We start from the raw sequence: 56380 nt of genomic DNA, 5'->3' as shown, positions 1-56380 counted from the left end.
AGCGCGCGGACGCGGATCATCCAGGGATTCCAGGCTTCGACCACCGGCGCCTTCGTATAGACCGGCGCCGCCGGCAGGTCCGCTGCTTGCGCGGAACTCATGGCTCCGCAGACCGCCGCCAGCACCAGCAGCGACGACGAGAGTTGGAATGTTCTATTCATCGAGGTCCCCATAGCCACACTTGAGCTACACTTCCGCTTGATCCGCGCAGCAAAGCCGCGCCTTGCGGTCACAGATGTGGCAGGGACGCCATCGGCTTGGATTTGATCTCAATCAATCGGCGTTGTTGCAGCGCCGATGTCACGCAACTGTTGCAGTGAAGTCACGCGCCATGAGAGGCGCTTGCACTTGCGCTCAGGGGCGGTCGGGATGGTTCATCATGTATTCGCCGAGATCGCGCTGGCGGCGGTCGGCGCGCGCCTCGGCGCGCTGCCGCTGCACGTCGCGGTCCTTGCGGCAGGCGACATATTCCGCGGATCCCGGCGCGACCTTGCCGCCGGCCTGGCAGACCGCATCGTCGTCGTCATTGCCGAGCGCCACCGCGGGACCCTGATTGCGCGAGGCGCAGGCCGTGAGCGAAAGCACGGCCATCAGCACCAGGGTCAGGCGGGCGGAGGTCTGTCGCATCGAATGGTCCATTCTCTTCAATCGGGCTGGCCGTTGCTTGACGGCAATGGACGCCGGGGTCAAGCCCTGCCAACCGTCCACGACGCTACGGGGCTGTCACGACAGACGAGATGACCAGTTAGTTGCTCCATCATGCCCGGGCTTGTCCCGCCTGCGCGGCCGAAGCCGCTTCGGCGCGGCGAAGGCCCGGGCATCCACGTCGTTCCAAGTGTGCCGCTCGACGTGGAAGGCCGGGACAAGCCGGCCATGACGACGCGGAGACAGACGGGCGCAAAACTGCGACGGTCAAATGCGGTAGCTCTGCGGGTCAAGCCGGCCGCAGCTGCCAGCAGCGCGGCATCACACCCGGCTCTTCAGCGCCTCGCCGATCTCCTCGAGCACCTTGGGATCCTCGATCGTGGCCGGCATGCTCCACTGCTCGCCGTCGGCGATCTTCTTGATCGTGCCGCGCAGGATCTTGCCGGAGCGTGTCTTCGGCAGCCGGCCGACGGTGATCGCGAGCTTGAACGCCGCGACCGGACCGAGCTTGTCACGCACCAGCGCAACGATCTCCTTCTCGATCACCGAGGGGCTGCGTGACACACCGGCCTTGAGCACCAGGAAGCCACAGGGCACCTCGCCCTTGATCGCGTCCTTGATGCCGAGCACGGCGCACTCGGCGACATCGGGATGCGAGGCCAGGATCTCCTCCATACCGCCGGTCGAGAGCCGGTGGCCGGCGACGTTGATGATGTCGTCGGTGCGGCCCATCACGAAGACATAGCCGTCCTCATCCTTAAAGCCGGCATCCGAGGTCTTGTAGTAGCCGGGGAACTCGCTGAGATAGGACTCCTTGAAGCGATCCTCCTGCTGCCACAGCGTCGGCAGGCAGCCGGGCGGCATCGGCAGCTTGATCACGATCGAGCCCATCGTGTTCGCCGGAACGGGCTTCGCCGCCTCGTCGACGATGTCGACCTGATAGCCGGGCATTGGCACCGTCGGCGAGCCGTGCTTGACGGGCAACAGGCCGAGGCCCACCGGATTGCCGGCGATGCACCAGCCGGTCTCGGTCTGCCACCAATGGTCGATCACCGGCACCTTGAGCTGCTGCTCGGCCCATTCCACCGTCGGCGGATCGGCGCGCTCGCCGGCCAGGAACAGCGTGCGGAACTGCGACAGATCGTATTTGCGCAGGAAGGCGCCCTCCGGATCATCCTTGCGGATGGCGCGAAACGCGGTGGGCGCGGTGAACAGTGCGACAGCCTTGTGCTGGTTGATGACACGCCAGAACGCGCCGGCATCCGGCGTGCCGACCGGTTTGCCTTCGTACATCACCGAGGTCGCGCCATGGATCAGCGGGCCGTAGATGATGTAGCTATGGCCGACCACCCAGCCGATGTCGGAGGCGCACCACCACACCTCACCCGGCTTGATGCCGTACAGGTTCTCCATCGACCATTTCAGCGCGACCAGATGCCCGCCATTGTCGCGCACCACGCCCTTCGGCTTGCCGGTCGTGCCGGAGGTGTAGAGGATGTAGAGCGGATCGGTCGCCAGCACCGGCACGCAGGGCGCGAGCTTGCCGTTGGCGAGCGCGGATTTGCGGAGCGCCGCCCAGTCGTAGTCCCGGCCGGGCTTGAGCTCGCAGACATGCTCGGGACGCTGCAGGATGATGCAGGCCTTGGGCCTGTTGTCGGCGAGCTCGATCGCCTGGTCGAGCAGCGGCTTGTACTGCACGATGCGGCCGGGCTCGATGCCGCAGCTCGCCGACAGCACGAGCTTCGGCGTCGCGTCGTCGATGCGGGTCGCGAGCTCCTTGGCGGCGAAGCCGCCGAACACCACCGAATGCACCGCGCCGATGCGCGCACAGGCGAGCATCGCGACCATCGCCTCGGGCACCATCGGCATATAGAGGATGACGCGGTCGCCCTTGCCGACGCCGAAATCCTGCATGATGGCGGCGAGCGTCTGCACCTCCTTCAGCATCTCGGCGTAGGTGATCCTGGTGACGGAGTCCGTCAGCGGCGAATCATGAATCAGCGCCAGCTGCTCGCCCCGGCCGGCGGCGACGTGGCGGTCGAGCGCGTTGTAGCAGGTGTTGACGACGGCCCCGGCAAACCAGCGGCCATAGGCGCCCATCGTGGGATCAAAGACCTGCTTGGCCGGCTCGATCCAATCGATCGCACGGGCGGCCTCGGCCCAGAACCCTTCCGGATCCTGCAACGACCGTGCATGGACCTCGTGATAGCGGCTCGCAGCGCTCATGACGTTTCCCCAAGATCTGTGTTTATTCCCGACTATTGTCACGGGACAAAGCGACAGTTCAAGCGGTCATGAATTGATCCAGATCAGGCGCAACCTGGGGTCACCGTCATTTTCCCGGCCAGATCAATGCGCTGCCTCGCGCAACGCGTCCAGCCGGCGCTGCAGGGCTAGACGAAGGTCGTAGCCGGGCCTGCCGAAGCGGGCGTTGCGCTCGGCGATGAAGTCGCGTTGCGAGCTGCGCAGCTCGGCGGCGGTGCGGCCGCGCGAGGACTTCAGCAGCCGGGCGTAGCTTTCGGAAACGCCGAGATCCAGCACGGAAAGCTGGGGGTCCGCACAGATGACCTTCTCGACCTCGCGCACGGCGGTGGCGCAATCGAACGACGGGCCGCTGCGCTCCGACGGTGCGTTCAACGGACGCGGCGGCTCGGCGCCGAACTTCTTGATCTCGGCGATCATGATGCGACGGCCGTTGGCGGCGTTCTCGTTGCCGGGATCGAGGCGCAGCGCGGCTTCGTAGTCGGCCAGCGCCTTGGCCCGCTCGCCCATCTTCTTGAACAGCACCGCGCGGTTGTTGTAGGTGAGCGCAAAGCCGGGATCGAGACGCAGGGCGGCGTCGTAGTCGTTGAGGGCCGAGCCGAGCTCGTTCTTGAACTGATAGGCATCGCCGCGGTTGGTAAGGAAGTTGGGGCGCGGCTGCAGCCTGATCGCCTGATCATAATCGGCGATCGCCTTGTCGTAGTCCTTCATGGTGGCGTAGGTGAGGCCGCGATTGTCGTAATACTCCGGTACTTTCGGATCACGCCGTATGGCCTCGCTGTCATCGGCGAGCGCCTTGTCCATCTGGCCCAGTTTTTTGTAGGCCGCGCCGCGATTGGTGAAGGTGCGCGGCCGGTCCGGATCGAGACGGATGGCCTCGTCGTAGTCGCGCACGGCTTTCTCGTTGTCGCCGCGCAGATAGAAGGCCACGCCGCGATCGGCATAGGCCTGCGCAAAATCCGGCTTCAGGCGGATGGCCTGATCATAGTCGGCCAGTGCGCGATCGAGCCGGCGCTGGCCGGTGTAGACGATGCCGCGCAGCTCATAGGCTTCGGCATCATCGGGATCGAGCGAGATTGCCATGCTCAGATCCGCCGCGGCCTTGCCGGCATCACCGCCGGCCTCGCGCATCAGATCCCCCCGCAGCCGATAGGCACGCGCATTCTTGCCGTCCAGCGCGATGGCGCGGTCGAGGTCCTTCAGAGCCTGGGTCAATCCACCGGAGGTGCGGGCATGCGCGTCGGCGCGCGCGACGAGCGCGATGGACTGATCCTTCGAGTTCGCAGCCTGCGCGATCGCGGCGGTGCAGACGCTGATCAGCTCGGATGGCGGCGCCTTGCTGCCCAAGGCGCAATCGGTGTCTGCGGCCAACGCCGGCATGGCTCCGAAGCCGAAGACAATTCCAGCCGCGAGACGGAGCGCGCGGTAAGATGAGCGGGGGGACATCGAATGAACGAGAGCGTGCATCGGCGTGGGCTCGGCCTTGTCTGCGATCGGAGCGGGTTGAGAGACGCAGGTCTCTCCCATTGTCGCCCTTCGCCGGAACCCGGTTCAAGCCGTGCGGCCGATGGTTAACGGCCGGCCGCTCCGTTGAGCCGCCGCAGGCGATCCTCCATCGCCCTCTTGAGATCATAGCCGGGCCGACCGAAGGCGGCGTTGCGCCGCGCGATGAAGGCGTCCTGCTCGCGTTGCAGGGCGCGTATCGCCGCCGGCCGTGTTGCCGCGCGAACGATCCGGGCCTGCGAGGCATCGATCTCCCGATCGAGGTTGGCGAGTTCGGGATCGGCGCAGATCGCCTTCTCGACGGCACGCCGCGCGGTCGCGCAATTGAAGCTCGGCCGTCCCGCCACCGCCATCTGTGCGCCGAGACGTTCGAGCTCGAGCGCGAGCGCATGGTAGTTGCTGCGCGCACTGGCGTGCTCGGGGTTGAGCCGCAGCGCCGCGGCGAAATCTGCCAGCGCCTTCGGACGGTCGCCGTTCTTCCGATGCAGCTCACCGCGCGCATTGAAGATGTTGGCGAGCGCCGGATCGAGCTGCAGGGCGATGTCGTAGTCCGCGATGGCGCGATTGGTCTCGCCACGGGTGATGAAGATCGAGGCCCTCGCGATCAGCGCATTGATGCGATCACTTTTGGCCGCCTTGCCATTGTCGATGACCGCGTTGCATTCGGTGATCACCTTGTCCGCGTCATGTGCCTCGGACGCTGCGAGGCAGGCGCCTGCGTCGACGACCGGCTCTTTGCCGGGCTCTGCGGCCCCCAGCGCATGCGCCGGGGTAACGGCTAGCCATCCCAGCACCACGAGCACGGCAAGAGGACCCGACCTGAGCCGGTGAACGGCTGTGGCAACCGAGGAGGCGATCTCAGACAAGGCAGGCGCTTCTCTCAAAGGGACGGCAATCGAGGTCAAATCCAGGGACACCCAACTATACAGCGGCGGCTCCGCCGCGACAGGCCTCTCCTGCGCCACCCACGCCGGATCCTGCGCCGTCGCCGGAACAGACCACCAGAATTGACGTGCAATTGAACGTCGTGCACGTCGCACTCGCGGAGTTGGGATGGAGGCACGAAGGGCAGTACGAGCACCGCTTGAACCTCCTGCGGTTCCCGTAGACAGAACTCCCATGACGATTTTGACAGAGCATTCGCGCGCACGCGGCGTTATTGCGTCCCCGGCGCGCTATTTTTACTTCAACATGGCCCTGGCCTGCATGGCCACAGCCTTTCTCGGCTTTGCGCCGACCTACTGGCTGCCGCTGGCGCGTGGTGCGTTCTCCGGTTCGCCCGTGGTTCATTTCCACGGCTTCCTGTTCTTCAGCTGGACACTGTACTTCGCGCTGCAGAGCTGGCTCGCTGCATCGGGCCGCACGGCTTGGCACCGCTCGTTCGGTATCGTCGGCGTGTCGCTCGCCACGGCGATGACGATTTTCGGCTTCCTCGTGGCGGTGGAAGCAATGAAGCGATCCGCCGCGATCGGGCAGACCGACGCAGGCATCGCCTTTTCGATCGTGCCGCTGAGCGGAATCGCCTTCTTCGCAACCGTCTTCGCGGCCGCCGTGATACAAGCCAGGAAGCCGGAAACCCACAAGCGGCTGATGCTGCTCGCCGGAATCTCGCTGCTCGACGCCGCCGTCGCGCGCTGGTTTCTCACCTTCCTCGCACCGCCGGGCCCACTCGGCCCGCCGCCGGTGTTCGTCACCATCCCGCCGGCCTTCGTCGCCTATCTGCTGCTCGTCGTCGCGATCGTCTACGACCGCCGTACATTCGGGCGCGTCCATCCGGTCTACCTTTATGGCGGGCTGGCGCTGATCGCAGTGAAGCTTCTCAATTGGCCGATCAGCATGACCTCGGCATGGCATGCGATCGCGGGCGGCATGCTGGCGATGGCGCAGTAGCCGCGCAATCGATCCCTCCTCCTGATTGCGGGGCGCCGGAGGCGACGAGCAATCCAGGGCCGCATTGACGCCCTGGATTGCTTCGCTTCGCGCGCAATGACGCGGAGACACCTAACTCCGGCAGGTCAATCCGCCATCGACCACCAGCATGATGCCGGTGACGTATTTTGATTCGTCGGAGGCGAGGAACAGCGCCGCATGGGCGACGTCGAAGGCGTCGCCCATATGGCCCATCGGCACCTGCGCGTCGCGCTTCTTCCACATCTCCTCGACGTCGCCCTTGGCGTAGCTCGCAGCTAAGCCCGCTGAGTGCTCGACCATCGGCGTCTTCATCAGGCCGGGCAGGATCGCGTTGACGCGGACGTGCTTGGGCGCGAACTCGACCGCGGTGGTGCGCGTCATCTGGTTCATCGCCGCCTTGCTGGCGCCGTAGCTGACATAGGAGATGCCGACCTGGCGGATCGAGGCCACCGAGGAGATATTGATGATGGAGCCGCCGCCCTGCGCGGTCATGACGGGAATGACGTGCTTCATGGCGAGATAGGCGCTCTTCAGGTTGACCGCGAACACGCGGTCCCACTCGGCCTCCTCGACGTCCACGACGCTGCCCATCTCGGCAATGCCGACATTGTTGTCGAGCACGTCGATCCGGCCGTAAGCCGCCATGCAGGCCTTGACCATCGCCTCGACCTCGGCAGCCTTCGAGACATCGGCGGTGAATGCTTCGGCCCGGCCACCCTCACCGGTGATGATCGCCGCCGTTTCAGCCGCAGCTTCCCCGTTGCGGTCGACGCAGAATACTTTCGCGCCGTGACGCGCAAAGGTGACCGCCGTCGCCTTGCCGTTGCCCCAGCCCGGCCCGATCGAGCCGGCGCCCACGACCAGTGCCACCTTGCCCTCGAGACGTCCCATCGCGCTCTCCCGTCGTTTGCTTGTTATTCGCTGCAGGCGCTCATCGTGATCGTGGCGGCGCCGATGTCACGACCGAAGATATCCGAGATCGTCCGGCATTGCCCCTCGGCGCAGATCCGCCATTCGCCGGCGGCTCCGGAATTGCCGAGCACGATCCGCTGCAGCGGCGCGCGCTGCAGCTGCCATTGGAACCAGCCGTCGACCAGCCGCGCCTCGGGCGGCGGCTCCATGCCTGCGCCGGAGCCCTTGACACGCGCCTGCACCAACGCGAGGCCCTCAGGCGTCACCCGCCAGTCCTCCTGCCATGCCGTCTTCTCGACCGAATGAGTCCAGGCCAAGGTGAAGCCGGCCAACGCCAGCGCCTTCACCATGCCCGATGACGCCAGACAGAGGCTCAAGCGGAAGCCACCACGGCCGACGGCGGCCGCTGCCGCCACTGCCACGCCACGATCGCCACCGCCAGCACGAAGCCCACAACGTCGCTGTAGGGGAATTCGCCGAGCAGGCAGACCGATGCGATGAACGCCAGCAGGCGCTCGACCACGGTCATGCGCGTGAACAGGAAGCCGATCGCGACCATGCCGAACAGCGCGATCGCGACCAGCGCTTTCACGCCTGCATACGCGACCGCGCCGGCGAAACCGAGATGCGCTTCCATCGGGTCGCCGGGTTGCAGCATCAGCGCGGGCGAATAGACGAACAGGAAGGGAATGACGTAGCCGGCGAGCGCGATCCGCATCGCCTCCCAGCCGATCTTGTCCGGGTTCTCCTTGGCGATCGGCGCGGCGGCCAGCGCCGCCAGCGCCACCGGCGGCGAGAGATCGGCCATGATGCCGTAATAGAACGCGAACATGTGGCTCGCGATCAGCGGCACGCCGAGCTTGGCCAGCGCAGGCGCGGCGAGTGCTGCGGTGATGATGTAGGTCGGAATGGTCGGAATGCCGGTGCCGAGCAGGATCGACAGCAGCATCGTCATGATCAGCGCCGCGAACAGGCTGGTCTTGCCGAGGCCGATCACCCAGCTGCCGAAGATCGATCCGACGCCGGTCTGGGTCATCATGCCGATGATGACGCCGACGATGGCGCAGGCCATACCGACGGTCAGCGCGGACTTGGCGCTTTCGGCCAGCGAGTCGCGGCACGCATGCAGGGTGCCCATGCCGCCGCGCACGAAGCCGGTAATGACGACCAGCGCGACGACGACGGAGCCGACCGGAACGATCTGCAGGCCGTTGCGCGACAGTGCACCGACCACGAGCGCGAGCCCGATCCAGAACACGTAGCGCAGCACCTGGTTGGAGAAGCCCATCGTGATCGAGGTGCCCAGGATCAGCGCCACCGTGAGCGCAAGGCCCATCGAGCCGGCATAGAGCGGCGTGAAGCCTTCGAACAGCATGTAGACCAGCGCGGCCAGCGGCAACACGAGATACCAGCGCGCCACCAGCGCCTTCCAGGCGCTCGGAATCTCCGACGGCTTCATGCCGGTCAGGCCGTGCTTGCCGGCCTCCAGATGCACCATCCAGAACGCCGAAGCGAAGTAGAGAATGGCTGGGATCACCGCAGCCTTGACGATGACCGAGTAGTCGACGCCGAGCGTCTCGGCCATGATGAAGGCCACCGCGCCCATGACCGGCGGCATGATCTGGCCGCCCATCGACGCTGTCGCCTCCACGCCAGCCGCGAAGGCGCGGCGGTAGCCGAACCGGATCATCAGGGGAATCGTGAACTGGCCGACGGTGACGACGTTGGCGACGCCGGAGCCCGAAATCGTGCCCATCATGCCCGAGGCGAACACCGCGACCTTCGCCGGGCCGCCGCGGGTGCGGCCGAACAGGCCGAGCGACACATCGGTGAACAGCTGGATCATGCCGGCATGCTCGAGGAACGAGCCAAACAGAATGAACAGGAAGATGTAGGTCGCCGAGACGTAGATCGGCACGCCGTAGAAGCCCTCGGTGCCGAACGACAGATGCGTGATGATCTGGTCGAAGTCGTAGCCGCGGTGGTTGAGCGGCGCCGGCAGATACTGGCCGAAGAACCAGTACAGCAGGCAGACGCCGCACATCAGCGGCAGCGCCAGGCCCATCAGCCGGCGCGTGCCCTCGAAGATCAGCACGGCCAGCAGCGTTCCGACCACGAGATCCGCACGGGTCGGATCGCCATCGCGCGCAATCAGGTCCGCGTAGAAGATCCACTGATAGAGCCCGCACAGGAAGCCGATGGCGCCGATGGCCCACCCCACGATGCGCCCCGCATCGGACTTGGCGGTGAAGTTGCCGATCAGGCCGAAGGTGAGCAGCAGCAGGAAGCCGACATGGACGCCCCGCACGACCTGGCTCGGCAGATAGTTGAAGGCGGCGACGTAGAGCTGGAACACCGCGAAGGCCAGACCGATGCCGTAAGCGAGATAGCCCCAGCGACCGGGACCGAAGCCTTCGGGAAAGCCGTGCTCGAAATTGTCGAACTCGACCTTGACCGGCGTTTCCATGTTCACGGCTTCAATTTTCATGATCCCCCCACGCCCCATCAGGCGCTGCCGACCATGGCCGCAACCACCTGAACGATAAACTGCGCGGGAGGGTCTCCCGCGCAGCCAACTGCGAATGCCCGGGCTGCGAGGCAGGCCGGGCGATCGACGCCCTCCCTACTTGAGGACGCCTTTCTCCTTGTAGTAGCGGATCGCGCCCGGGTGCAGCGGAACCGGGCCTTCCTGCGCCGCCGTCTCGAGCTTGATCTCCTTGCCGGCGGCGTGCGCATTGACGAGCTCGGGCAGCGACTCGAAGATCAGCTTGGTCATCTGATAGGCGAGGTCGTCCGAGACCGCCGAGCTGGTGACGAGATAGTTGATCACGGCGGCGGTCGGCACGTCCTTGTCCTGGCCGGTATAGGTGTTGGCCGGAATGGTCGCGGCCACGAACGGGGGCCCGATCTTGTCCACGACCTCCTTAGGCACCGACACCACCGTGATCGGCGACGAGGTCGAAAGGTCCTTCAGCGAAGCGACGCCGAGCCCGGCGGATTGCAGCGTTGCACCCAGCTGCCGGTTCTTCATCAGATCGACGGATTCGGCGAACGGCAGATACTCCACCTTGCCGAGATCCTTGTAGCTCATGCCCGCCGCGGCGAGGATCGCGCGCGAGTTCAGCTCAGTGCCGGATTTCGGCGCGCCGACCGACAGGCTCTTGCCCTTCAGGTCAGCCAGCGTCTTGATGCCGGACTCGGCGGTTGCCACGATCTGGATGTAGTTCGGATAGATCGCGCCAATCGTACGGAGCTTGTCCAGCTTGGTCTTGAAGCCGGCCTCCTCCTCGCCGTTCCAGGCCGATTTCAGCGAGTCGCCAAGGGCGAAGGCGAGCTCGCCACGGCCCTGCTGCAGCAGGATCAGGTTCTCGACCGAGGCTTTGGTGGCCTGGACCTGGGTCTTCACGTTCGGGATCTTGTCACCGTAGATCTTCCCGATCGCGACGCCGAGCGGATAATAGACGCCCGAAGTTCCGCCGGTGAGCACGTTGATGAAGCTCTGCGCATGGGCCGCGGGAGCTGCCAGCAGGCAGGCGGCGGCCAGGAACGATCCGGTTGCAGCGCATAAGAATTTCGAGAAATGCATGTATCCTCCCATTGATTTTACCGGCAAATTGGACGGATGCGGGCGCTGGGTCAACCCATCCGAAAGAAGGGCCGACCGCAATGTCCTCTTCCGGAGCCGCAGGACCATGAGCTATGCGGCCACGCTCTCAACCTTGCATTGACGGTGTCGGACGACTGCACCTCAAGTGCGGCCACCGACACCACGCCGCAGCTCACTGGAAGGTCATGTCGAGGCATTTGGAGATGTCCGAGCCCAACCCGGACGAGATCGTGATGCAGCCGCGCACCTTCTGCTGCGTCGCGTCTGCCACCCAGATCGAATAGCCACCATTTCCAAAGAAGGAATTGGTGTTTGCCGGCTCGGTCTCGGTGGCATCGAATTCGTATTTCGAGTCGGTGTCGAACACCCGCGGCTTCTTGGTGCAGCCACCATCCGCCTGGACGTTGATGACCTCCTTGTTGTCGCGGGTCAGTGACAGCGACACCTGGCAGCGAAAATATTCCGAGGTCTTCACGTTAAAGAGGTAGGCGTAGGACTTGCAAACGGCCGTGTTCAGCTTGCCGGCGGAGAGACCGCGGCTGCAGGCAATGCGCTGGTTGTTGGACAGCTTGAAGTCGTCGGCCCGCGCGGCGGATGCCAACGTCACCAGTGACAGCGCCGTAAACCAACCGATCTTCGTGGCGAGGCTCATCCGAATCATCCCCAAAGTGTTTTATTGGCCTATGCTTCTAAACCACGCTGCAGGATAATCACGAGATCAGCGAATGGAAAATCCGTAAGCGATCACATGCGCTGCGAACGGGCGACGTCGACGCCTTCGCCAACGTTCGCGATTTGTTCGATCGATCGAGAATTGGAGGAGGAGGATATGAGCAGCCCGTTTCTGAAAGCCCTTATTGCACTCGGCGCGGTGTGCGCGCTGACCAGCGTCAGCCGCGCGGCTCCGCCCGAGCCGTGGGACCTGAAGCCCAGCATGGGCTACGCCTATGGCAAGGACGGCAAGACGCTCGCCTACAAGATGGGCACCAAGAACGCCGACATGCTGCTGAAGGGCGCCAAGAAGGTGCCAAAGGGAACGCTGTTCTTCGTCGGCCAGAATGGCCAGCTCTACATGCGGACGGCGCCCTATCTCGAAGGCGACGGCAGCTTCTCGTTCGGGGCGGACGAGTGAGCGCGAATCATCAACGCCGTCGTCCCGGCGAAAGCCGGGACCCATAAACACCGTCCTCGCTTATCGGGTCCGCTGGAGCAACGTTCGTCACGATCACAACGTCCTGAGATTCTGGGTCCCGGCTTTCGCCGGGACGACGCTGGGGTGTGCATCGCGCATCCGAACGGATGCGCCAGGCGAGCTCCTCAGAACGCAGCCGCCAGCTCCTTGGCGCCAGGGAGATTGCTCAGCGAGTCCATTCTGGCATCGGTGACCGCGAGCAGCTTCGCCACGGTGTTGTGGCGGACGGCGACGGGATTGCGCTCATAACCGCCGCGCTGGAAGAAGTTCGCGGTCGGGACCTGGTCGCGCATGTCCAGCGGCATCGTCACCATGTCGAAGCCGGTGCCGTCGCCGGTCAGGTTCATCATCTCGAGCTCGGCGGCCGAGAGCGGCCTCGTGTAGCCCTTGGCGCGCGCGAACAGCACCGACGTCAACAGCTTGTGGGTCTGCAGCATCGGCCCGACGTCGATATCCAGCACCATCGCATGCATCGCCCAGCCCTGCGGGGTATTGCCGATCTTCTCATGCGCCGACCACTCGTCGGGCACGGAGCGCGCGATCGCGACCATCTTCTTCAGGACGGCCAGCTTGTGCTCCATCGCGCCGCGCGCCGGGCCCGACGTGTGCGCGACGCGCTCGCCGAGCAGACGGATGAACAGCGGCCCCTGCTCCGCCAGCAGCTCGACACTGTTGGTCGTCAGCAGCTGATTGTAACCGATCGCGGTCGAGATCGCCCGGTTGCCCTTGAAGCCCGATTGCGAGTCGTGCTTGCCGTTGCCCCCGGTCTCGAAGGCATAGACGCGCACCGCCTGCTCCCGCGTGAGCCCGGCGGCGGCAGCGAAGCGTGCGTAGGCGCGCTTGAAATCGATGTCGTTGTTCGGTCGCTGCGGCGACCATTGGAAATGCTCCTGCGCCGCCTTCACGAGGTCGGCGACGACAGGGATGTATTTGCGCTCCCGCGGCTCGCCTTCAGGCTCCGGCTCCGGATTCACGGGCCGCTTCGGACCGCTGTAGACCGGCGGCTGCTCCAGCACATAATCGTCGAGCCCGATCGGCTGCCGGTCGCGACGCTTGGCGTTGCGCGTCCGGCGCTTGTCGGAGATCGCCTTCCAATAGGCTCCCGCCTCCTGGTCGAACGCGGCGCGGGCCTGCTGATATTCGGCGAGCTTGCGCTGGTACTCCGCAATCGCCGCAGGCGAGGCCATCTGGGCCAGCGCATCGCGCGGAGCTGCAGCGGGGCCGGGTTCCGCCAGCAGGGACGAGGCGCCTGCGACGGCGCCGGCGACAATTAAGGCGAGCGTGCGAATCGGCTGATGAAGCATGTTGCCCTTGTAGCCGAAACGGCGGCTACTTCCAGGCAAACACAGGCTGTTCCAGCTCGTGGACGCGAGTGTCGCGGCCGGCCAGCACCTCGCGGAACTGATAGATCATGGCGGCGGTCGGCGCATGGATCAGGCCCTCGCGGGCATGAAACCTGATCACGCGCCGCGTGCTCTCGGGGATGACGGTGAAATCGAACGCGTCGTCCGCCGCGATCGCATCGAGGCCGATCCGGTGCACCGAGGCGACCTCGTCCGGATTCGGCCGGAGCGTGCGGCCATTCGCCGCCCATACGATGACGGGGGTAATCAGATAGCCCGACCGCGTCGGATAGTCGTCGAGCAGGCCGAGCACGGCGTCGGGCGCCAGCATCAGACCGAGCTCTTCCGACAGTTCGCGCAAGGCCGCCTCGACCGGCGTCTCGCCGGCATCACAACGCCCGCCTGGCAGCGCCCATTGTCCGCCATGGCTGCGCAGGCCCGCGGCACGCAGGGTGAGCAGCAGCGCCGTGGTCCCGGTCTCGTGCTCTGGGGCGAGCGCGATCACCACGGCCGCAGGCTTCAGCGAGGCCATCGGCTCCGCCGGGTCCCGTCGCACGAAATCGGCGCAACGGCTTGCGATTTTCCGCCTTGTGGCATCGTCGAACGGCATGGCCATGCAACTTGACTACACCACGCCGGCGACCGATGAAACGGCCCGCAAGCCGAAGTGGCGGGGACAGGGAAGGTCGAGAGATGACGAAATCAGCCGCGGCCAGAATGACAGCTGACGGCTGGGAGATCGTCGACACCTCGGGCTTCCTGCACCTGATCGGGCCGCTGTGGCAACGCGTCGTCGATGGCGTTCACGAATACGCCATCGTCACCGAGGACAAGCACCACAATCGTCGCGGCCTGGTCCAGGGGGGCGTGATCATGACGTTGGCGGACCGCAGCTGCGGCATGACGGCCCGCTATGCCGCCGGCAAGGAGCACATGGCGACGATCCAGTTCGATACGCATTTCGTCGAGTCCGGGAAGATCGGCGAGACGCTGGTGTCTCGGCCGCACGTGGTGCGGATCACACGCAGCCTGGTGTTCATCACCACCGAGGTCACCGCTGCTGACCGCGTGATCGCGATGGCCTCCGGCGTGTTCAAGATCTTGAGGAGCGAGTAGGCTTCTCCGCCGTCATTGCGAGCGCAGTGCGGAGCGAAGCAATGCTGAATCGCGCGCGCAGCCCTGGATTGCTTCGCTGCGCTCGCAATGACGCGCGGGGCGAGCTATCGTCCCTCAAATCCATGCTCGCTTATGGCAGGAATGAGGCTTCAATGAACTATCGCCAGCTCGGCCGTTCCGGCCTGAAAGTGTCGCCGATCTGCCTGGGCACGATGATGTTCGGCGGTCCTGCCGACGAGCCGACATCCGCCCGCATCATCAGCAAGGCGCGGGACGCCGGCATCAATTTCATCGACACCGCCGACGCCTACAACAAGGGCGCCTCCGAGGAGGTGGTCGGCCGCGCCATCGCGGGTGAGCGCGACCGCTGGATCGTTGCGACGAAGCTGGCCAACCCGATGGGCGATGATCCCAACCGCGCCGGCCTGTCGCGGCGCTGGGTGCTGCAGGCGGCCGAGGAGAGCCTCAAGCGCCTCGGCACCGGACACATCGACATCTACTACCTGCACAAGGAGGATCACGCGACGCCGCTGGAGGAGACCGTGCGCGCGATCGGCGACCTCATGCGGGCCGGCAAGATCCGCTATTTCGGCGTCTCCAACTACCGCGCCTGGCGGCTCGCCGAGATCTGCAATCTCTGCGATGCCATGGGCATCGACCGCCCTGTGGTCAGCCAGCCCTACTACAACGCGATGAACCGGATGCCCGAGGTCGAGCACCTGCCCGCTTGCGGCTATTACGGCCTGGGCGTCGTCCCCTACAGCCCTTTGGCGCGTGGCGTGCTGACTGGGAAGTACAGCCCCGATGCGCCGCCCGACAGGGAGACGCGGGCGGGCCGCAACGACACGAGAATGATGCAGACCGAATGGCGGCCGGAATCCTTGAAGCTGGCACAGGAGATCAAGCGCCACGCCGAGGCCAAGGGTTTCGCCCCCGGCCAGTTCGCGGTCGCCTGGGTGCTGAACTCGGCCTTCATCAGCTCGGTCATCGCAGGCCCCCGCACCGAGTCGCAATGGGACGACTACGTCCGCGCGCTGGACTATCCGTTTGCCGCCGACGACGAGGCGCTGATCGAGCGCCTGGTCGTCACCGGCCACGCCTCGACGCCCGGCTACAACGACCCGGCCTATCCGATCGAGGGCCGCAGGGCACGGGTGGGCTGAGATGGAGGAGGATCGCTACGGCCTGCCGCTGTCGACCGCCTCCGCCGAGGCGGCTGCCGCTTATCGTGAGGGCATGGATCTGCTGCTCGCGTTCTGGCCCGGCGCGATTGATGCCTTCGAGCGCGCGATCATGCTCGATCCGGATTTCGCGCTGGCGCACGCGGCCCGCGCGCGCATCCATGCCATCTATCAGCAGCGCGAGCCGGCGCTGCAGACCATCAAGCGCGCTCGCGACCTCGCGACCGCGAACGGCACGCCGCGCGAGCAGGGCCATATCGCGACTTTGGCGCTCGTCATCGAAGGCCGCGGCGCGGACGCGATGACCGCGACGCTGGCGCATCTGGCGAACTGGCCGCGCGACGCCATGATCATGGCGCTGCCGCTCGGCGCGTTCGGCCTGCTCGCCTTCTCCGGCCGCGCCGATCACGACGCCGCCCGCCGCGACCTCTGCGACCGCTTTGCCGAAGCCTATGGCGAGGACTGGTGGTTCATGTCCAACCACGGCTGGGCACTGACCGAGGCCGGCGAGCCGGCGAAGGGCCGCGCCGTCACCGAGCACAGCTTCGCGCTGCGCCGGCACAATGCCTACGCTGTGCATGCGCTGCTGCATGCGATGTTCGAGGACGGCTCGCTGGACGAGGCGGATGCGCTCGTCGAGGGGTGGATCGGCGACTACGACCGCACCGGCATGCTGCACGGTCACATCTGCTGGCACCAGGCGCTGGGCGCGCTTGATCGCGGCGATGCGGAGAAGGCATTGGCGGTCTACAGGGACGTGCTGGTGCCGACGATGGACGCCGCGCCGCCGCTCAACACGCTGTCCGACTGCGCCTCGCTGCTCTGGCGATTGACGGCGGAACAGCAGCCGGTGCCACCCAATGCGTGGGCCGAGACGGCCGCTTATGCGAGCAATCGCTTCACGAGCTCGAGTCTCGCCTTCGTCGAGATGCACCTCGTGATGATCGCCGCCGCGACGCATGACGGTGCCGCCCTCAAGGGGCGCCTGACCGCGATGGAGCGGCGGCTGGCGGAGGGCAAGCTCCCCGCAGGCCGCATCGTGCCACACATGCTGCGCGCCCTGCGGGCCTTTGCCGACGGCAACTGGCGCGGCTGCACCCGCGAGCTCGCACCGGTGATGGGAGATCTCGCCCGCATCGGCGGCAGCCATGCCCAGCGCGAGGTGATCGAGGACACCTACATCCTGGCGCTGATCCGGAGCGGCGCGCTGGCGCAGGCCCGTGACGTGCTGGACGCCCGCCTGCACCGTCGTCCCTCGGCGCGCGATGCGCGGTGGCGGGCGCTCACCGGCAACTGAGCCGCCTTACCCCTCCGTCTCCAGGCCGGTCGGCATCGGCACGTTCTCCGGCGCAAGCTTGAGGCCGGCGGCAAGCGCCACGGTCTCCAGCAGCGCCGCAAAATCCTTCTCCAGATAGGCCGCGGGCTCTGATTGCAGCGAGGCGGCGCCGACATGGGCCTGCAGCGCCTCCCGGGTCGCTGCCGTCACCGGCATCGCGACGTCGAGCTGGCGCGCCGCCGACAGGCCGAGATCGAGATCCTTGCGCAGCAGCGGCGGCGTGAACGTCGTGGTCCAGTCGAGATTGACCAGCGCGTTACTCTTGTACCTGGTGAAGGTCGAGCCCATCACGCTCGCGTTCATGAAGTTCAAGAACGCGTGGCGCGGCACGCCGGCCTTCTGCGCCAGGATCGTGATCTCGGCGAGGTTCTGGATCACGACGCCGAGGAACACGTTGTGCGCGATCTTGCAGATCCGCGCCAGCTCGCCCTCGCCGACATAGGACACGCCGGAGACGGCGATCTTGGCGAGATAAGGCTCGATGATGTCGAACGCGGGCTTCGGTCCGGAGACGACCGACGACAGCTTGCCGGCCTTGACGCATTTGCCGTTGCCCGACACCGGAGCGCGCACGAACTCGCAGCCGAGCTGATTCAGCTTGGCGGCAATCGCCTCCGATTGCTCGATGCCGATCGATGAGCAGTCGACGAGGAATTTCGGACGCGGCCCGTCGCGCGAGGCGACAAGGCCGTTGTCGCCGAAATACACCTGCTCGAGATCCTTGCCGGTCGACACCATCGTGAACACGATATCGCATCCCGCAAGATCGCCCGGATGGTCGACGATGACGCCGCCCTTCGCCGCCAGCGGCTCGGCCTTGGCACGCGTACGGTTGAAGATCGACACCTTGTGGCCGGCCTTGAGCAGGCGCTCGGCCATCGGATAGCCCATGCGCCCCATGCCGATCCAGCCGAGCGAATGCGTCGCTGCCATCTGCGTTACTCCCTCTCAAATTCGCTCAGTAGCGGTTGGCGATCGGCAGTTCTTCCGCGGGAAACAGCGTGATCACCTGGCAGCCCTTGTCGGTGACGACGACCTCCTCCTCGATGCGCGCGGCGGAGAAGCCGTCGGTGGCCGGGCAATAGGTCTCCAGCGCAAACACCATGCCGGTCTTGATCTCCATCGGGTTGTCCAACGAGACGAGGCGAGAGATGATCGGACGCTCGTGCAGCGCAAGGCCGAGGCCGTGGCCGAATTGCAGGCCGAACGCGGCCATCTCCGAGGGAAAGCCGAACTCTTCGGCTTTCGGCCACACCTTCGCGACGGTGTCCGTCGACACGCCGGGCCTGATCAGCGCAATCGCATTGTCGAGCCATTCGCGGCACTGCTTGTAGGCATCGTGCTGCGCGGGCGTCGCGCGGCCGATATTGAAAGTGCGGTAGTAGCAGGTCCGGTAGCCCTGATAGGACTGCAGGATGTCGAAGAAGGCCTGGTCGCCGGGGCGCAGGATGCGGTCGGTGAAATTGTGCGGATGCGGATTGCAACGCTCGCCGGAGATGGCGTTGATCGCCTCGACGTCGTCGGAGCCCATCTCGTAGAGCATCTTGTTGGCGAGTGCGACGATGTCGTTCTCGCGTACACCCGGTTTCAGGTTCTCGTAGATCGAGTGATAGACGCCGTCGACCATGGCGGCGGCCTGGTTGAGCAGCATGATCTCGTCGATGTTCTTGATCTCGCGGGCGTCCAGCATCACCTGCTGGCCGTCGACCACCTTCATGCCGGCCTTCTGCAACTCGAAGAACATCGCGGTCTCGGCAAGGTCGACGCCGACCGGCATGTCGGCGACGCCGGCTGCGCGCAAGAGGCTCATCACCTCCTCGGCATGCGCCTTCATCAGCCCGACGGCCGGCGGCACCGTGCCGCGCATGCCCAGCATGCCGGCCCGGCAGTTCTCCGGCGCAAGCCAGTCGCAGAACATCCGGTGATGCACGGCGGCCGAGCCGAAATCCCACACGATCGGCTCGCCATCGCCGGCCAGCAGCGCGAAACGACACAGCTTGTCGCGCTCCCACTCGCCGATCTTGGTGCCCGAGACGTAGCGGATGTTGTTGACGTCGAACAGCAGCAATGCGCCGCAGCCCGAGTTCTTCAGGGCCATTCGCGCCCGGGCCAGCCGGTATCGCCTGAGGCGATCGAAATCCACACGCCGTTCGAAATCGACCGAGACATGGCCGTGCGAAGGGATCGCCCGTCCCCAGCGCCAGTGCGGGTCGAGATGCTCGGGGCTGACCAGATGCGGCTTCAGCGCGCTCGCTGTCATGTGGACGTTTCCCTGTGGGCTATTGCAATCGATTGCACAGCCGGATTTATTGCACACACGTTAAGGGTGTCAAGGTAGGATCGGGCCAAAACGTCGCTGCGCTGCGACATCGAGGGCTGGATATGAAGCGGACGTTGCAATCGACGGTGAGCCGACGCATGGCGGCAGCATCGCGCCCGACGATCAAGGACGTTGCCGCCCGTTGCGGCGTGCACCCCTCGACGGTCTCGCGCGCCCTGAGCCCCGCGATGAAGCACCTCGTCGCCGACGACGTCGCGGACCGGATCAAGGCCGCCGCCAACGCGCTCGGCTATCGACTCAACATGGCCGCCAAGGGCCTTCGCACCGGACGCAGCGGCCTGATCGGCGTGCTCGCCCCCGATATCGCCGACCCCGGCTTTCCGCCGGTGCTGTCCGGCATCACCGATCATCTCAATGCCGAAGGCTATGCGACGATCGTCGTCGACGTCGGCAGCAACGGCTCGGAGCAGGATCTCGTCGACCGTCTGATCGCCCGTGGCGTCGATGGCCTGGTGCTGGCGACGGTCACCTTGCGCGACGACGTCGTGAAGCATTGCCTGGATGCGGCGCTGCCGGTCGTGCTCGTCAATCGCGTCGATGCCGCCGGGCAGTTGCCTTCGGCCGCCAGTGATGATGCGGCGGGCATGCGTCTTGCTGTCGAACATCTCGTCGCGCTCGGCCATCAGCGTATCGGTCATGTCGCGGGCCCGCAGCACGTCTCGACCGGCGCCCGCCGGCGCGCCGGCTTCGAGGCCAGCGTCCGGGATGCCGGCCTGGCCGCCCGCCACACCCCGGTCGAGACGGTCGAGGCCTATACGCGGGCGGCGGGCCGCGAGGCTGCGCTGCGCCTGCTCGCTCGCCGCATCAGGCCGACCGCCATCGTCGCCGCCAATGACCTGCTGGCGCTCGGCGTCTATGACGCGCTGGCCGTGCGCGGCCTGGCCTGCCCCCACGACGTCTCCGTCGTCGGTCACAACGACATGCCGTTCGTCGACATGGTCGCGCCGCCGCTCACCACCATACGTATCGCGCAGCGCGACATGGGCGAAGCCGCAGCGCGGCTGCTGCTGGCACGGATTGCCGGTCCCGAGGCGGCAAGCGAGCACATCGTGCTCGCGCCGCAGCTGATCATCCGGGGGTCGACCATCGCATGTGGCCACTGACAGCTCCGCGAAGCACGGCTACATTCGACGTCGAAGCAACAACAGGAGGACACGCCGATGACCGAGATGGTCGGCTTGCAGGCGCTCGTTGCGTCGATTGAACCGGGCCAGTCGGTGACGATCCCGGTGGACCGTGCCGGCGTCTCGATGGCCGCGACAGCAGCGATGATCGAGGCCGGCCTGACCGGGCTGCACCTGGTCTGCGTGCCGATCAGCGGGCTGCAGGCCGATCTGCTGATCGGCGCAGGCGTGGCGTCATCGGTCGAAACCAGCGCCGTCTCGCTCGGCGAAGCCGGCGGCGCGCCGCGCTTCGCTGCGGCCATCCGCGCCGGCAGCATCAGGCTGCGCGACGCCACCTGCCCCGCGATCCATGCCGGCCTGTTGGCCGCGCAAAAAGGCGTGCCGTTCATGCCGATCGCCGGCATCGTCGGCAGCGACCTGCTCGAGGTCCGTCCCGACTGGAAGGTGATCGACAGCCCGGTTGGCGAGCCCGGCAAGGTGGTGGTGGTGCCCGCGATCACGCCCGACATCGCGCTGTTCCACGCGCCCGAAGCCGACCGCTTCGGCAATGTCCGCATCGGCCGCTATCGCGAGCTCGCGACCATGGCCTACGCCGCAAGGCGCACGCTGGTCACCGTCGAGCGCATCGTCGAGCGCGACCTGATGGCGACCGAGGATTCCGCCGCCGGCGTGCTGCCGGCGCTCTATGTCGATGCGATCGCGGTCGCCGAGAACGGCGCCTGGCCGCTTCCCCTGTGGGACGAATATGAGACCGATGGCGCCGAGCTCGCGCGTTACGCCGCGATGGCGCGCACGGACGAGGGGTTTCGCGCCTATCTCTCCGCCTTCCTGAGCCGCGGCAAGCAGGTGGCATGACCATGCAGGACGATCGCGCACGGAAAGAGCTGCTGATCACCGTCATCGCCGGGCTGCTCGACGGCATCCGCCATGTCGCCGTCGGCGCCTCCTCGCCAATTCCGGCCGCGGGCGCGATGCTGCTGCGGGCGCGCAACGAACAACAGGGCAAGCCGCCGGTGCGCATCTCGATCCTCGGCTCGAGCCGGCACAACTTCTTCACCAATGGCGGCGTCGAGCTGTTCGACTGCGCCGCGCAGGGCCGCGTCGATGCGTTCTTCCTCGGCGGCGGCCAGATCGACGGCGCGGGCAACATCAACCTGGTCGGCACCGGCGACTATCCACGCATGGACGTCCGCTGGCCGGGCTCGTTCGGCTCGGCCTATCTCTACCACCTCGTCCCGCGCGTGATCCTGTTCCGCGAGGAGCATTCGCCGCGCGTGCTGGTGCCGAAGGTGGATTTCGTCAGCGCCGCGGCAACGACGCCGGAGGTGAAGCGGCGCGGCGGCCCGCACGCGCTGCTGACGAACCTCGCGCTGTTCGATTTCGACCGCGAGCGCGGCGGCTTCCGGCTGCGCTCGGTGCATCCCGGCTACTCCGCCGAGGATGTGCGCGACCGCACCGGCTTCGATTATGCGATGCCGGAGATCGTGCCGCCGACGCCAGCGCCCGACCGGACGACCGCCGAGCTGATCCGCGGCCAAATCCGCAACGAGCTCGCGGAGTGCTATCCGGAGTTCGCTCGCACCATGGCCGCGGCGTAGCTCACTGCAACGACGCGCGCGTGATCACCTGCCCGGCGCGCGCGTTCTGGTGCGCGCCCTGCCACCAGGTCAGCGCGCCATTGACGATGACGGCCTCGATGCCGGCCGCGGGCACGCAGGGCTCGTCATAGGTCGCGCTGTCGCGCACGCTGGCGGCATCGAAGATGGTGATGTCGGCATGGTTGCCGACCGCCAGCGTGCCACGACCCCTGATGCCGAAATTCCGCGCGGTCAAGCCGCTCATTTTCCACACCGCTGTCTCCAGCGAGAACAGCGCGAGCTCGCGGCAGTAATAGCCGAGCACGCGCGGGAACGTGCCCCAGAGGCGCGGATGCGGCCGCTCGCCGAATGGCAGGCCATCGGAGCCGATCATGGTCGGCTCGAAGGCGAGGATGGTCTGCACGTCGGCCTCGTCCATCGCGAAATAGATCGCCGACGCCGGTTGCAGCCGCTTCGCCGCTTCCAGCCGATCGACGCCCCAGGCGGCGGCGATGTCGGCCAGATCGCGGCCCGCGACTTCCGGGTGCGGACCGGATGCCGCCACCACGACCTTGACCTGCAGCTTGGCCGGGTCGGTGTGCAGCATCGTCGACGACGCGTTGTAGGGATAGCAGTCGAGCGCGACGCATTGGCAGCTCATCGCCTTGGTCAACAGCGGCAGTGTCTCCTTCGTCCGGCCGAAATTCGCCGGGCCCACCACCTTGTGGTGCGAGATCACGACCTGAACGTCGAGCGCCTTGCCGATCGCAAAGCTCTCCTCCAGCGATTTGACGACATCGTCCGCCTCATTGCGCATATGCGTGGCATAGACGCCGCCGCTGCCGGTAAGCGGGCGGCAGACCTCGATGATCTCCTCGGTCGGCGCCGCTTCCGCCGGCGGATAGAACGTCCCGGTCGAGACGCCGATCGCGCCGGCGTCCAGCGCCTCCTGCACATAGGCGCGCATTTCGGCGATTTCGCTCTCGGTCGCCGCGCGGCCGAGATCGCTCACGACGGACGCGCGCAGCGAGGTGTGTCCGGTCATCGGCGCGACATTCACGGCGGACGGGGCCGCGCGCAGGGCGGCCACGTAGTCCGCGAACGAGGCGTACTCGGCGACGCGGCCGTCGCCGGGCGACAGCAGCCCAAGCGGCATCGGCCGCGGCGAGCCCGGCTTCAGCGGCGCGATGCTGACGCCGCAATTGCCGGTCACCACCAAGGTCACGCCCTGCGAGACCTTGCAGGTCATGCCGGGATCGACCAGCACCGCACTGTCGTCATGGGTGTGGGCATCGATGAAGCCTGGGGCGACGATGCGGCCGGTGGCGTCGATCACGCGGTCTGCCTTGCCATGATCGAGCTCGCCGATGGCGACGATCCTGCCATCCTTGATGCCGACGTCCGCCTCGAACCGCGTCGCGCGCGTGCCGTCGATGACGGTACCGCCACGGATGATGAGGTCGAAGGAGGTTGAAGGCGTTGTGTCGGGCATGAGGTCTCGCACGGCGTTGTCTGAAAACTGGCGTGACTATCAGCGGGCCATGGCGATGCGTCCAGTGCGATTGGCATGAGCAGAACGCTGGGTGGCCCTGCCATTATGGTCGAGCCCTCTCATGTCGAGATTGTCGAGCACTTGCCGGGCGGCGACGGCGGTCTGCTCCCTCTCCCCGTTCTTCACGGGGAGAGGGCTGGGCAAGCGGGGTGAGGTAAGGACCCGAGCAAGCGGCGCAATGCTCGCATCAAATAGCCGCCCGGCGCTATCCCGTCGGCTTCCGCTGCGCGACGATCTGCCGGTACAGATCGGCATATCGGCCGGCGCGATGCCGCCACGACACGTCGGTCAGCATCGCGTTGAGCTGCATGCGGGTCCAGTTCGAGGCGTTGCTGCGCGCGGCGTAGAAGGCGGCGGCGGCGCGGCGCAGGGTCTGGTCGAGCGCCTCTGCCGTGACGGAGGCGCATTTAAAGCCGGTGGCGGCGACGCCGGCCTCGGTCTCGTCGATCACGGTGTCGGCGAGGCCGCCCACCGCGGTGACGATCGGCAGCGCCCCGTAGCGCAGCGCGCAGAGCTGCGTCAGCCCGCACGGCTCGAAGCGCGACGGCACCACCAGCGCGTCGCAGCCGGCCTGGACCAGATGCGCGAGACCCTCATCATAGCCGATGACGACGCCGATCTGGCCGGGATGGCGCGCGGCCGCGGCGCGGAACGCCTCACGCAATTCGGCCTCGCCATCGCCGAGCAGCGCCAGCTGGATGCCGGCACTGGTCAATGTCGGCAAGCACGACAGCAGCAGGTCGAGCCCCTTCTGCGACGTCAGCCGGCTGACGACGCCGAGCAGAAACGTCTCCGGCGAGACCTGCAGCCCCATGCGCGTCTGCAGCGCGGCCTTGTTCGGCGCGCGGGCTTCGAGTTTCTCGATGCCGAAATGCGACGGGATCGCCGGGTCGTTGCCGGGATCCCACACCGTCGTGTCGATTCCGTTGAGGATGCCGACCAGATCGGACGACCGCTGGCGCAGCAGGCCGCCGAGGCCCATGCCATGCTCGTCGCTCTGGATCTCCCTGGCATAGGTCGGCGACACCGTCGTGATCTTGTCGGCGAATTGCAGCCCCGCCTTCAGGAAGCTGATGTCGCCGTAATATTCGAGGCCGTAGATCGAGAAGGATTCCGGCGGCAGCCCGAGCGGCGGCAGGAAGTGGCGGGGGAAGCGGCCCTGGAACGCCAGATTGTGCACGGTCATGACCGTGCCCGGATGCGGCCGGTGGCTGTACAGCAGATAGGCCGGCACCAGTCCCGCCTGCCAGTCATGGCCATGGACGACGTCTGGCACGAAGCTCGGCACAGCCCCGAGGCCGATATAGGACGCGGCGCGCGCCAGCGCGGCGAAACGGAAGGGATTGTCCGGCCAATCCTTGCCGTCGGGCCCGAGATAGGGATTGCCCTCGCGATCATACAGATGCGGCGCGTCGAGCACGAACAGATCGAGCGCGCCGTGGCTGCCGCCGAGCAGCCGGGCGTTGCCACCGAAGAAGTTCGGCAGCGAGCTGATCTCGCCGACCTGCTCCAACGCCGCCATGACCGCGGGATAGCCGGGGATCAGCGTGCGGACCTCGATGTCCTCGGCCATCAGGGCCCACGGCAGCGCGCCGACGACGTCGGCGAGACCGCCGGTCTTGACGATGGGATAGACCTCGGAGGCAACCGACAGAACGCGCAGCGGCGTCATGAATTGAGCCCGTCGATCATCGGCTGGGTGATCAAGGTGACGCCGTTCTCCGTGGTCCTGAACCGCTTGGCATCGAACTCCGGATCCTCGCCGACCACGAGGCCTTCCGGAATCTGCACGCCGCGGTCGACCACGACGTTGGTCAGGCGCGCGTGGCGGGCGACGTTGACGTAGGGCAGCAGCACGGCATTGTGCACCTTGGCGTAGGAATGCAGGTGAGCTCCCGTGAACAGCAGCGAACGCTGCACGGAGGCGCCTGAGACGATGCAGCCGCCGGAGACCAGCGAGCACGTCGCCTCGCCGCGACGTCCGCCGTCGACATGGACGAACTTGGCCGGCGGCGTGATCTCGGAATAGGTCCAGATCGGCCAGGAGCGGTCGTAGAGATCGAGTTCGGGCACGACATCGGTGAGGTCGAGATTGGCGGCCCAGTACGCATCGACCGTTCCGACATCGCGCCAATAGCTGTGCTTGTCCGGCCCGCCGCGGACACAGGAGCGCGAGAACTGGTGCGCGACGGCGCGGCCGTTCCTGACGATGTAGGGAATGATATCGCGGCCGAAATCATGGTTGGAGTTCGGATCCGCCGCGTCACGCTTCAGCTCCTCGAACAGGAACTTGGCGTCGAACACATAGATGCCCATGCTGGCGAGCGACTTGTCGGGCTTGCCCGGCATCGGCGGCGGATCGGCCGGCTTCTCGATGAAGTCGTGGATGGTGTCGTCCTCGTTGACGTGCATGATCCCGAAGCCCGAGGATTCCTCGCGCGGCATCTCCAGGCAGCCGACGGTGACGTCGGCGCGCTGGTCGACATGCTGCTGCAGCATCAGCTCGTAGTCCATCTTGTAGATGTGGTCGCCGGCCAGCACGACGATATATTTCGTGTTGTAGGTCTCGATGATGTCGATGTTCTGGTACACGGCATCGGCCGTTCCGACGTACCACATAGTCTCGGAGACGCGCTGGCTCGCGGGCAGGATGTCGAAGCTCTCGTTGCGCTCGGGGCGAAAGAAGTTCCAGCCGTTCTGCAGATGGCGGATCAGGCTGTGCGCCTTGTACTGGGTGGCCACGGCGATGCGCCGGATGCCGGAGTTGACGGCGTTCGACAGCGCGAAATCGATGATGCGCGACTTGCCGCCGAAATAGACCGCTGGCTTGGCGCGGCGGTCGGTCAGCTCCAGCAGGCGGCTGCCACGCCCGCCCGCCAGCACGAAGGCCAGCGCGTGACGGGACAGCGGTTCGGTCCTGGCGGCTGGTGCCATATGTCTCCTCCCTGCAACTCGTTGTCGCGTCACGATTTCGCGGGTCCGTGCTGGCCGGCGCGAGGTCTCGCGCGAGCGTCCGGTCCTCTCATATGACGGGGAAATAGCCAACCAGTTCCCAATGCCGAGTGCAATGGGGTGCTTCAGTCCAGGCGATCCCAGGTTGCAACCATCTCGCTCCAGCGCGGCGGGTCGGCGCCCTCGCGCGTGCAGGTGACGGCGGCACACGCGCCGGCAAAGGCCAGCACCTTGCGCAGTTCGGCTTCGCCGAGGCCCTTCAACGCCTGCCGGCCGATGCGGCCGAGCTTGCGCAACGCGAACAGCATCGCGGCCTGGAAGGTGTCGCCGGCGCCGATCGTATCGACCACATCGACCTTGGGCACCGCGACCTCGACCGGGCCGGCTTGCGCATGCCAGCCGAGCGCGCCGCTGGGGCCGCGGGTGATGACGACCAGGCCTGGGCCGCGCGCCAGCAGCGCCTGAGCCCGCGTCGCGTAATCGTCATGGCCGTACAAGAAGTCGAAATCGACGTCCGACATTTTGATCAGGTCGGCGCTGGCGGCGAATTCATCCATGCCTGCGACATAGGCAGCCTTGTCGGTCACGAGATTTGGCCGGCAATTCGGATCGAACGAGATCGTGACCGCGCCTTGCGTCGCTTCGATCATCGCGCGCGTCTGCTGCGCGCCCTGGTCGTGGATCAGCGTGGTCGAGCCGACATGGATGGCCTCGATGGCGGCAAAGGGAATGCTGCCCGGCCGATAGGCCCATTTCCGCGCGGCGGTCTCGGCGTCATAGAACGCGTATTGCGCCTCGTTGCCGGCATGGCGAACGAAGGCCAGCGTGGTCTGGTCAGGGCTGCGGGTGGCATAGCGAAGATCGACGTCCGAGGCTTGCGCATGGGCGGCGATCATGGTGCCGAACAGGTCGGTCGAGATGCCGCCGACGAAGCCGGTCGGCGCACCCAGCCGCGCCAGGCCGACCGCGACGTTGAGGCAGGAGCCGCCGACCACCGGCCGCAGGACATCGCGTCCGTCCGCCGATTTGGCCGGGACGAAGTCGATCAGTGCATCACCGCAGCTCAGGATCATTGTCATGCCTCCCCGTCGGCGCCACGCATCACGGAACGGTTGTCGCGATCAAGCGTCCGCAGCAGGCCGTGGATGCGCCGCTTGCGGCGATGGAAGGATGCGACAACAGGCTCGGTCGGATCACTGAGGCGCCCGAGCGAGGACATCGAGGCCATCGTCTCGCCGATTGAGTCAAACGCGCCGCTGGCGACGGCGCCGAGCATGGCCGCGCCGAGCAGCACCGGCTCCTGGGTGCCCGGCAGCGCCACCGTCAGCCCGGTCGTGTCCGCCATGATCTGGCGCACCAGCGGGCTGCGCGAGGCGCCACCGGCCATCACCAGCGTCCGGCTGGTGACGCCATTGGCCGCGAAGGCGTCGATGACATCGGCAAGGCCGTAGGCGAGGCCGCATAGTCCGGCGACGAACAGCCGCTCCATGGCGCCGATATCGGCGTCGAGATCCAGGCCGGCGATCACGGCGCGCGAATCCGGATCGGCATAGGGCGAGCGGTTGCCGAGAAATTCGGGAAGAATATGGATGTCACGCGCGAGCAGCGCCGCCGCACCGACGCTCGGCGCACGCGCCATGATCCGCTGTTCCAGGAAGCTGATCACATCCAGTCCCTCGGCGCGCGCCGCCGCTGTGGCTTCCGCAGACGCCGGGTGCGAGCGCAGCAGGTGATCGATCGCGGCGCCCGCCGCGGACTGACCGCCCTCGTTGAGCCAGAAGCCGGGAACCATGCCCTGATAATACGGTCCCCACACGCCGGGCACGAAGGACGGTGCACGCGTGGTCGCCATGATGCAGGCCGAGGTCCCCATGATGTAGGCGAGACGATTGCAGACATCGACGTCGCCGCCATCGGCCGCGCGGCCGCCGATCGCGCCAATGCCGCCGGCATGCGCGTCGATCAGCGCCGCCCCGACCGGCGTCCCCGCCACGAGGCCGAGCTCCGCCGCGGCCGCGCGCGACAATCCCCGACCAAGCGGCGTGCCGGGGGCGACGATCTCGGTGCCGATCCGCGCATAGTCCTCGGTGACGAAGTCCTCGAGCCCGATGCGGCGGAAATACTCCGCGCTCCAGCGCGTCTCGTGCGCCAGGTAGTTCCACTTGCAGGTGACCGTGCACATCGAGCGCGCCGTCGAGCCCGTCGCGCGCCAGGTGAGGAAGTCGGCGAGATCGAAGAAATGCCCCGCGGCGTCAAAGCTCGTCCGCAGATGCCGCTTCAGCCAGAGCAGCTTCGGCATCTCCATCTCCGGCGAGATCGAGCCGCCGACATGGCGTAGCACCTCGTCCCCGGTCGCATTGATGTCCCGCGCCTCGGCCAGCGCGCGATGATCCATCCAGACGATGACGTTGCGAGCGGAATCGCCGGAGCTGCTGACGGTGAGCGGTGTCCCCTGGCGGTCGACCCCGACCAGCGAGCAGGTCGCGTCGAAGCCGATGCCCTTGATCAGTTCCGGCGCGAGCGCCGCTTCCGACACTGCGGCTTTGACCGAGGCACAGCAGGCGCGCCAGATGTCGTCGGAGGATTGCTCGACGACGTCACCGGCCTCGTGCCAGGTCTGGATCGGATGCCGCGCCGCCGCGAGCAGTCGGCCGTTGGAATCGAAGATCCCGGCGCGCGTGCTGGTTGTGCCGACATCGACACCGATGAACGCCTGCCGCATGTTTCGCTCCCGTCAGATTTGACGCGAGCTTACCAGCAAGTGTAGCCGCCATCGACAACGACGACGCTCCCGGTCATCAAACTTGCGGCCTCCGAGGCGAGGAACAGCACCACCGAGGCGATCTCCTCGACCTGCCCCATCCGGCCCATCGGGGTTCCGCCGATCCAGGCGTCGTACATGCGCGGGTTGCTCTTCACGAAGGCATTGAGCGGCGTCTCGATATAGGTCGGCGCCACCGCGTTGACGCGGATGCCGCGCGCGCCCCATTCCGCCGCCAGCGACTTGGTGAGATGGTGCACCGCAGCCTTGGAGGCGTTGTAGAAGCACTGCTCCTGCGGCTTGTTGACGATGAAGCCGGACATCGAGCCGATGTTGACGATGGTGCCGCTCTTGGCCTGGAGCATGTGCTTGCCGAACGCACGGCAGCACCAGAAGGTGCCGTTGAGATTGACGTCGAGCACGTTGAGCCAGTGCTCGTCGGTGACGGTCTCGGCCGGCGTTTCGCTGCGGGCGATGCCCGCATTGTTGACGAGGATGTCGACCTTGCCGTGCCGCGCCACGAGATCGTCGGCGGTCTGCGCCACCTGGGCAGAATTGGTCACGTCCATCAGCGCCGTCTCAGTGTCGAACCCCTTGGCCTTCATCGCCGCCTGCGCATCCGCCGCCACCTTGGCATCGCGATCGGCGATCACGACACGGGCGCCCGCCTCCGCCAGCGCCTCGACGCAGGCGAGGCCAATGCCCTGGCCTCCGCCGGTGACCAGAGCGGTCTTCCCGTTCAGCTTGAATCTTTCGAGATACATGGTCGTGGTCCGTTGTTGTCATTGACGTCCGGAGGGGACGTCACCTCTCATGCGAACATCGAATTGCCGTTGGCATCGAAGCGATAGATCCGGCTCGGCTCCGGCCGCAGCATCACGGCATCGCCGGCGTTGAGCCGCTTCTCGCCGACCACGCGCACCGTCAACGTGCCGAGTGCGCCGGCATCGACATAAAGAAACGTGTCGCTGCCGAGATGCTCGGCGATCACGACCTTGCCGGACCAGCCCTCGTTGCCGGCCTCGACGATCCCGATGTGCTCGGGCCGCACGCCGATCGTGGTTGCGTTGTGCTTGTCGGCTTCCGCACCGGTGATGAGGTTCATCTTCGGCGAGCCGATGAAGCCGGCGACGAACAGGTTGGCGGGCCGCTGATAGAGTTCGATCGGCGAGCCATATTGCTCGATGCGTCCGGCGTTCAGCACGACGATCTTGTCGGCCATGGTCATGGCTTCGACCTGGTCATGCGTCACGTAGATGGCGGTGGTGCCGAGCTGCTTCTGCAACCGCGTCACCTCGAGCCGCATCTGGACGCGCAGCGCGGCATCGAGATTGGACAAAGGCTCGTCGAACAGGAATGCCTTGGGCTCACGGACGATGGCGCGGCCGATCGCGACGCGCTGGCGCTGGCCGCCGGAGAGTTCGCGCGGCTTGCGGTCGAGATAGGGCGTGAGGTTCAACGTCGCCGCGGCGGCCTCGACCTTCCGGTTGATCTCGGCCTTCGGCAGCCCGGCCATCTTCAGGCCGAACGCGATGTTGCCGCGCACGCTCATATGCGGATACAGCGCGTAGGATTGGAACACCATCGACAGGCCGCGCTTGGCCGGCGGCACGTCGACGACGTTGTTGCCGTCGATCAGGATGCGTCCGCCGGAGACATCCTCGAGCCCCGCGATCAGCCGCAGCAGCGTGGTCTTGCCGCAGCCGGACGGGCCGACGAACACCACGAAAGCGCCGTCGGGAATGTCGAGATCGGCGCCCTTGATGATATGGACCGGCCCGAACGATTTCTGCACACCTTCCAGCGTGATCCGTCCCATGATCAGCCCTTTCGTTATTTCACTGCGCCGAAGGTCAGCCCGCGCACGAGCTGCTTCTGGCTGAACCAGCCGATGATCAGGATCGGCGCGATCGCGAGCGTCGAGGCCGCCGACAGCCGCGCCCAGAACAGGCCTTCCGGGCTCGAATAGGAGGCGATGAAGGTCGTCAGCGGCGCCGCCTCCAGCGTCGAGAGGTTCAAGGTCCAGAACGCCTCGTTCCAGGCGAGGATCAGGTTGAGGAGCAGGGTCGACGCGAGCCCGGGGATTGCCATCGGCGTCAGCACATAGATCAGCTCGCGTCCGATCGTGGCGCCGTCCATCCGCGCGGCTTCGAGGATGTCCTTCGGGATCTCCTTGAAATAGGTGAACAGCATCCAGATCACGATCGGCAGGTTGCCGAGGCACAGGATGAAGACCAGCCCTGTGCGCGTATCGAGCAGGCCGAGGTTCTTGTAGATGAGATAGATCGGCACGAGCACGCCGACCGGCGGCATCATCTTGGTCGAGAGCATCCAGAGCAGGATGTCCTTGGTGCGCTTCGTCGGCGAAAACGCCATCGACCATGCCGCGGGAATCGCGATCAGCATCGCAATGAGCGTCGAGCCGCCGGCGACGATCAGCGAGTTCAGCGCGTGGTGCAGATAGTCGCTGCGCTCCTGCACGGTCACGTAGTTCTCGGTTGTCCAGTGGAAGAACAGGAACGAGGGCGGCGTCGCGAACGCCTCCAGCTCGGTCTTGAAGCTGGCCAGCACCATCCACAGGATCGGGAAGAAGATCACGAAGCCGGCGATCCAGGCGCCGGCGGTGGAGATCACGACGTGACGTCCGGTGACCTTGCGCGCCATGCTGCTACGCCTCGAGGTTGCGGCCGACGATGCGGACCAGGAAGAAGGCGACGATGTTGGCGATCACCACGGCGACGAGTCCGCCGGCCGAGGCCGTGCCGACGTCGAACTGGATCAGCGCCTGCGAATAGACCAGGAAGGCGATATTGGTGGTCTGCAGGCCGGGCCCGCCGCCGGTGGTGACGAAGATCTCGGCGAACACGGTGAGCAGGAAGATCGTCTCGATCAGGATCACCACCGTGATCGGCCGCGCCAGATGCGGCAGCGTCAGGTAGATGAACCGCGACAGCGCGCCGGCGCCGTCCATCTCGGCGGCCTCCTTCTGCTCCTCGTCGAGCGACTGCAGCGCAGTCAGCAAAATGAGCGTTGCGAACGGCAGCCACTGCCAGGCGACGATGAAGATGACCGCAAGCAGCGGTGCGTCGGTGAACCAGTCGATCGGCGTCATCCCGAGCGAGGTCGCGATCCACGCGAACAGGCCTGAGACGGGATGCATCAGCAGGTTCTTCCACACCAGTGCGCTGACCGTCGGCATCACGAAGAACGGCGCGATCACCATCAGGCGGATGACGTTGCGGCCGATGACAGGCTGGTCGAGCAGGATCGCCAGGGGAATGCCGAGGCCGATCGTGAGCAGCAGCACCGAGCCGACCAGCACGAGCGTGTTTTGCAGCGAAGCGAGGAAGGCGGGATCGGTGAGGAAGTACTCGAAATTCTCCAGGCCGACGAAGCTCTCGGAGCCGGGATCGAGCAGGCTGTAATGCAGCGTCGAGAAGTAGACCGTCAGTGCCAATGGCACGATCATCCAGATGAACAGCAGGATAACCGCCGGCGACATCAGCGCCCGGGCGAGCAGTTGGGTTTGTCGGGTGGCCATTGCTGCTGTCCGTCTGCTCGATTAACTGCTTGCTGGATGAAGACCGCCGTCATTGCGAGCGAAGCGAAGCATTCCTGGGACGTGCGCGGGACTCGGGATTGCTTCGTCGCTCCGCTCCTCGCAATGACGAACTGATAGCTCGCTGTCGCAACATTGGACTCTCATAGTGACGCTCGAGCGCGGTGCCCGTGAATGCGCCCTCTCCCCTTGTGGGAGAGGCCATCACCGGCCCATCCACGTATGCGGTCGGGTGAGGGGTCTCTCTCGGCGACCGATTCTGTCGGAGGCATACCCCTCACCAAACCGAGCTTGTTGCACTGTCCTACATGCCCTCTCCCACAAGGGGAGAGGGTGCAGTCATCGGCACCGGCGTCGCGGCGGCGCTCGATGGTGGGCACGCTTCGCTTTGCCCACCCTACGGATCTCGCGTTGGACCGGAGAGAAAAATGCGGCCATCCCTTGTGGGGAGGGATGGCCGCCAGTGATCAGCTCGGGAGGAGTTTCGTGTCGAGCTGATGACCTTGCGCACCTATTTGATGTAGCCGGCGCGCTTCATCTCGCGTTCGGTGGCGGACTGCGCCGCAGCCAAGGCCGCATCGACGGTCATCGATCCCGCGAGCGCCGCCGAGAACTGCTGTCCCACCGCGGTGCCGATGCCCTGGAATTCGGGAATCGCGGCGTATTGCACGCCGACATAGGGCACCGGTTTCACGGTCGGATGGCTCGGATCAGCCGCATCGATCGACGCCAAGGTGATCTTCGCGAACGGCGCGACCTTCAGGTACTCCTCGTTCTTGTAGAGCGAGGTGCGCGTGCCCGGCGGCACGTTGGCCCAGCCGTCCTTCGACGCGACGAGCTTGGTGTAGTCCTTGCTGGTCGCCCAGGCGATGAACTTCTCGGCCGCTTCGGTCTTCTTCGAGCCGGCGGGGATCGCGAGATTCCACGCCCACAGCCAGTTGGCGTTCTTGCCGAGGCCGGTGTTCGGCGCCAGCGCGAAGCCGACCTTGTCGGCGACCTTCGACTCCTTCGGATTGGTCACGAACGAGGCCGCCACCGTCGCGTCGATCCACATCGCGCATTTGCCGGAATTGAACAGCGCGAGATTCTCGTTGAAGCCGTTGGAGCTGGCGCCGGGAGGACCGGCTTCCTTCATCAGATCGACATAGGTGGACAGCGTCTTCTTCCATTCCGGCGTGTTGAACTGCGGCTGCCATTTCTCGTCGAACCAGCGCGCCCCGAACGAGTTCGACATCGCGGTCAGGAACGCCATGTTCTCGCCCCAGCCGGCCTTGCCGCGCAGGCAGATGCCGAACGTGCCGGCCTGCTTGTCGGTGAGCTTCTTGGCGGCGTCGATGACGAAGTCCCAGGTCGGGCTCTCCGGCATCTTCAGCCCGGCCTTGTCGAACAGGTCGGTGCGGTACATCACCATCGAGCTCTCGCCGTAGAACGGCGCGGCATAGAGCTTGCCGTCGACGGACACCGCGTCCTTGATCTTCGGCAGGATGTCGTTGGCGTCGTAATCCGCGCCGAGCTTGTCGAGCGGCACCAGCCAGTTCTTCTTGGCCCAGATCGGCACCTCGTAGGTGCCGATGGTGAGGATGTCGAACTGACCGCCCTTGGTGGCGATGTCCGTCGTCACGCGCTGGCGCAGCACGTTCTCTTCCAGCGTCACCCATTTCACGGAGATGTCGGGATTGGCCTTGGTGAACTCGCTGGTCAGGCCCTGCATCCGGATCATGTCACCGTTGTTGACGGTGGCGATCGTCAGGCTCGTCTCAGCCAGAGCGGGCGCATGTGTCAGCAGCGCGGCGGCGCCCATCAGGGCGGCAAGCGTGCTCGTCCGAGTGAAGATGGTCTTCACGGTCTCCTCCCATTCCCGCGGTTCTTGAATATATGCTCACGGGCTGGGCTTATGTTCACAACACTGATCGGGCTTTGTCAAGCATGCGCCGGCGCCCACAGGTTGTGCGGCGCGACAAGATATTGATGCGATTGAAGCGCCGTCGAACATGGCACCTCTCTCGCCATGCGTCGTTCCGGGGCGCGCGCAAGCGCGAGCCCGGAACCCATACCCACAGGAGGAATGCGGGGCACGCTTGTCGTGGGCATCTCGTCTCGGAACGTCGGCGTGGGGTTATGGATTCCGGGCTCATTCGCTGGCGCGAATGCCCCGGAATGACGAGAGGAGAGAGTTGGGCGACGTCAAGCCAGGATGGCGCGCGCCGTGGCCTCGTCGGTGATCAGGCCATTGATCAGCCGGCCGGTCAGCGCAGCGCGGATCGCCGGGATCTTCGCCGGTCCCAGCGCGGCGGCAATGGTCATGGCGCGGGCCGGGACGTCGGGCGGGATGCTGGTCAGGCGCCGGTTGGTGCCGCCGGCAATCACCCTGCCGTTGGCGTCGTAGGCCCAGCCGGTGATCTCGCCGATGGCCCCGAGCCGCATCATCTCGGTGAGTTCGTCGCGGGTGACGAAGCCGTCGACGTGCATCTGCGCCTTCTGGTCCATCTGGCCGATGCCAACCAGCTTGAGGTCGGCCTTGTCGGCGACCGCCTTGACCTTGGCGATGGCATCGAGCCGGACCATGCGGTCACGCTCGTCCTCGCTGCCCATCAGGAACGGCAGCGGCATCGGGTAATGCCGCGCGCCGGTGCGGTCGGCGAGCCGGCCGACCGTGTCGAAGAAGCTCGCGGAGCCATCGGCCAGGATGTTGCCGACCAGCGAGACGATCTGGTGCTCGGGCCGATCGACCGGCGAGACGCGCTCGACCGCGGCCCGCACCGCCCGGCCGGTGCCGAGCGCAATGATCACGGGCGTCTCGGCGCGCAACGCCGTCTCCAGCAGGTTGGCGCAGCGCTCGGCAATTCCCGCGGCGCCCGTCGGCGCCGCCGGATCGGTCGGCACCACCTCGCTATGCACCAGCGTAAACCGTTCCTTCAGCCGGCCGGCGAGCGCCATGCAGGACGCGATCGGGTGCTCGAGCCGGAAGGTGATCAGCCGCTCGGCGAGGCACAGCGACACCAGCCGCTGCGCCGAGGCGCGCGACACCTGCAGCATCCGGGCGATCTCGTCCTGGGTATGACCCGCGATGAAATACAGCCAGCCGGCGCGGGCGGCGTCGTCGAGCCGGGATTTGTCGCTGTCGCTGGCCGCCATGACGCCGAGCGGTCTCCTTCCAGACATCCTCACCCGCGCACACGAGCGTAGCGCGCATTATGACATGGCGGTCGGGGCCTCGGGAACGGACGCACCACCACCATCCCCAGGCGAGCCTGCCGTGCACCCGTCCGACAAGATCATATGCTCTGACGATGGGCAATAGCTCGCATGCCTCGCCCCACTCGGGAGGACTGATGATCGCTCTCCGGCACTGAATTCTGGAAACAGCCATGGATGGCGGGAACCTCGCCTGCCGCACATCGGCTGCGCGTCATCAGGGGGATGTGGAGCGCTGCACGGCCGCCTAGCTGGAAGCCATGGCTTCATCTCGCATCGTCCGGCCGCCTCGCCCTGCTCCCGTCTTCGTCTGCCGCAAATGCCTGAAGCGCAGCGATGATGCGAAGGACATCGGGAAGGAGATCAAGCGGGCGATGAAGCGCGCGGCCCCGGCGCGCGGCAAGCCCGCGCGCACCATCATGACCAGCTGCTTCGGCCTGTGCCCGAAGCGGGCGGTGGTGATCACGGCCGGCGTCCGCGCCGCGCGGGGCGAATATGTGCTGGTCTCCCGGGCCGGCGAGGTCGCCGGCGCCCTGTCGCTCCTGCATGATGATCAGAACGGATCGTCCTGAAGCTCGTCGTCATCGTCCTCCCGCGCCAGGCACGCCACCGTCCGCTCGGCGATGTTGCGCATCAGCCCGATCTCCCTGAGGTCATGCCCATCGAGCACGGCGCGCGCGATCACGGCGAGATCGGCCCAGCCGAGCCATTCGTCGCGCGCCCCCTCGCGCATCCACAGCGCCGTCATCACGAACAGCTCCGCCCAGCGCGCCCGCTGCGCGCCGATGGCGCCGTCGTTCTGCAAAAGCTTGGCGGGCAGCGCCTCACGCGCCCGGCGGCTGGCGCTCTTCACCTTCTGCTCCAACTCGGCATCGTCCTCGAACCAGGAATCCTCGATGCCGTCGAGCTCGACGATGTCGCCGCTGTCGGCCAGGGCCATCGCGACGTCTTCGGGCGCGCGCAGATCGTCAGGCAGATCGGCGATCAGCTCGTTCAGGAGTTCGCGAGAATCGATCTGGGCCGGCTGCCATTCGGCGCCGCCGATCGTCTCGGCGACCTGCAACAGCCCCGCCGGCGGCACCTCGCCACGCGCGACGGTCAGCCCGAGATGGTGACCGACCATGCGGTCGACGAAGGCCCGGCTGACGTCCAGCAGCGGCCCATGCGCCGCGAGGCCCGCCATGATCTCCTTGACCGCCTCGCGCGGTTGCGGATCGCTGGTCATCGCCTCGGAGATGCCGTCGCGGGTGAAGATCGTCATGATCCGCTGCGTCTTGCGGTCGACGGGTGACACCGCCAGCAACAGCTGCGTGCCGGCGCCGTCGGTTGCACTGGACTTGAGCTTGTCGACCGCGCCCTTTGCCCAGGGCGCACAGTCCACGCCGGCCGCACGGGCCTTCTGGATGATCGCGTCGACGCCGGCGCGCTCGCGCTCCGGCCGCCAGTTGCGCATCGCGATCACACGGCGGAGGTCGACGGGCGACAATGTCGAAGCCTGCTCCAGCAGCGCCGCCGCCGCGGCTTTGCGCACCGCCGCGCTGCCGTTCTGCAGGAACAGCACTGCGGCCGCACGCGCATCCGCCTGCTCGTTCTGCGCCAGATGGGTGGCCAGCGCGATCTTGGCATCATCGGGCATCAGATGCGCGCCCTCGGCGAAGGCGGACACCATCTGGAACGGATCGCCGTCGCAGGCCTCGAGGATGTCTTCGAGCACCGAGACGATGTCGCCCGGCAGCACATCGTCCTCCTCCTCGTCGCCGAGTTCGGCAGAGACTGCGATGAGCTCCGGGGATGCGGCGATTCCGGCCTGTTGCAAGGCGCCGCCGAGATAAGCGAGCAAGGTGCCCTCGATCTCCCCGGCCTCGGCCTTCGCCGCCAGATCGGACTGGAAGCGCGCGATCAGCTCAGCCGCATCCTTGGCGCCGCGCTTCGCCCGCTCGTTCAGGCCGGAGAGCAGCATCTGCAGCATGAACAGATAGCCGATGCCGAGCGCTTCGTCGTCGCCGGCCGGCGGCATGTGGCGGCACACGCCCTCGGCCGCCGCGGAGATCTCGGTGGAATGGGTCAGCAGGAAGCGCTCGAGCTCCGGCGTCGGCTGCGGCAGCCGCCCCTTGGCAAACCCGGCCGCGAGCTTCCTGGCATGATCGTCGAGACCGGCCGGCTTCGCGCCTGATTTGGCCATCAGAACTCTCCTCAGCTTCCCAATTTACCGCGAAAGACGACCGATCGTAAGCGCCTCCGGACGCAATCCCCCGTGAAGATGCCGCGGCTGATCGCCTCCGCGGGGCGGACCGCCATGAGCGGACGGAGACGGACCATGGTGAACGAAGCCTTGCCCCGGTCATTCGAATGCCATCACAGGTCTTGACGCTTGCTTCGCAGGCCCCGGGCTTAGCTGCCGCATCGTCCTCGTCAGCAAGCGCGCCATGAGCCCCACCGCCACCATCGCAGTCTCCGGCATGAATGCGGCCTCGCGGCGGCTCGAAGTGTCCGCCTCGAACGTCGCCAATGCCCGGAGCACGGGCGCGCTGCCCAATGCCGACGGCACGCTGCCGGCCGGCGCGCCGAAGGCCTATGTGCCGCTCGAGCTGGTGCAGAGCGACGTCGCCGGCGGCGGTACGCAGACGACCATCACCCGTTCGAGCTCCGGGACCTCCGCGAGCTACGATCCCTCCGCGCCGTTCGCCAACAAGGACGGCCTCGTCGCCGCGCCCAATGTCGACCTCGCGCAGGAGATGATCAGCCAGCTCGTCGCCAAATACAGCTTCGCCGCCAATGCCCGCGTGCTGAAGGTGAGCGACGAGATGAGCCGCACCGTGATCGACATGAAGGTGTGATCTTCACACCCCGGTCGGCCAACGATGACGCGCGCGACGCGATCCTCGCAAACCTCGAACCGCATAGCGGCCGGACAACGGCCGCAGATCCATCGCCGCACGCCCCGCCTCGGGGCGCGGCTCAGCGCGCGAGCACCGCAATCAGCCAGTGGATCAGCGTCGCGCCGCCGACCGGCGCCACCACGAGCAGGATCATGTTGAAGCCGAGCAGCGCGAGCAGCAGCCGCTCGCCGCGCGGCGACAGCCGCCGCTTCGGCGGCTCCGGCTTCGGATCACCAGGCCAATAGCCGGGCAGGTCGACGAACATGGGACCTCCAGATCGTCCCTCAATGCAGCAGCGCCTGGGATGGATGACCAGCCGCGATGCACACCCCGCCGCGAGCCTAGCATGCCGATCCGATGATCGCGAGCTGCACGGGCTCAGCCGGTCTGCTGCTGCGGCGCCGCGAGCACCTGCGGCGCGACCGCCGCATGCTGCTGATGTTACGGATGTTACGGTGACAGTGCACTAAATTCGCGCGCTACCTTCAAGCCCGTTCCCGATCATCCTCTTCGGCCGGCTTCGGCCCGCGCTTGGCCGGCTTGAGCACGCGACCGGTCATCTTCTCGATGCGGCTGAGGAAGCGGTCGCTACCGATCGGCCGGCCGATGCTCTCGGCGGCGCGAAGGCGGGCCAACAGAGCCTCCTCGTCGTCCAGGCCGCCGCCCAGGAGCCCCGCAATGTCCGGGAACATCGCCTTCACCGGCTCGCGCGCGGTCACACCATCGTCGCGGCCACGCAGATGCGCGCGCGTGCTCGACCAGGCCCAGTCCTGGGCGCGGGTGACCAGCCGCGCCCGCACCGGGTTGAGGCTGACATAGCGCAACGCCGCGGCGAGATGCGCCTCGTCCATCGCAACGGCGCCGAACCGCCCCTGCCAGAAATGGCCGCTGCGCTTGCGGCGCGCCTGGACGATGCCGGCATAGGCGCGATGCACGCGTGACAGGGCCCGGCGCAGGCCATCGGCATCCGACGGCACCAGGATCAGATGCACGTGGTTCGGCATCAGGCACCACGCCCACACGGCGACATCAGCCGCCCGGCAACGGGTCGCGAGCAGGTCGCGATAGAGCGCATAATCGTCGTCGCCGAAGAACGTCCGCGCACGTCCGTTGCCACGCTGGGTCACGTGGTGCGGCAGGCCGGGGATGACGACACGGGCAAGGCGAGCCATGCGCCATCCTGCGCGCACCGAAGAGGGATGTCAATTAAGTGCACTGTCACCGTAATTCCGAACCGCCCCTGCCAGAAATGGCCGCTGCGGTTGCGGCGCGCCTGGACGATGCCGGCATAGGCGCGATGCACGCGTGACAGGGCCCGGCGCAGGCCATCGGCATCCGACGGCACAGGATCAGATGCACGTGGTTCGGCGTCAGGCACCACGCCCACACGGCGACATCAGCCGCCCGGCAACGGGTCGCGAGCAGGTCGCGATAGAGCGCATAATCGTCGTCGCCAAAGAACGTCCGCGCACGTCCGTTGCCACGCTGGGTCACGTGGTGCGGCAGGCCGGGGATGACGACACGGGCAAGGCGAGACATGCGCCATCCTGCGCGCACCGAAGAAGGAAGTCAATTAAGTGCACTGTCACCGTAATTCCCAGCCGCCATCACGATGGTTCTGCACCGCACCTGCCGATTCGGAAAGAGCCTGCTCAAGCAGCAGTGCGTTTTCGCGCGAAGCGGTCGTGCGAAATTTACTCGCGGTGCCATGCGACCGGCCCGCACTCCGACCCATCCACCAATGCCCTGTCGATCGTATTGCAATACGGGACAACTAGTGAGCGGCGAAATTTTGTACACCATAGCCAATATCCGCTCCTGTTGTTTGCATTTCCTCCGTTAGAATGTAAATTTTGGACGCGATCACAATGCCTATCCAGAAATCCAGCTCTCTGCAGAGATCTATTTGACGAGAACAGAAATGGACCGCCTTCAGTTTACGTCTAGCATTGTTAGATCACTGGCTTGGCCAATTGCTGCCGTGACCATCGTTTTGATTTTTAGGAAGCAACTGCAACATCTGCTCTATCAGGTTAGAAAAATCGGCGGAGCCGGTCTAAACGTCGAGCTGGCGACGCAGGTTCAGGAAGTCCAGCGAGCCGGAGAAGCTGTCGAGCTAGAGCAAGGCGGCGCATTGGCAAGCACAATGAACGATCACTTAGACCCGACACTCGCTCAACTCGCCAAAACATTTCCTGAGGCGGCTGTGCTTCAAGAATACAAGACCGTCGAAAGGATACTGCTTCAGATTCGCGAGATATTGCCCGACAAGAGACCTCACCGCACTCTAAATGAGGTGCTCAACAAGCTTGCAGATCAGGGATTTGTGTCTGAGACGGTGGTAACGCTTTTCCAAAGCGTCCGACAGGCCAGAAATATGGCTGCGCATGCGACAGACGACAGAAACATGACTTCGGGTGAGGCGATAGAACTAATAGGTCAGATCAAAACCCTCCAGAATATTCTCGATCGCGTTTTGGAGCAGATCAGATCAAACACAGTGGACACTCAAACCAAGTGAAGCATTTTATGTATACCTGACGCTGGCCTTCAGACCTTAAGAACACCGAACCGCCGACTGGAGTCCGTTGCTGATGCCAGATCGATACGATTTCGCCAACTTGTCCCCGATAGAATTCGAAGGACTTTGTGTGGACCTCGTATCAGCGGAAACTGGCCTCAGGTTCGAAAGGTTCTCTGAAGGGACGGACGGCGGAGTGGACGGCCGACATAGCCGAGCAAACGGCGACATTATCCTTCAAGCTAAGCACTATAAACAAAGTACATGGTCTGACCTTCAAAAGGCGGTCAGGAGCGAGACGGCCAAGGTCGCTGCGCTCAACCCAGCAGAATACTATCTTATGACCTCGCAAACGCTTACTTCCGCGCGGAAGGGTAAGCTCGTTCAACTTTTGGGGCACCCCTCGGTGATCGCGGCAAACATCTGGGGTCGCACCGAGCTGAATGCCTATTTGGCCAAGCACGGAGAGGTCGAAAAGAGAAACATAAAGCTGTGGCTGTCCAGCGCTGCGGTCCTGGACAGATTGCTCAAGAATGATATCGCCATTTTCACAGAGGCTACGTACGACGAGATAGAGCGAATCCTAAAAGTATTTGTCGTCAATCCGAGCCTCAGCAAATCTGCTGAGATCCTTAGGGCGACCCGCTGCCTGATCATTTCAGGGCCGCCGGGAGTCGGTAAGACGACCTTGGCACAAATTTTAGCGGCCGAGTACAGCGAAAGCAGCTGGGAACTTGTTTCGATCTCCTCAATCGAAGATGGCTTCCGCGCATTCCAGTCCGAGCATCGGCAGGTGTTCGTCTTCGACGACTTCTTGGGAAAGATTAGGCTCGATCCCGCGGCGCTAGCGCGCGATGACAGCAAAATCGTTCGCTTCATGTCTATGGTGCGCAAGGACAAGAGAAAACGATTTGTTCTCACGACACGGTCTTACATCCTGCAGGCGGCTAAAGCGCTCTCAGAGGCCCTAGACGACACGGCAGTCGACGTTGCGGAAATCGTATTGGACCTATCGACCTATACCAGAGAACTGAAGGCGAGAATCCTCTACAACCACCTTTACCATTCGGGCATCGATCAAGCCGCCATACAGGCTCTTTTAGTGGGCGACGTTGTCCGTCAGATCGTGGACCATCGAAATTACATGCCGCGCATTATTCAATGGATGACCGACGAGGTCAGGCAGCGCGGGGTGGCGCCGATCGACTATCCGAAGGTTTTCCTACACACCTTGGAAAATCCAGATAAAATCTGGGAAAAGGCCTTCAGGCAACACATCAGCCCAAAGGCCCGTATTTTATTGTACTGCATGTATTTCGCCGAGCAGGAGCGCTGGCCGAAGCCGGGCGTCAGATTGGATCAGCTGCGAGTTTTCTTCGACAGATCGATAGTCGAGTTCGGTGAGATCGCGAAACAAGCGATGCGCGTGTCGATGTTCGAAGATTCGCTGCGCGAAGTGAAATCATCTTTTGTTGTGGTCGACGACGGTACGGCTAATTTCATCAATCCATCCGTTCAAGACTACCTGTCGCGTGAGACCGCCGACGACACCATCCTCTCGACACTTGCGCGATGTGTGCCGACTGTGGCTACAGCGACCTCGCTTTGGAAAAAAACGGGCAAGAATCTTTCAGCTCTAATTCGCGCAAAAGTTGCGGACGGCGTCCTTATATCTTTAATCGAAGGACGGGTCGAAGGACGGCTCCCACTGCATGAACTCGCCAATCTAGTGGGAGATTTGATCTTGGCGGCGGCCGACCGCGACACCTACTGCGCGCAACTGCGTCGAATGAAGTCTCGCAAGCATTTTTGGACCAATGAAGCGGATCTGCCTGCCCTAGTTGACATGCTCTCCCACGGCCGATTTAGCCACCTGCCGCACGCGCAAGCCTACGCTAGATACCTTCGCTTACAGATATACAAGTTAGTCTCTTCCGATCGCGAGTACGCCATGGAGCTTGAGGAGCTTGCGACGCTCGCATCGAACCTCGGGTCGTCCAAAATTGAAATGCCAGACCAGTTCTTTGATCATTTCGATCGGGCTGTCGCGGAGAGCGTCGATATACTTGATGTCGGTAAAATCCGCAGTGGCGAAGATCCCGAACAAGTCATCGGGGAATGGCTGGAACACATTCATAAAATCGAGACACACACATCTACATCGGTGGATTATTTCAAGAAGCGGGAGTTCGAAGAACGAATTGATGCGATTCAACGGTACCAAGATATGGAGCGACAAGAAGAGGAGTACTACCAGCCAACATTGCGATCGGAGCCCCTGGCTCGACCTTCGACCTCGAGCGGAGGTTTTTCCAATTCGGACCTGCAGTCCATGTTTTCATCGTTGAAGAAATCAGAATGAGGCCTTCTGGGAACTATCCCGGCACGGTGCAAAGGCCGAGCCCAAAGATTACGCGGAAAGAATGGCGGATTACGCTGCGCCAATCCGCCCTACGCGCTGCTCCGCGCCAGCCGCCGCTCACGCCGCCCGCGGCTTGTTCACCGTCTCGATCCTGTCGAGACTCTTGCCAAGACTACGTTTCGCGATCTGAACGTCGTAGTCCGTCTGCAGGTTGAGCCAGAGTTCGGGCGTCGTATCGAGTGCCTTGGCGAGCCGGAGCGCGGTGTCGGCGGTGATGCCGGTCTGCTCGTTCGCGATCCGCTCGATCCGGGTCCGCGGCAGGCCGCACACTTTGGCGAGCGCGCCGGCAGACATTCCGAGCGGAATTAGAAACTCCTCGCGCAGAACCTCACCGGGATGCATCGGCTTCAACTTCTTGGTCATCGCAGCGCCTTTCAATGATAGTCCACGATCTCGACGTTCGCTGGGCCGTCCACCGTCCAGGTAAAGCAGACCCGGAATTGATCGTTGATGCGGATTGAATACTGTCCGTGGCGATCTCCCGTCAGCGCCTCCAGCCGGTTGCCGGGCGGCGATCGCAAGTCACCGAGGCCAGCCGCTGCGTTGAGGTAACGCAACTTCCGGCGAGCCACTTTCAACAGATCGGACGGAAAGCCCTTCGGGTTCTCACCGTCGAAGACAGCCTCGGTGATCCTGTCCCGGAAGCTTCTGATCATGCTGACGTATGTATCATCTAATGATACATACGTCAAACGATGGCGATGTCTCTGAGTTGCTCGCGCTATTTCTGCCAACTCACATGTCATCGGCCAGAGCATCTCAGCCCTGCACAAACTGCCCGTCGTGCTGATTCCCCTTGCGTCGTCGGGCAAATCACCTCCACATTTCCCGCCATCCTGCCCGCACTGAGAGGGGCGCATCGCGATCGTCACGGGACGTTGCGGCGGGGAGTGGTGGCCGCGGAGCGACGCAGCATCTCATGGAGGTGCGGACGAACGTCGTTTCGCGGACGGTCAAGCCGTGTGGTCCCGACACCCCGACGCTGGTGTCTTGGTCGGCGACGATGTCGATGACGGGGGCAAGCAAGCCCGGTCCCCTGGGAGAGCACGGAGCAGCCGTTCAAACCATCGCGCAGGGAAGGCCGGGTTGTTTCCGGCTGAGCCTGTGGTTCCTTCCCCGTGCACTCTCTTACGCACGGGGGCCGCGGGTGCCAGTCGGCACTCGGCCTTCCCTGCGCCCTCTCAATCGATGAGGACGCAAAACTGCAGCAGAGCTCGGGCCGATCAGGTGGCGAGGCTGCGGGCGCATGGGCGTGAGCTGCGACGAGCGGCGGAGCTGTTTGACAGGGTGGATCGGAGATCAGAGAGCCGGGCTCAAGCGAGACTTGGGGGGGCTCAAACGCCCGGCTTCGCGAAGGCGCTACGCCGGGCACGCTTCGCCCTGCGGGCTACTGCGCGGCTGCGCCACGCGTAGCCCGCAGGGCGAAGCGTGGTGCCCAGGGGCGGGATCGAACCACCGACACTGCGATTTTCAGTCGCATGCTCTACCAACTGAGCTACCTGGGCAGGTCTCGTTCGGGACAGAAAAGCCCGGCGAGCCGGCGGGTTATAGTGGGACCAAGCGGTGCTGTCTACCGCCCAGGCGCGAAGTTTTCACATTCCTTTTGCAGTTGCTCGGAGGGCGCCGAGGCGGCCGCCAGACGGCCTGCGCCGCTGCGGCAAGGTCATGAAAACACGGCCTTATTCGACATCCTCCTCGTCACCTTCGGTGGCCGGGATGACATAGGAGCCGCTCAGCCAGCGGTGCAGGTCGACGTCGCGGCAGCGCGGCGAGCAGAATGGCCGCACGGCCTCGGCCGCGGGCCGGCGGCAGATCGGACAGCGGCCGGCGGGCTTGGGCGGGGCGGCGGTGGGCGGGGTGGGCGATTCGTTCGACATGGCCGCTATCTAGGCGCCCTGGGGGCGTGATGCACCCCCTCGGAGACGGCGTCAGACGCCGACGGTGTTCAGCCAACCGAAGCGGATCGGAAAGCCCTCGCCGGCGAGCAGGGTCGTGGTCTCGTACAGCGGCAGGCCGACGACGTTGGTGTAGGAGCCGACCATCTTGACCACGAAGGAGCCGGCGATGCCCTGGACGGCGTAGCCGCCGGCCTTACCCCGCCATTCGCCGGAGCCGATATAGGCCTGGATGTCGTCCTCGCTGAGCCGCTTGAAGCGGACGCGGGTCTCGACCAGGCGCTGGCGGAACGCCTCCTTCGGCGTCACCAGGGTGATCGCGGTGTAGACGCGGTGGTTGCGGCCCGACAGCAGCCGCAGGCACTGCGAGGCCTCGTCGACCAGGTTGGCCTTGGGCAGGATGCGGCGGCCGACCGCGACGACGGTGTCGGCGGAGATGATGAAGGCGCCGCGCAGTTCGTCGTCGAGCTGGACGGATTTCAGCGCGGCATCGGCCTTGGCGCGGGCAAGACGGTTGGCGCAGGCGCGCGGCAGCTCGCCGCGCTTCGGCGTCTCGTCGACGTCGGCGGGGCGCAGCGCGTCGGGCTCGATGCCGGCCTGGTTGAGCAGCGCCAGACGCCGGGGCGAACCGGATGCAAGAACGATTTTGGGACGGCCGAGCATGCTGATTTCGCTAGGGGATTCGGAAAGCGTAAGGCGGGCGCGCGGAACCTATCGGAAGGGGTGCCATTCCACAACCCGGAGACTGCGACAAGGCTGCGACAGCCTGCTCTACGGGCTCAGTTTGAGCGGCGGACGACGTTGGTATTTCGGTTCGATGACACCTCGCCGGGGAACCGGAACTCACAACCCGGCCGGGCCGGGCTTGGCGAAGCGCTTGCGGATCCGCGCGAACAGGCCGTCGCAAACCTCGCGATAGGCCGACAGCTTCTGCTCGCGATTGCCGTCGGTATTGGTGGGGTCCGGCGTCGGCCAATATTCGACGTCGGCGGCGATGGTGCGGGTCAGCTCGAGGGCCTTGTGATGCGCTTCCGGCGAGAGGGTGATGATGAGGTCGAAGTTCAGGCCCTCCCAGTCCTCGAGCTCCTCGAAGGTGGTGGGCTTGTGCTGCGAGATGTCCTGGCCGAGCTCGGCCATCACGGAGACGGCGAAGGGATCGAGCTCGCCCTTCTTGACGCCGGCGGAGCGGACATAGAGCGCATGCGGAAACATCTGGCGGAGCAGGCTCTCGGCCATCGGCGAGCGCACGCTGTTCTGCCCGCAGGCGAACAGCACCGCCTGCGGCTGGCGCGCGCGCGGCGGCCCCTCAGCCATGCGGCTAGGCGCCCTTGGCCGGAAGCTGGGACGCGAGACGGGCGGCGCGCGGCGTCACTGGCCCTCGCCCTTCCAGTGCAGCACCGTGATCAGGGTGAACAGCCGGCGCGAGGTCTCGAAGTCGACCCGCACCTTGCCCTTGAGCCGCTCCTGCAAAGTGCGCGAGCCCTCGTCATGGATGCCGCGGCGGCCCATGTCGATCGCCTCGATCTTGTCGGGCGTCGCGGTGCGGATCGCGTTGTAATAGCTGTCGCAGATCATGAAATAGTCCTTCACGATCCGCCGAAACGGCGACAGCGACAACAGGTGCGTCACGACGGGGGTGCCGTCCTCGCGGCGGATGTCGAACATCAGCCGGTTGGCGGTGATACCGAGATGCAGGGTGAACGGGCCGGTGCCGTCGGCGCCCTCCGGCGCGAACAGGTTTTCCTCGACGAGGTCGTAGATCGCGATCGCCCGCTCATGCTCGATGTCCGGACCGGAGCGGCCGATCGACTCCTCGTCGAGCGTCACCGCCACGATGCGATTGGTCCGGTCGTCGCCTGGCGGGTGCTGGGTCATGGCAGATTGAGGCGTATTCCCACGGAGCGTGAATGGGCGTCGAGACCCTCGGCCTTGCCCAGAGTCATCGCCGCTGGACCCAGCGCGCGCAACTGGTCCGGACCGCATTTCAACAGCGACGTGCGCTTCATGAAGTCGAGCACTCCGAGACCGGAGGAGAACCGCGCCGAGCGCGCGGTCGGCAGCACGTGATTGGAGCCGCCGACATAGTCGCCGATCGCCTCCGGCGTGTGCGCGCCGAGGAAGATGGCACCGGCATTGCGGACCCTTGCGGCGAATGCGTCGGGGTCGGCGGTCATGACTTCCAGATGCTCGGCGGCGATGGCATCGGCCAGCGGCACGGCCTGGTCGAGATGCTCGACCACGATGATGGCGCCGAAATCGGCCCAGGACGCGCCGGCGATCGCGGCACGCGGCAAGGTCTTGAGCTGGCCCTCGACGGCGTGGGCGACGTCGTCCGCCAGGCGGCGGCTGTCGGTGATCAGGATGGATTGCGCGCTGGCATCGTGCTCGGCCTGGGCGAGCAGGTCGGCGGCGATCCAGTCGGCATTGCCGCTGTCGTCGGCGATCACCAGCACCTCGGACGGGCCCGCGATCATGTCGATGCCGACCTTGCCGAACACCAGCCGCTTGGCGGCGGCGACATAGGCATTGCCGGGGCCGACGATCTTGGCGACGGGGGCGATCGTCGCGGTGCCATGCGCCAGCGCGGCCACGGCCTGGGCGCCGCCGACGCGGTAGATCTCGGAGACGCCGCCGAGATGCGCGGCGGCCAGCACGAGCGGGTTGAGCTTGCCATCGGGGGCCGGCACCACCATGACGAGCCGGGCGACGCCGGCGACCTTGGCGGGAATGGCATTCATCAGCACCGAGGACGGATAGGCCGCGGTGCCGCCGGGGACGTAGAGACCGGCGGATTCGATCGCGCTCCAGCGCCAGCCGAGCTCGACGCCGGCTTCGTCGGTGAAGCGCTGATCCTGCGGCAGCTGCTTGAGATGAAAGGCCTCGATGCGGTCGCGGGCGAATTTCAACGCATCCAGCGTGGCCGTATCGCAGGCGTTGAAGGCGGCCTCGATCTCGGCAGGCTTGACGCGCAGCGTCGCAGCGGTCAGCTCCAGCCGGTCGAACTTAGCCGTCGCCTCGAGCAGCGCCGCGTCGCCGCGCCGGGCCACGTCGTCGACGATGGCGCGGGCGGCGGCTTCGACGTCGGCGGAGGTCTCGCGCTTGGCGGCGAGAAACTGCCGAAACTGGGTGTCGAAATCGGCGTGAGCGCGGGACAGGCGAATGGGCATCTCTGGCACTTTCCGAAGGGGTGGCTGCCCCCGACCCCCTGCTCAATGGCGCGGCAGCGCGGGGCCGTCAACCCTTTGAACCCGCCCCTACCCCGTCAGCGGCGGGACGTCGTCGACCGCGCCGACGCCGAGATCATCCTGGCCGAGATCGGTCAGCTCGCATTCCAGGCATTCGACATCGAGTCGCAGCGCGCCGCCATGGGAAAACAGCAAGAGCGCACTGCCGGCGGGCGCCTCGGTGCCCGGATGGAATTCGATGCCGATCAGCTCCAGCGCGGCGTCGGGCGCGGCGAGATCGATGCGGCGCGACTTGCAGGCGAGCACCCGGTCGAAGCGCAGCGCCGCCAGCAGCCGGCGCGGCTCGCTCTCGCCGTGCAGCGCCTGGTCCCAGTCGAGCCGGTTCATGCCGATCACCAGGCGCTTCTCGGCCTGGCGCCAGATGATGTCGGCCGGCTGCACCCGCGCGTCCTGCACATGGGCGGAGATCACGGCGAGATCGTCGGCGTCGAGCGCGATCAGTTTGAGCCGGTCGGTCACGACATCATTCCCTTGGCAGCCTCATTCGCGGATGCGCTCGATCGTGGCGCCGCAGGCCTTCAGCTTGTCCTCCAGCCGCTCGAAGCCGCGATCGAGATGATAGACGCGATTGATCATGGTTTCGCCTTCCGCAGCAAGCCCGGCAATGACCAGCGACACCGAGGCGCGCAGGTCGGTTGCCATCACGGGCGCGCCGCGCAGGGTCGAGATGCCCTCGATCCGCGCGGTCTCGCCGTCCAGACTGATACGCGCGCCGAACCGCGCCAGCTCCTGGACGTGCATGAAACGGTTCTCGAAAATCGTCTCGGTGATCGCGGACGCGCCCTGCGCACGGACCATGAGCGCCATCAGCTGCGCCTGCAGGTCGGTCGGGAAACCAGGGAACGGCGCGGTCGTCACCTGGACCGGGCGGATGCCGTGACCATTGCGCACCACGCGGATGCCATCGGCATCGCTCGAAATCTCGGCACCAGCTTCAGCGAGCACGTCGAGCGCCGATTGCAGCAGCTCGGGCCGGGCGCCGGCAAGACGGACGTCGCCCCCGGTCATCGCCGTCGCGATCGCATAGGTGCCGGCTTCAATGCGGTCAGGCAGCACCGTATGCCGCGCGCCGTGCAGAGAGGCCACGCCCTCGATCTCGATGCGGGGCGTGCCGGCGCCGCTGATGCGTGCGCCCATCTTGTTGAGGCAGTCGGCGAGATCGGTGATCTCGGGCTCGCAGGCGGCATTGGTGATGATTGTCGTGCCCTTGGCGAGGCTCGCGGCCATGACCGCGACATGGGTGCCGCCGACGGTCACCTTCGGGAAATCGATGGTGCCGCCTCGCAGCCCGCCCGGCGCCTTGGCAACGACGTAGCCCGCATCGATCTCGATGCCGGCGCCGAGCTTCTCCAGCGCCATGATTAGGAGGTCCACGGGCCGCGTGCCGATGGCGCAGCCGCCGGGCAGCGACACCCGGGCCTCGTGCATGCGCGCGAGCAGCGGCGCGATCACCCAGAAGCTGGCGCGCATCCGCGACACCAGCTCATAGGGCGCCGTGGTGTCGATGATGTCGGCAGCGGAGATCTGCAGCGTCTGGCCCTGATACTGGCCATCGCCCGGACGCTTGCCGACCGACATGATGTCCACGCCGTGATTGCCGAGAATGCGCTGCAGCTGGGCGACGTCGGCGAGCCGGGGGACGTTGTCCAGGATCAGCGTCTCCGGCGTCAGCAGGCCCGCGATCATCAGCGGCAGGGCGGCATTCTTCGCGCCCGAAATCGGGATGGTGCCGTGAAGCGGGTTGCCGCCGACGATGCGAATGCGATCCATGCTGATCCTGCTGGGCTGATCGGAAATTTGGCTGAGATGGGCGCAACAGGACCGACATTACGGCGATTTGATGGGTTCGCAACGGCCGGTCGTGGCGTCCCGGGATTCATCCCAGGACGATGCGACTCAGACCGGCGGCACCAGCGCATCGGCGAGAAAGCCGTGCAGCGCGGCAACCACCTGGGCGCCCTCGCCGATGGCGCCGCCGACGCGCTTGACCGAGCCGGAGCGGACGTCGCCGACGGCATAGACGCCGGGCACCGAGGTCTCCAGCGGCGACACCATCCGCCCGGCATTCTGCTCCGACTGCGCACCGGTGACGACGAAACCGGCGCGGTCGAGCGTCACGCCGCAATCGCCGAGCCAGCCGGTGGCCGGGTCGGCGCCGACGAACAGAAACAGGTTGCGGATATCGGCGGGCGTCTTTTCGCCGGACAACCGGCTCTTCAAGGTGATGCGCTCCAACCCGGTATCGGCGCCGCCATCGAGCCCGACGACCTCGGTGTTGAACAGCAGCTCGATATTCGGCGTCGCCTCGATGCGCTCGATCAGGTAGCGCGACATCGACGCGGCAAGGCCGCCGCCGCGAATGATCATCCGCACCTTCTTCACGTGCCCCGACAGAAACACCGCGGCCTGTCCGGCCGAATTGCCGCCACCGACCAGCGCGACCTCCTGTCCGGCGCACAGCCGCGCCTCGATCGGCGAGGCCCAGTACCAGACGCCGCGGCCCTCGAACTCCTTGAGCCGGTCGAGATCCGGACGGCGATAGCGCGCGCCGCTGGCCACCACGACCGAGCGCGCCCGCACCTCGTCGCCACCCTCCAGCGCCAGCACGAAAGCCCCGTTCTTGCGCTCGCAATCGAGCGCCGTCACCGACACCGGGATCATGATCTCGGCGCCAAACTTCTGTGCCTGGTTGAAGGCGCGCGCGGTCAGCGCCAGACCGGTGATGCCGGTCGGGAAACCAAAGTAGTTCTCGATGCGCGCGCTGGCGCCGGCCTGGCCGCCGAACGCCCGCGAATCCAGCACGGCGATCGACAGTCCCTCCGATGCGCCATACACCGCCGTGGCCAGCCCCGCCGGACCGCAGCCGACGACCGCGACATCGTAGACCTTCTCACCGCGCGGCCCGCCGATCATGCCGACGGCGCGCGCCAGCTCCGTCTCGCTCGGATTGCGCAGCACGCTGCCATCGGACACCACGACCAGCGGCAGCTCGGCCGGTGTCGGCGAATAGCGCGCGATCAGGTCGGCGGCATCGTGATCGACGGCGGGATCGAGCAGATGGTGCGGAAAGCCGTTGCGGGTGAGAAAGCTCTGCAGCCGCGCGATCGCGGCCGATTGCGGCGGGCCGATCATGACCGGACCGCCGGCGCCGCCCTGGATCAGATTGACCCGGCGCAGGATCAGCGCCCGCATGATGCGCTCGCCGAGCTCGGCCTCGGCGATCAGCAGCGCCCGCAGCTTCTCGGGACGAATCAGGATGACCTCGACATCGCCCTCGGCATGACCGTCGACCAGCGCGACGCGGCCGGAGAGCTGGGCGATCTCGGCCAGAAACTGCCCTGGCCCCTGGTCGATCACCGGCGTGACGTGACCAAGGCCATCGCGCTGGGTGATCGCAACATGGCCCTTGAGAATCACGAACATGCCGGGGCCAGGCTTGCCGGTCTCGAACAGCAGCTCGCCGTCTTTATAGGTCCGGATCTCGCCGAAGCCGCGCAGCCGGGTGATCTCCTGTGGCGTCAGCTCCGGAAAGGTCTGGTCGAATCGCGGCAGCGTCTTCGCGAGCTCCGCCCGCTGTGCCGCCGCATCCGCCGCTGTCCCGTCATTCACCGCCATCACGCTCCCCACATTCAATCCGTTCGACGCGCTACGTCGTCAGAGCCGCCGCGAGCGGCCTCGTCCCCCTCGCCCTGCTCGGCCGGCGCCGCCTGGCTGCGCTCACGGCTCTGCACCTTGCGCCGCTTGAGGTTCTCGCGCAGCGCCTGCTTCAGCCGCTCCTCGCGCGCTCCCTTCCCCTTGCTGGTCCGATCCGTCATCCCCTTCCCCGGTCACCCCTTACCAGGGGCACAATTGGTGCTGCGGGCGCGAAAGCCAAGAGGGGAAAGCGACGCAGACGGTAGGTTCCGGCCGACCTGGCGTCGACTGCCCGGGTGGGGAGTTGCGGACACGGCCCCCTCGCTGGCCCCGCCTTTGACGAGGAGGAGAGAGAATTGTTGGCCAGATGGACGATTCCTTACGGATTCGGAGATCTTTCGCCCGATTTTGACGTATCGCCCCCGCGTCTTTCCCCGAAAACCGGGCGAGCCGCGCTTGCGCCGGCGGGGAGCTTGTGGCAAGAACCGCCCGCGTTCGGGCGCGGCCTTCGGGCCGGCTCCGCGAGTCCCTTTGCTGCCGTAGCTCAGTGGTAGAGCACTCCCTTGGTAAGGGAGAGGTCGACAGTTCAATCCTGTCCGGCAGCACCATCTCGTTTCCCACATTTTAGCCAAGCCACGGCATCTCGGCCTCATGGTTCGAGACGCGCCGCGTTATGCAATCGTCGTGACCGCTCGGTTCGGGCGCGGCGCTCCTCACCATGAGGGTCTGGCAAAGGCCGTGCTGCGCATCGACCATGAACACGCCGGTGGCGTGTTCATGGAGAGCGGCGCGGCCACGAGGTTGAAGCATCACCGCGAACTCGCCCTCATCCTGAGGAGACCGCCGCAGGCGGTCGTCTCGAAGGATGGGCCGCAGCAACCGCATTCACCCAGCATTGCTCATCGCGGCAACAAATTCTCCTTCGCCAGATCGATCACCTCATCGCCGCGGCCGCTCATCACGGCGCGGATCAGCCAGACGCTGAAGCCCTTGACCTGTTCGAGGCCGATGGTCGGCGGCATCGACAGCTCCTGCTTCGCCGTGACGACGTCGAGCACGGCAGGGCCGTCATGCGCGAGCCAGTCGGCGACGGCGCCGGGCAGCTCGCCGGGATCCTCGACTCGGCGGCCATGGATGCCCATCGCCTGCGCCATCGCCGCGAAATCCGGATTCTCCAGATCGGTGCCGTGCTCGACGAAGCCCGAGGCCTTCATCTCCAGCGCGACGAAGCCGAGCGTGCCGTTGTTGTAGATCACGATCTTCACCGGCAGCTTCATCTGCTTGAGCGTGATGAGATCGCCCATCAGCATCGCAAAGCCACCGTCGCCCGATAGCGAGACCACCTGCCGTCCCGCCTGCGCGGCCTGGATGCCGATGGCTTGCGACATCGCATTGGCCATCGAGCCGTGCACCAGCGAGCCGACCAGGCGGCGGCGGCCGTTCATGGCGACGTAGCGCGCGGCCCAGATCGTCGGCGTGCCGACGTCGAAGGTGAAGACGGCATCGTCGGCAGCAGTCTCGCTGATCAGCCGGGTCAGATATTGCGGATGGATCGGCCGGCGGCCGGGCGTGCCGACCGCGAGGTCGTCGAGGCCTTTGCGCGCGGAGGCGTAGCGCGCGAGATTGTCGTCGAGGTGGCGGCGATCGGATTTGGCCGTGAGCTTCGGCAGCAGCGCGCGAAGGGTCTCGCCGACATCGCCGACCACGCCGACATCGAGCCGCGCGCGGCGGCCGAGCTGGCTCGGCCGGATGTCGACCTGGACGATCTTGATGTCGGAGGGGATGAACTGCTTGTAGGGAAAATCGGTGCCGAGCATCACCAGCGTGTCGCAGCTGTGCATGGCGTGATAGCCGGAGGAGAAACCGATGAAGCCGGTGAGCCCGACGTCATAGGGATTGTCGTACTCGACATGCTCCTTGCCGCCGAGCGCATGCACGATCGGACTCTTCAGCGCCTCCGCAAGCTGCATCAGCTCGGCATGCGCGCCGGCGCAGCCGCGGCCGCAGAACAACGTCACGCGCTCTCCGACGTTGAGCAGCGCGGCCAATGCATCGAGCTCCGGCTCGGCCGGACGCACCACGGGCTTCGGCGGCACCAGGCCGATCGCCGGCGGCAGCGCGCGCTTCGGCGCGGCCTTCAGCGCGACGTCGCCGGGAATGACGATGAGGGCCACGCCGCGCTCGCCCAGCGCGGCACGGATCGCGTTCTCCAGCACGAACGGCATCTGCGTGGGATCGGAGATCAGCTCGCAATAGACGCTGCACTCGCGGAACAGGTTCTGCGGATGCGTCTCCTGAAAGTAGCCGCCGCCGATCTCGCCCGACGGGATGTGCGCGGCGATCGCCAACACCGGCGTGCGGCTGCGCTGCGCGTCATAGAGACCGTTGATGAGATGCAGATTGCCGGGGCCGCAGGAGCCGGCGCACACTGCGAGCTGGCCGGTGATCTGCGATTCACCCGAGGCCGCGAAGGCTGCCACCTCCTCGTGGCGGACATGCACCCAGTCGATCGTCTTGCGGACGCGCAGCGACTCGGTCAGCCCGTTGAGGCTGTCGCCGACGACGCCGTAGATGCGCTTGACGCCGGCGATTTCGAGCATCTCGACGATCTGATCTGCAATGGTGGACATGAGCGACTGAATCCTTTGGTCATGAGAGATGCCGAAACCTACTGCCGAGGCTTTGCGGTCTCGTTACCTGCACGAGGCGGCGCGGCCGAATCAAAAGCGCGCGCTTGCGAAGGTTCCTGCGGGATGCGCCTGAGCGAGATCATGACCTCAGGGCGATGCGGGCCGGCGGCTTGCCGCATGGCGCCGCGGCCTCGCGGCGCATATTGCGTCCGAGCTTTGCGGGAGGTCCGCCCTCTCGTCACAGAGAGCGCAGGGAAGGCCGGGCGCTGGCCGCGCCCGTGGCCCGCCTGCGAAAAAAAATGCAGGCGGCAGGTACCACAGGTCTGGCCGAACACACCCGGCCCTCCCTGCGCGATGGGCTTACGATTTATACGCGCTCTCCCTGGGGACCGGGCTTTGTTGCCCCCATCACCCGCGATGCACTGACGCACATCAGCGAGCTTGACCTCAGCATCGGGAGGCCAGGACCACGCGATTTCGCCGTCCGACTCGAAGTTGTTCGTCCGCTCGCGAATGCGCGCTGCAACTCCGACCCGGCCACCGCATCCCACACCCAACGCTCGTGACGACTCGCGAACGCCCCTCTTCGATGGGCACGGGACGGCCGAAAATGTGCAGGTGATTTGCCCGACGACACAAGGGAAATGAGTGCGGCAGAGTGGCACGACGGGCAGTTTGGGCAGAGCTGGCATGCGTGGGAGCACGGCTTCACTTAGTGCAGTGTCACCGCGCTCCAGATTGGTTGCTACCGCTAGGGCATGGCAACCGCATTGCAAAGTCTACAGTGGGGTGTGGGCTGCAGAAAATCTGCTGCACTCTGCTTCGCTGTCTTCGAAACACACCTGAGAATCGTTAAATCAAAGGTTGCTTTCTTGTGTTCGATAAACCATCATGAAGCGTCAATGACGATTGGGGGACATTGACAGTGACCCAGCCTCCAAAAGGCCCGTCGCCCGTCGAAGACGCCACAACACCGGAAGGCGCCACGACGCCAGCTGCCACTACGACGCCAGCTGCCACTACGACGCCAGCTGCCGCTACGACGCCAGCTGCCGCTACGACGCCAGCTGCCGCTACGACGCCAGC

52 protein-coding genes and 2 tRNA genes (1 of these 54 cut by a window edge) are annotated in these 56380 nt (G+C 65.8%); 13 read left to right on the top strand and 41 right to left on the bottom strand.

Annotation, left to right across the window (positions count from 1 at the left end; genetic code table 11):
• The 5 genes from HL666_RS24155 to HL666_RS24135 form a co-directional block, all read right to left on the bottom strand.
• Window positions 1-161, bottom strand: the 5' portion of a protein-coding gene (locus HL666_RS24155) for an OmpW/AlkL family protein (RefSeq protein ID WP_172110149.1). It extends 571 nt beyond the left edge of the window; the window shows 161 of its 732 coding nt (coding positions 1-161); the start codon lies at window positions 159-161; its stop codon lies off the left edge, out of view.
• Window positions 162-354: 193 nt separating this feature from the next.
• Entirely contained in the window at window positions 355-627 is a 273-nt protein-coding gene (locus HL666_RS24150; protein ID WP_172110150.1) for a hypothetical protein, read from the bottom strand.
• 339 nt (window positions 628-966) lie between these two features.
• A complete protein-coding gene (locus tag HL666_RS24145; protein WP_172184009.1) occupies window positions 967-2871 on the bottom strand; it encodes a propionyl-CoA synthetase in 1905 nt (634 codons plus the stop codon).
• Window positions 2872-2994: 123 nt separating this feature from the next.
• Entirely contained in the window at window positions 2995-4353 is a 1359-nt protein-coding gene (locus HL666_RS24140) for a tetratricopeptide repeat protein (protein WP_246741619.1), read from the bottom strand.
• A 125-nt stretch (window positions 4354-4478) separates the two neighbouring features.
• On the bottom strand, window positions 4479-5207 hold the full coding sequence (locus HL666_RS24135) for a tetratricopeptide repeat protein (protein ID WP_311976314.1): 729 nt from the start codon (window positions 5205-5207) through the stop codon (window positions 4479-4481).
• 322 nt (window positions 5208-5529) lie between these two features.
• Here HL666_RS24135 and HL666_RS24130 point away from each other — a divergent pair, with 322 nt between their 5' ends.
• A complete protein-coding gene (locus tag HL666_RS24130) occupies window positions 5530-6300 on the top strand; it encodes a hypothetical protein (protein ID WP_172184005.1) in 771 nt (256 codons plus the stop codon).
• A 111-nt stretch (window positions 6301-6411) separates the two neighbouring features.
• Here HL666_RS24130 and HL666_RS24125 read toward each other — a convergent pair whose 3' ends face one another.
• The 5 genes from HL666_RS24125 to HL666_RS24105 form a co-directional block, all read right to left on the bottom strand.
• Window positions 6412-7212, bottom strand: a complete 801-nt coding sequence (locus HL666_RS24125) for an SDR family NAD(P)-dependent oxidoreductase (RefSeq protein WP_172184003.1) — start codon at window positions 7210-7212, stop codon at window positions 6412-6414.
• Window positions 7213-7235: 23 nt separating this feature from the next.
• Window positions 7236-7610, bottom strand: coding sequence for a DUF1850 domain-containing protein (locus tag HL666_RS24120; protein ID WP_172110155.1), 375 nt, complete (start codon window positions 7608-7610; stop codon window positions 7236-7238).
• Complete coding sequence (locus HL666_RS24115) at window positions 7607-9700, bottom strand: TRAP transporter permease (RefSeq protein WP_172184157.1); 2094 nt, start codon at window positions 9698-9700, stop codon at window positions 7607-7609. The genes HL666_RS24120 and HL666_RS24115 overlap by 4 nt, the downstream gene beginning before the upstream one ends.
• Before the next feature lie 156 nt (window positions 9701-9856).
• Window positions 9857-10819 (bottom strand): TAXI family TRAP transporter solute-binding subunit, encoded by a 963-nt coding sequence (locus tag HL666_RS24110; RefSeq protein ID WP_172110156.1) that lies wholly within the window; start codon window positions 10817-10819, stop codon window positions 9857-9859.
• A gap of 193 nt (window positions 10820-11012) precedes the next feature.
• The gene (locus tag HL666_RS24105) at window positions 11013-11492 is read right to left on the bottom strand and encodes a hypothetical protein (RefSeq protein ID WP_172110157.1); all 480 of its coding nucleotides are present in this window, start codon (window positions 11490-11492) and stop codon (window positions 11013-11015) included.
• Between the two features lie 177 nt (window positions 11493-11669).
• Between HL666_RS24105 and HL666_RS24100 the strand changes: the two genes are divergently transcribed.
• Complete coding sequence (locus HL666_RS24100; RefSeq protein WP_172110158.1) at window positions 11670-11972, top strand: hypothetical protein; 303 nt, start codon at window positions 11670-11672, stop codon at window positions 11970-11972.
• A gap of 185 nt (window positions 11973-12157) precedes the next feature.
• On the opposite strand, the gene HL666_RS24095 is transcribed toward HL666_RS24100, so the two are convergent.
• Both HL666_RS24095 and HL666_RS24090 read right to left on the bottom strand, forming a co-directional pair.
• Window positions 12158-13336 carry a hypothetical protein gene (locus tag HL666_RS24095; protein WP_172110159.1) on the bottom strand — a complete coding sequence of 393 codons (1179 nt, stop codon included), beginning with the start codon at window positions 13334-13336 and terminating at the stop codon, window positions 12158-12160.
• Between the two features lie 25 nt (window positions 13337-13361).
• The gene (locus HL666_RS24090) at window positions 13362-13991 is read right to left on the bottom strand and encodes an NUDIX hydrolase (RefSeq protein ID WP_172110160.1); all 630 of its coding nucleotides are present in this window, start codon (window positions 13989-13991) and stop codon (window positions 13362-13364) included.
• A gap of 77 nt (window positions 13992-14068) precedes the next feature.
• Between HL666_RS24090 and HL666_RS24085 the strand changes: the two genes are divergently transcribed.
• The 3 genes from HL666_RS24085 to HL666_RS24075 all read left to right on the top strand — a co-directional run bounded on the left by HL666_RS24085 (window position 14069) and on the right by HL666_RS24075 (window position 16969).
• Window positions 14069-14491, top strand: coding sequence for a PaaI family thioesterase (locus tag HL666_RS24085; RefSeq protein ID WP_172110161.1), 423 nt, complete (start codon window positions 14069-14071; stop codon window positions 14489-14491).
• Window positions 14492-14643: 152 nt separating this feature from the next.
• Complete coding sequence (locus tag HL666_RS24080) at window positions 14644-15654, top strand: aldo/keto reductase (protein ID WP_172133768.1); 1011 nt, start codon at window positions 14644-14646, stop codon at window positions 15652-15654.
• A 1-nt stretch (window position 15655) separates the two neighbouring features.
• The gene (locus tag HL666_RS24075) at window positions 15656-16969 is read left to right on the top strand and encodes a tetratricopeptide repeat protein (RefSeq protein ID WP_172184001.1); all 1314 of its coding nucleotides are present in this window, start codon (window positions 15656-15658) and stop codon (window positions 16967-16969) included.
• A gap of 6 nt (window positions 16970-16975) precedes the next feature.
• On the opposite strand, the gene HL666_RS24070 is transcribed toward HL666_RS24075, so the two are convergent.
• Together HL666_RS24070 and HL666_RS24065 are read right to left on the bottom strand one after the other, a co-directional pair.
• The gene (locus HL666_RS24070; RefSeq protein ID WP_172183999.1) at window positions 16976-17941 is read right to left on the bottom strand and encodes an NAD(P)-dependent oxidoreductase; all 966 of its coding nucleotides are present in this window, start codon (window positions 17939-17941) and stop codon (window positions 16976-16978) included.
• 25 nt (window positions 17942-17966) lie between these two features.
• Window positions 17967-19268 carry a M24 family metallopeptidase gene (locus tag HL666_RS24065; protein WP_172110165.1) on the bottom strand — a complete coding sequence of 434 codons (1302 nt, stop codon included), beginning with the start codon at window positions 19266-19268 and terminating at the stop codon, window positions 17967-17969.
• Window positions 19269-19426: 158 nt separating this feature from the next.
• Between HL666_RS24065 and HL666_RS24060 the strand changes: the two genes are divergently transcribed.
• The 3 genes from HL666_RS24060 to HL666_RS24050 are packed head-to-tail and all read left to right on the top strand — an operon-like array spanning window position 19427 to window position 22071.
• Window positions 19427-20452, top strand: a complete 1026-nt coding sequence (locus tag HL666_RS24060) for a LacI family DNA-binding transcriptional regulator (protein WP_172183997.1) — start codon at window positions 19427-19429, stop codon at window positions 20450-20452.
• A 57-nt stretch (window positions 20453-20509) separates the two neighbouring features.
• The gene (locus tag HL666_RS24055) at window positions 20510-21328 is read left to right on the top strand and encodes a CoA transferase subunit A (RefSeq protein ID WP_172183995.1); all 819 of its coding nucleotides are present in this window, start codon (window positions 20510-20512) and stop codon (window positions 21326-21328) included.
• Window positions 21325-22071 carry a CoA-transferase gene (locus tag HL666_RS24050; protein ID WP_172183993.1) on the top strand — a complete coding sequence of 249 codons (747 nt, stop codon included), beginning with the start codon at window positions 21325-21327 and terminating at the stop codon, window positions 22069-22071. The genes HL666_RS24055 and HL666_RS24050 overlap by 4 nt, the downstream gene beginning before the upstream one ends.
• 1 nt (window position 22072) lies before the next feature.
• Here the strand turns inward: HL666_RS24050 and HL666_RS24045 are convergent, their stop codons facing one another.
• From HL666_RS24045 to HL666_RS23995, 11 genes are all read right to left on the bottom strand, one after another.
• Complete coding sequence (locus HL666_RS24045) at window positions 22073-23542, bottom strand: N-acyl-D-amino-acid deacylase family protein (protein WP_172183991.1); 1470 nt, start codon at window positions 23540-23542, stop codon at window positions 22073-22075.
• Window positions 23543-23807: 265 nt separating this feature from the next.
• Window positions 23808-25274 carry a glycogen synthase GlgA gene (gene glgA, locus HL666_RS24040; protein WP_172183989.1) on the bottom strand — a complete coding sequence of 489 codons (1467 nt, stop codon included), beginning with the start codon at window positions 25272-25274 and terminating at the stop codon, window positions 23808-23810.
• Window positions 25271-26536 carry a glucose-1-phosphate adenylyltransferase gene (gene glgC / locus HL666_RS24035; protein WP_172110171.1) on the bottom strand — a complete coding sequence of 422 codons (1266 nt, stop codon included), beginning with the start codon at window positions 26534-26536 and terminating at the stop codon, window positions 25271-25273. The genes glgA and glgC overlap by 4 nt, the downstream gene beginning before the upstream one ends.
• A gap of 143 nt (window positions 26537-26679) precedes the next feature.
• Window positions 26680-27627 carry a carbohydrate kinase family protein gene (locus HL666_RS24030; RefSeq protein ID WP_172183987.1) on the bottom strand — a complete coding sequence of 316 codons (948 nt, stop codon included), beginning with the start codon at window positions 27625-27627 and terminating at the stop codon, window positions 26680-26682.
• Between the two features lie 2 nt (window positions 27628-27629).
• A complete protein-coding gene (locus HL666_RS24025; protein WP_172110173.1) occupies window positions 27630-29276 on the bottom strand; it encodes an FGGY-family carbohydrate kinase in 1647 nt (548 codons plus the stop codon).
• Between the two features lie 29 nt (window positions 29277-29305).
• Window positions 29306-30079, bottom strand: a complete 774-nt coding sequence (locus tag HL666_RS24020) for an SDR family NAD(P)-dependent oxidoreductase (RefSeq protein WP_172110174.1) — start codon at window positions 30077-30079, stop codon at window positions 29306-29308.
• A gap of 47 nt (window positions 30080-30126) precedes the next feature.
• Window positions 30127-31134 carry an ABC transporter ATP-binding protein gene (locus HL666_RS24015; protein WP_172183985.1) on the bottom strand — a complete coding sequence of 336 codons (1008 nt, stop codon included), beginning with the start codon at window positions 31132-31134 and terminating at the stop codon, window positions 30127-30129.
• A gap of 14 nt (window positions 31135-31148) precedes the next feature.
• Window positions 31149-31979: a carbohydrate ABC transporter permease gene (locus tag HL666_RS24010; RefSeq protein WP_172110176.1), complete on the bottom strand. Its 831-nt coding sequence runs from the start codon at window positions 31977-31979 to the stop codon at window positions 31149-31151.
• Window positions 31980-31983: 4 nt separating this feature from the next.
• Window positions 31984-32856 carry a carbohydrate ABC transporter permease gene (locus HL666_RS24005; protein WP_172183983.1) on the bottom strand — a complete coding sequence of 291 codons (873 nt, stop codon included), beginning with the start codon at window positions 32854-32856 and terminating at the stop codon, window positions 31984-31986.
• Between the two features lie 529 nt (window positions 32857-33385).
• The gene (locus HL666_RS24000; RefSeq protein ID WP_172133838.1) at window positions 33386-34675 is read right to left on the bottom strand and encodes an ABC transporter substrate-binding protein; all 1290 of its coding nucleotides are present in this window, start codon (window positions 34673-34675) and stop codon (window positions 33386-33388) included.
• Between the two features lie 383 nt (window positions 34676-35058).
• Window positions 35059-36009 carry a sugar-binding transcriptional regulator gene (locus HL666_RS23995; protein ID WP_172183981.1) on the bottom strand — a complete coding sequence of 317 codons (951 nt, stop codon included), beginning with the start codon at window positions 36007-36009 and terminating at the stop codon, window positions 35059-35061.
• A 320-nt stretch (window positions 36010-36329) separates the two neighbouring features.
• Here HL666_RS23995 and HL666_RS23990 point away from each other — a divergent pair, with 320 nt between their 5' ends.
• Complete coding sequence (locus HL666_RS23990) at window positions 36330-36641, top strand: hypothetical protein (RefSeq protein WP_172110179.1); 312 nt, start codon at window positions 36330-36332, stop codon at window positions 36639-36641.
• Here HL666_RS23990 and HL666_RS23985 read toward each other — a convergent pair.
• Window positions 36623-38251: a Y4lR C-terminal helical domain-containing protein gene (locus HL666_RS23985; protein WP_172183979.1), complete on the bottom strand. Its 1629-nt coding sequence runs from the start codon at window positions 38249-38251 to the stop codon at window positions 36623-36625. The two genes, HL666_RS23990 and HL666_RS23985, sit on opposite strands and share 19 nt — an antisense overlap.
• Window positions 38252-38495: 244 nt before the next feature.
• Here HL666_RS23985 and HL666_RS23980 point away from each other — a divergent pair, with 244 nt between their 5' ends.
• Complete coding sequence (locus HL666_RS23980) at window positions 38496-38906, top strand: flagellar basal body rod protein FlgC (RefSeq protein WP_172110181.1); 411 nt, start codon at window positions 38496-38498, stop codon at window positions 38904-38906.
• Between the two features lie 121 nt (window positions 38907-39027).
• Here HL666_RS23980 and HL666_RS23975 read toward each other — a convergent pair whose 3' ends face one another.
• Together HL666_RS23975 and HL666_RS23970 are read right to left on the bottom strand one after the other, a co-directional pair.
• A complete protein-coding gene (locus HL666_RS23975) occupies window positions 39028-39213 on the bottom strand; it encodes a hypothetical protein (protein WP_172110182.1) in 186 nt (61 codons plus the stop codon).
• 220 nt (window positions 39214-39433) lie between these two features.
• Window positions 39434-40120, bottom strand: a complete 687-nt coding sequence (locus tag HL666_RS23970) for a transposase (protein ID WP_172183977.1) — start codon at window positions 40118-40120, stop codon at window positions 39434-39436.
• Window positions 40121-40869: 749 nt separating this feature from the next.
• Here HL666_RS23970 and HL666_RS23960 point away from each other — a divergent pair.
• Both HL666_RS23960 and HL666_RS34295 read left to right on the top strand, forming a co-directional pair.
• Window positions 40870-41469, top strand: coding sequence for a DUF4145 domain-containing protein (locus tag HL666_RS23960; protein ID WP_172183975.1), 600 nt, complete (start codon window positions 40870-40872; stop codon window positions 41467-41469).
• Window positions 41470-41542: 73 nt separating this feature from the next.
• Complete coding sequence (locus HL666_RS34295) at window positions 41543-43831, top strand: ATP-binding protein (RefSeq protein WP_246741618.1); 2289 nt, start codon at window positions 41543-41545, stop codon at window positions 43829-43831.
• 117 nt (window positions 43832-43948) lie between these two features.
• On the opposite strand, the gene HL666_RS23940 is transcribed toward HL666_RS34295, so the two are convergent.
• The 12 genes from HL666_RS23940 to HL666_RS23885 form a co-directional block, all read right to left on the bottom strand.
• Window positions 43949-44254, bottom strand: coding sequence for a HigA family addiction module antitoxin (locus HL666_RS23940; protein WP_172183973.1), 306 nt, complete (start codon window positions 44252-44254; stop codon window positions 43949-43951).
• Window positions 44255-44265: 11 nt separating this feature from the next.
• Window positions 44266-44547 (bottom strand): type II toxin-antitoxin system RelE/ParE family toxin, encoded by a 282-nt coding sequence (locus HL666_RS23935; RefSeq protein ID WP_172183971.1) that lies wholly within the window; start codon window positions 44545-44547, stop codon window positions 44266-44268.
• A gap of 773 nt (window positions 44548-45320) precedes the next feature.
• A tRNA-Phe gene (locus tag HL666_RS23930) sits at window positions 45321-45396 on the bottom strand.
• Between the two features lie 174 nt (window positions 45397-45570).
• On the bottom strand, window positions 45571-45768 hold the full coding sequence (gene yacG, locus HL666_RS23925) for a DNA gyrase inhibitor YacG (protein ID WP_172110185.1): 198 nt from the start codon (window positions 45766-45768) through the stop codon (window positions 45571-45573).
• A gap of 51 nt (window positions 45769-45819) precedes the next feature.
• The gene (locus tag HL666_RS23920) at window positions 45820-46449 is read right to left on the bottom strand and encodes a Maf-like protein (protein WP_006613056.1); all 630 of its coding nucleotides are present in this window, start codon (window positions 46447-46449) and stop codon (window positions 45820-45822) included.
• Window positions 46450-46629: 180 nt separating this feature from the next.
• The gene (locus tag HL666_RS23915) at window positions 46630-47100 is read right to left on the bottom strand and encodes an arsenate-mycothiol transferase ArsC (protein ID WP_172110186.1); all 471 of its coding nucleotides are present in this window, start codon (window positions 47098-47100) and stop codon (window positions 46630-46632) included.
• Window positions 47101-47154: 54 nt separating this feature from the next.
• On the bottom strand, window positions 47155-47661 hold the full coding sequence (locus tag HL666_RS23910; protein WP_172183970.1) for a UPF0262 family protein: 507 nt from the start codon (window positions 47659-47661) through the stop codon (window positions 47155-47157).
• Window positions 47658-48953: a histidinol dehydrogenase gene (gene hisD / locus HL666_RS23905; protein ID WP_172183969.1), complete on the bottom strand. Its 1296-nt coding sequence runs from the start codon at window positions 48951-48953 to the stop codon at window positions 47658-47660. The genes HL666_RS23910 and hisD overlap by 4 nt, the downstream gene beginning before the upstream one ends.
• A gap of 87 nt (window positions 48954-49040) precedes the next feature.
• Window positions 49041-49490: a DUF2948 family protein gene (locus HL666_RS23900; protein ID WP_172110188.1), complete on the bottom strand. Its 450-nt coding sequence runs from the start codon at window positions 49488-49490 to the stop codon at window positions 49041-49043.
• A gap of 21 nt (window positions 49491-49511) precedes the next feature.
• The gene (gene murA / locus HL666_RS23895) at window positions 49512-50801 is read right to left on the bottom strand and encodes a UDP-N-acetylglucosamine 1-carboxyvinyltransferase (protein WP_172183968.1); all 1290 of its coding nucleotides are present in this window, start codon (window positions 50799-50801) and stop codon (window positions 49512-49514) included.
• A 126-nt stretch (window positions 50802-50927) separates the two neighbouring features.
• Window positions 50928-52646 carry an FAD-dependent oxidoreductase gene (locus HL666_RS23890; protein ID WP_172183967.1) on the bottom strand — a complete coding sequence of 573 codons (1719 nt, stop codon included), beginning with the start codon at window positions 52644-52646 and terminating at the stop codon, window positions 50928-50930.
• Between the two features lie 14 nt (window positions 52647-52660).
• A complete protein-coding gene (locus HL666_RS23885) occupies window positions 52661-52846 on the bottom strand; it encodes a hypothetical protein (protein WP_172183966.1) in 186 nt (61 codons plus the stop codon).
• A 351-nt stretch (window positions 52847-53197) separates the two neighbouring features.
• Here HL666_RS23885 and HL666_RS23880 point away from each other — a divergent pair.
• A tRNA-Thr gene (locus tag HL666_RS23880) sits at window positions 53198-53272 on the top strand.
• Window positions 53273-53563: 291 nt separating this feature from the next.
• On the opposite strand, the gene poxB is transcribed toward HL666_RS23880, so the two are convergent.
• Window positions 53564-55294, bottom strand: coding sequence for a ubiquinone-dependent pyruvate dehydrogenase (gene poxB / locus HL666_RS23875; RefSeq protein WP_172183965.1), 1731 nt, complete (start codon window positions 55292-55294; stop codon window positions 53564-53566).
• Between the last annotated feature and the right edge of the window lie 1086 nt (window positions 55295-56380).

The organism is Bradyrhizobium aeschynomenes (assembly GCF_013178945.1).
GTDB classification, from domain to species: Bacteria; Pseudomonadota; Alphaproteobacteria; order Rhizobiales; family Xanthobacteraceae; genus Bradyrhizobium; species Bradyrhizobium aeschynomenes.
This window is presented reverse-complemented; position numbering and strand designations above follow the sequence as displayed.

Coding starts and splice junctions, on each gene's coding strand:
- HL666_RS24150 (WP_172110150.1), bottom strand. CDS start 627: ATGCGACAGACCTCCGCCCGCCTGACCCTGGTGCTGATGGCCGTGCTT.
- HL666_RS24145 (WP_172184009.1), bottom strand. CDS start 2,871: ATGAGCGCTGCGAGCCGCTATCACGAGGTCCATGCACGGTCGTTGCAG.
- HL666_RS24140 (WP_246741619.1), bottom strand. CDS start 4,353: ATGTCCCCCCGCTCATCTTACCGCGCGCTCCGTCTCGCGGCTGGAATT.
- HL666_RS24130 (WP_172184005.1), top strand. CDS start 5,530: ATGACGATTTTGACAGAGCATTCGCGCGCACGCGGCGTTATTGCGTCC.
- HL666_RS24125 (WP_172184003.1), bottom strand. CDS start 7,212: ATGGGACGTCTCGAGGGCAAGGTGGCACTGGTCGTGGGCGCCGGCTCG.
- HL666_RS24115 (WP_172184157.1), bottom strand. CDS start 9,700: ATGGAAACGCCGGTCAAGGTCGAGTTCGACAATTTCGAGCACGGCTTT.
- HL666_RS24110 (WP_172110156.1), bottom strand. CDS start 10,819: ATGCATTTCTCGAAATTCTTATGCGCTGCAACCGGATCGTTCCTGGCC.
- HL666_RS24105 (WP_172110157.1), bottom strand. CDS start 11,492: ATGAGCCTCGCCACGAAGATCGGTTGGTTTACGGCGCTGTCACTGGTG.
- HL666_RS24100 (WP_172110158.1), top strand. CDS start 11,670: ATGAGCAGCCCGTTTCTGAAAGCCCTTATTGCACTCGGCGCGGTGTGC.
- HL666_RS24095 (WP_172110159.1), bottom strand. CDS start 13,336: ATGCTTCATCAGCCGATTCGCACGCTCGCCTTAATTGTCGCCGGCGCC.
- HL666_RS24090 (WP_172110160.1), bottom strand. CDS start 13,991: ATGGCCATGCCGTTCGACGATGCCACAAGGCGGAAAATCGCAAGCCGT.
- HL666_RS24085 (WP_172110161.1), top strand. CDS start 14,069: ATGACGAAATCAGCCGCGGCCAGAATGACAGCTGACGGCTGGGAGATC.
- HL666_RS24080 (WP_172133768.1), top strand. CDS start 14,644: ATGAACTATCGCCAGCTCGGCCGTTCCGGCCTGAAAGTGTCGCCGATC.
- HL666_RS24075 (WP_172184001.1), top strand. CDS start 15,656: ATGGAGGAGGATCGCTACGGCCTGCCGCTGTCGACCGCCTCCGCCGAG.
- HL666_RS24070 (WP_172183999.1), bottom strand. CDS start 17,941: ATGGCAGCGACGCATTCGCTCGGCTGGATCGGCATGGGGCGCATGGGC.
- HL666_RS24065 (WP_172110165.1), bottom strand. CDS start 19,268: ATGACAGCGAGCGCGCTGAAGCCGCATCTGGTCAGCCCCGAGCATCTC.
- HL666_RS24060 (WP_172183997.1), top strand. CDS start 19,427: ATGGCGGCAGCATCGCGCCCGACGATCAAGGACGTTGCCGCCCGTTGC.
- HL666_RS24055 (WP_172183995.1), top strand. CDS start 20,510: ATGACCGAGATGGTCGGCTTGCAGGCGCTCGTTGCGTCGATTGAACCG.
- HL666_RS24050 (WP_172183993.1), top strand. CDS start 21,325: ATGACCATGCAGGACGATCGCGCACGGAAAGAGCTGCTGATCACCGTC.
- HL666_RS24045 (WP_172183991.1), bottom strand. CDS start 23,542: ATGCCCGACACAACGCCTTCAACCTCCTTCGACCTCATCATCCGTGGC.
- glgA (WP_172183989.1), bottom strand. CDS start 25,274: ATGACGCCGCTGCGCGTTCTGTCGGTTGCCTCCGAGGTCTATCCCATC.
- glgC (WP_172110171.1), bottom strand. CDS start 26,536: ATGGCACCAGCCGCCAGGACCGAACCGCTGTCCCGTCACGCGCTGGCC.
- HL666_RS24030 (WP_172183987.1), bottom strand. CDS start 27,627: ATGATCCTGAGCTGCGGTGATGCACTGATCGACTTCGTCCCGGCCAAA.
- HL666_RS24025 (WP_172110173.1), bottom strand. CDS start 29,276: ATGCGGCAGGCGTTCATCGGTGTCGATGTCGGCACAACCAGCACGCGC.
- HL666_RS24020 (WP_172110174.1), bottom strand. CDS start 30,079: ATGTATCTCGAAAGATTCAAGCTGAACGGGAAGACCGCTCTGGTCACC.
- HL666_RS24015 (WP_172183985.1), bottom strand. CDS start 31,134: ATGGGACGGATCACGCTGGAAGGTGTGCAGAAATCGTTCGGGCCGGTC.
- HL666_RS24010 (WP_172110176.1), bottom strand. CDS start 31,979: ATGGCGCGCAAGGTCACCGGACGTCACGTCGTGATCTCCACCGCCGGC.
- HL666_RS24005 (WP_172183983.1), bottom strand. CDS start 32,856: ATGGCCACCCGACAAACCCAACTGCTCGCCCGGGCGCTGATGTCGCCG.
- HL666_RS24000 (WP_172133838.1), bottom strand. CDS start 34,675: ATGGGCGCCGCCGCGCTGCTGACACATGCGCCCGCTCTGGCTGAGACG.
- HL666_RS23995 (WP_172183981.1), bottom strand. CDS start 36,009: ATGGCGGCCAGCGACAGCGACAAATCCCGGCTCGACGACGCCGCCCGC.
- HL666_RS23990 (WP_172110179.1), top strand. CDS start 36,330: ATGGCTTCATCTCGCATCGTCCGGCCGCCTCGCCCTGCTCCCGTCTTC.
- HL666_RS23985 (WP_172183979.1), bottom strand. CDS start 38,251: ATGGCCAAATCAGGCGCGAAGCCGGCCGGTCTCGACGATCATGCCAGG.
- HL666_RS23980 (WP_172110181.1), top strand. CDS start 38,496: ATGAGCCCCACCGCCACCATCGCAGTCTCCGGCATGAATGCGGCCTCG.
- HL666_RS23975 (WP_172110182.1), bottom strand. CDS start 39,213: ATGTTCGTCGACCTGCCCGGCTATTGGCCTGGTGATCCGAAGCCGGAG.
- HL666_RS23970 (WP_172183977.1), bottom strand. CDS start 40,120: ATGGCTCGCCTTGCCCGTGTCGTCATCCCCGGCCTGCCGCACCACGTG.
- HL666_RS23960 (WP_172183975.1), top strand. CDS start 40,870: ATGGACCGCCTTCAGTTTACGTCTAGCATTGTTAGATCACTGGCTTGG.
- HL666_RS34295 (WP_246741618.1), top strand. CDS start 41,543: ATGCCAGATCGATACGATTTCGCCAACTTGTCCCCGATAGAATTCGAA.
- HL666_RS23940 (WP_172183973.1), bottom strand. CDS start 44,254: ATGACCAAGAAGTTGAAGCCGATGCATCCCGGTGAGGTTCTGCGCGAG.
- HL666_RS23935 (WP_172183971.1), bottom strand. CDS start 44,547: ATGATCAGAAGCTTCCGGGACAGGATCACCGAGGCTGTCTTCGACGGT.
- yacG (WP_172110185.1), bottom strand. CDS start 45,768: ATGTCGAACGAATCGCCCACCCCGCCCACCGCCGCCCCGCCCAAGCCC.
- HL666_RS23920 (WP_006613056.1), bottom strand. CDS start 46,449: ATGCTCGGCCGTCCCAAAATCGTTCTTGCATCCGGTTCGCCCCGGCGT.
- HL666_RS23915 (WP_172110186.1), bottom strand. CDS start 47,100: ATGGCTGAGGGGCCGCCGCGCGCGCGCCAGCCGCAGGCGGTGCTGTTC.
- HL666_RS23910 (WP_172183970.1), bottom strand. CDS start 47,661: ATGACCCAGCACCCGCCAGGCGACGACCGGACCAATCGCATCGTGGCG.
- hisD (WP_172183969.1), bottom strand. CDS start 48,953: ATGCCCATTCGCCTGTCCCGCGCTCACGCCGATTTCGACACCCAGTTT.
- murA (WP_172183968.1), bottom strand. CDS start 50,801: ATGGATCGCATTCGCATCGTCGGCGGCAACCCGCTTCACGGCACCATC.
- HL666_RS23890 (WP_172183967.1), bottom strand. CDS start 52,646: ATGGCGGTGAATGACGGGACAGCGGCGGATGCGGCGGCACAGCGGGCG.
- HL666_RS23885 (WP_172183966.1), bottom strand. CDS start 52,846: ATGACGGATCGGACCAGCAAGGGGAAGGGAGCGCGCGAGGAGCGGCTG.
- poxB (WP_172183965.1), bottom strand. CDS start 55,294: ATGTCCACCATTGCAGATCAGATCGTCGAGATGCTCGAAATCGCCGGC.